This is a genomic window from Pseudonocardia ammonioxydans (genome assembly GCF_900115005.1).
GTDB classification, from domain to species: Bacteria; Actinomycetota; Actinomycetes; order Mycobacteriales; family Pseudonocardiaceae; genus Pseudonocardia; species Pseudonocardia ammonioxydans.
Genome location: NZ_FOUY01000003.1, coordinates 173,015 through 230,685, shown reverse-complemented (window position 1 = coordinate 230,685; position 57,671 = coordinate 173,015). Strand labels below are relative to the sequence as shown.

The 57,671-nt window shown below is 75.0% G+C and carries 52 protein-coding genes and 1 pseudogene (2 of these 53 running past the window's edge); 28 read left to right on the top strand and 25 right to left on the bottom strand.

Features of this window, described 5'->3' with window-relative positions:
• The 4 genes from pyrH to BM093_RS05320 form a co-directional block, all read left to right on the top strand.
• Positions 1–510, top strand: the 3' portion of a protein-coding gene (pyrH, locus tag BM093_RS05335; protein WP_093337994.1) for a UMP kinase. The gene continues 237 nt to the left of window position 1, outside the view; 510 of the gene's 747 nt are visible here — the last part of the coding sequence; its start codon lies off the left edge, out of view; it ends in the stop codon at positions 508–510.
• 72 nt (positions 511–582) lie between these two features.
• Positions 583–3,576: a DEAD/DEAH box helicase gene (locus tag BM093_RS05330; protein ID WP_093338158.1), complete on the top strand. Its 2,994-nt coding sequence runs from the start codon at positions 583–585 to the stop codon at positions 3,574–3,576.
• Positions 3,573–4,682 carry a DUF4333 domain-containing protein gene (locus BM093_RS05325; protein ID WP_093337991.1) on the top strand — a complete coding sequence of 370 codons (1,110 nt, stop codon included), beginning with the start codon at positions 3,573–3,575 and terminating at the stop codon, positions 4,680–4,682. The genes BM093_RS05330 and BM093_RS05325 overlap by 4 nt, the downstream gene beginning before the upstream one ends.
• A 59-nt stretch (positions 4,683–4,741) precedes the next feature.
• A complete protein-coding gene (locus tag BM093_RS05320; protein ID WP_245773312.1) occupies positions 4,742–5,992 on the top strand; it encodes a GNAT family N-acetyltransferase in 1,251 nt (416 codons plus the stop codon).
• Between the two features lie 6 nt (positions 5,993–5,998).
• Here BM093_RS05320 and BM093_RS05315 read toward each other — a convergent pair whose 3' ends face one another.
• Together BM093_RS05315 and BM093_RS05310 are read right to left on the bottom strand one after the other, a co-directional pair.
• Positions 5,999–7,003: a class I SAM-dependent methyltransferase gene (locus BM093_RS05315; RefSeq protein ID WP_218162669.1), complete on the bottom strand. Its 1,005-nt coding sequence runs from the start codon at positions 7,001–7,003 to the stop codon at positions 5,999–6,001.
• Positions 7,000–8,166: an NAD(P)/FAD-dependent oxidoreductase gene (locus tag BM093_RS05310; RefSeq protein WP_093337989.1), complete on the bottom strand. Its 1,167-nt coding sequence runs from the start codon at positions 8,164–8,166 to the stop codon at positions 7,000–7,002. The genes BM093_RS05315 and BM093_RS05310 overlap by 4 nt, the downstream gene beginning before the upstream one ends.
• A 67-nt stretch (positions 8,167–8,233) precedes the next feature.
• Here BM093_RS05310 and BM093_RS05305 point away from each other — a divergent pair, with 67 nt between their 5' ends.
• Positions 8,234–8,818 (top strand): helix-turn-helix domain-containing protein, encoded by a 585-nt coding sequence (locus tag BM093_RS05305; RefSeq protein ID WP_093337986.1) that lies wholly within the window; start codon positions 8,234–8,236, stop codon positions 8,816–8,818.
• A gap of 34 nt (positions 8,819–8,852) precedes the next feature.
• Here BM093_RS05305 and BM093_RS05300 read toward each other — a convergent pair whose 3' ends face one another.
• Together BM093_RS05300 and BM093_RS05295 are read right to left on the bottom strand one after the other, a co-directional pair.
• Entirely contained in the window at positions 8,853–10,256 is a 1,404-nt protein-coding gene (locus BM093_RS05300; RefSeq protein ID WP_093337983.1) for an amidohydrolase, read from the bottom strand.
• A gap of 37 nt (positions 10,257–10,293) precedes the next feature.
• Positions 10,294–11,280, bottom strand: a complete 987-nt coding sequence (locus BM093_RS05295) for a 5'-3' exonuclease (RefSeq protein WP_245773311.1) — start codon at positions 11,278–11,280, stop codon at positions 10,294–10,296.
• 68 nt (positions 11,281–11,348) lie between these two features.
• Between BM093_RS05295 and BM093_RS05290 the strand changes: the two genes are divergently transcribed.
• The 7 genes from BM093_RS05290 to BM093_RS05260 all read left to right on the top strand — a co-directional run bounded on the left by BM093_RS05290 (position 11,349) and on the right by BM093_RS05260 (position 18,816).
• The gene (locus tag BM093_RS05290) at positions 11,349–12,185 is read left to right on the top strand and encodes a GAF and ANTAR domain-containing protein (protein ID WP_245773310.1); all 837 of its coding nucleotides are present in this window, start codon (positions 11,349–11,351) and stop codon (positions 12,183–12,185) included.
• 59 nt (positions 12,186–12,244) lie between these two features.
• Positions 12,245–13,372, top strand: a complete 1,128-nt coding sequence (locus tag BM093_RS05285) for a M24 family metallopeptidase (RefSeq protein ID WP_093338142.1) — start codon at positions 12,245–12,247, stop codon at positions 13,370–13,372.
• Positions 13,373–13,481: 109 nt separating this feature from the next.
• Positions 13,482–13,676 (top strand): PspC domain-containing protein, encoded by a 195-nt coding sequence (locus BM093_RS05280; protein WP_093338139.1) that lies wholly within the window; start codon positions 13,482–13,484, stop codon positions 13,674–13,676.
• 256 nt (positions 13,677–13,932) lie between these two features.
• Positions 13,933–14,820, top strand: coding sequence for a PIG-L deacetylase family protein (locus BM093_RS05275; protein ID WP_177238279.1), 888 nt, complete (start codon positions 13,933–13,935; stop codon positions 14,818–14,820).
• Between the two features lie 430 nt (positions 14,821–15,250).
• Entirely contained in the window at positions 15,251–17,353 is a 2,103-nt protein-coding gene (gene lnt, locus BM093_RS37040; RefSeq protein WP_245773309.1) for an apolipoprotein N-acyltransferase, read from the top strand.
• A complete protein-coding gene (locus tag BM093_RS05265; RefSeq protein ID WP_093337979.1) occupies positions 17,346–18,122 on the top strand; it encodes a polyprenol monophosphomannose synthase in 777 nt (258 codons plus the stop codon). The genes lnt and BM093_RS05265 overlap by 8 nt, the downstream gene beginning before the upstream one ends.
• 223 nt (positions 18,123–18,345) lie before the next feature.
• A complete protein-coding gene (locus BM093_RS05260; RefSeq protein ID WP_093337976.1) occupies positions 18,346–18,816 on the top strand; it encodes a universal stress protein in 471 nt (156 codons plus the stop codon).
• Between the two features lie 32 nt (positions 18,817–18,848).
• Here the strand turns inward: BM093_RS05260 and BM093_RS05255 are convergent, their stop codons facing one another.
• The 5 genes from BM093_RS05255 to ligD form a co-directional block, all read right to left on the bottom strand.
• Entirely contained in the window at positions 18,849–20,573 is a 1,725-nt protein-coding gene (locus BM093_RS05255; RefSeq protein WP_093337973.1) for a DUF885 domain-containing protein, read from the bottom strand.
• A gap of 81 nt (positions 20,574–20,654) precedes the next feature.
• On the bottom strand, positions 20,655–20,996 hold the full coding sequence (locus tag BM093_RS05250) for an RNA polymerase-binding protein RbpA (protein WP_093337970.1): 342 nt from the start codon (positions 20,994–20,996) through the stop codon (positions 20,655–20,657).
• 220 nt (positions 20,997–21,216) lie between these two features.
• A complete protein-coding gene (locus tag BM093_RS05245; protein ID WP_245773308.1) occupies positions 21,217–22,542 on the bottom strand; it encodes an MFS transporter in 1,326 nt (441 codons plus the stop codon).
• A 43-nt stretch (positions 22,543–22,585) separates the two neighbouring features.
• Positions 22,586–23,359 carry a glycerophosphodiester phosphodiesterase family protein gene (locus BM093_RS05240; RefSeq protein WP_093337965.1) on the bottom strand — a complete coding sequence of 258 codons (774 nt, stop codon included), beginning with the start codon at positions 23,357–23,359 and terminating at the stop codon, positions 22,586–22,588.
• Between the two features lie 5 nt (positions 23,360–23,364).
• Complete coding sequence (ligD, locus tag BM093_RS38130) at positions 23,365–25,341, bottom strand: non-homologous end-joining DNA ligase (RefSeq protein WP_218162668.1); 1,977 nt, start codon at positions 25,339–25,341, stop codon at positions 23,365–23,367.
• A gap of 131 nt (positions 25,342–25,472) precedes the next feature.
• Between ligD and BM093_RS05225 the strand changes: the two genes are divergently transcribed.
• The 5 genes from BM093_RS05225 (at position 25,473) to BM093_RS05205 (ending at position 29,964) form a co-directional block, all read left to right on the top strand.
• Positions 25,473–25,670 (top strand): (2Fe-2S)-binding protein, encoded by a 198-nt coding sequence (locus BM093_RS05225; RefSeq protein ID WP_093337963.1) that lies wholly within the window; start codon positions 25,473–25,475, stop codon positions 25,668–25,670.
• A gap of 125 nt (positions 25,671–25,795) precedes the next feature.
• Entirely contained in the window at positions 25,796–26,281 is a 486-nt protein-coding gene (gene bfr / locus BM093_RS05220) for a bacterioferritin (protein WP_093337960.1), read from the top strand.
• A gap of 31 nt (positions 26,282–26,312) precedes the next feature.
• Complete coding sequence (locus tag BM093_RS38315) at positions 26,313–26,702, top strand: DUF3072 domain-containing protein (protein ID WP_093337958.1); 390 nt, start codon at positions 26,313–26,315, stop codon at positions 26,700–26,702.
• Positions 26,703–26,845: 143 nt separating this feature from the next.
• A complete protein-coding gene (locus tag BM093_RS05210; protein ID WP_093337955.1) occupies positions 26,846–29,353 on the top strand; it encodes a PEP/pyruvate-binding domain-containing protein in 2,508 nt (835 codons plus the stop codon).
• Entirely contained in the window at positions 29,350–29,964 is a 615-nt protein-coding gene (locus BM093_RS05205; RefSeq protein WP_093337952.1) for a TetR/AcrR family transcriptional regulator, read from the top strand. Before BM093_RS05210 ends, BM093_RS05205 begins: the two co-directional genes overlap by 4 nt.
• Positions 29,965–30,022: 58 nt before the next feature.
• Here BM093_RS05205 and BM093_RS05200 read toward each other — a convergent pair whose 3' ends face one another.
• The gene (locus BM093_RS05200) at positions 30,023–31,066 is read right to left on the bottom strand and encodes a PucR family transcriptional regulator (RefSeq protein ID WP_093337949.1); all 1,044 of its coding nucleotides are present in this window, start codon (positions 31,064–31,066) and stop codon (positions 30,023–30,025) included.
• Positions 31,067–31,185: 119 nt separating this feature from the next.
• Here BM093_RS05200 and BM093_RS05195 point away from each other — a divergent pair, with 119 nt between their 5' ends.
• From BM093_RS05195 to serA, 3 genes are read left to right on the top strand one after another with little or no spacing between them, the layout of a single operon-like run.
• Entirely contained in the window at positions 31,186–32,082 is an 897-nt protein-coding gene (locus BM093_RS05195; protein WP_177238277.1) for an alpha/beta hydrolase, read from the top strand.
• Between the two features lie 52 nt (positions 32,083–32,134).
• Entirely contained in the window at positions 32,135–32,557 is a 423-nt protein-coding gene (locus BM093_RS05190) for a cupin domain-containing protein (protein ID WP_093337945.1), read from the top strand.
• Between the two features lie 38 nt (positions 32,558–32,595).
• Complete coding sequence (gene serA, locus BM093_RS05185; RefSeq protein WP_093338130.1) at positions 32,596–33,795, top strand: phosphoglycerate dehydrogenase; 1,200 nt, start codon at positions 32,596–32,598, stop codon at positions 33,793–33,795.
• Positions 33,796–33,799: 4 nt separating this feature from the next.
• On the opposite strand, the gene BM093_RS05180 is transcribed toward serA, so the two are convergent.
• Both BM093_RS05180 and BM093_RS05175 read right to left on the bottom strand, forming a co-directional pair.
• Entirely contained in the window at positions 33,800–34,282 is a 483-nt protein-coding gene (locus BM093_RS05180) for a hypothetical protein (protein ID WP_093337942.1), read from the bottom strand.
• Positions 34,283–34,440: 158 nt separating this feature from the next.
• Positions 34,441–34,923, bottom strand: a complete 483-nt coding sequence (locus BM093_RS05175) for a GNAT family N-acetyltransferase (protein WP_093337940.1) — start codon at positions 34,921–34,923, stop codon at positions 34,441–34,443.
• A gap of 416 nt (positions 34,924–35,339) precedes the next feature.
• Between BM093_RS05175 and BM093_RS38125 the strand changes: the two genes are divergently transcribed.
• From BM093_RS38125 to BM093_RS05160, 3 genes are all read left to right on the top strand, one after another.
• On the top strand, positions 35,340–35,948 hold the full coding sequence (locus BM093_RS38125) for a histone-like nucleoid-structuring protein Lsr2 (RefSeq protein ID WP_093337937.1): 609 nt from the start codon (positions 35,340–35,342) through the stop codon (positions 35,946–35,948).
• Positions 35,949–35,955: 7 nt separating this feature from the next.
• Positions 35,956–36,855 carry an alpha/beta fold hydrolase gene (locus tag BM093_RS05165; RefSeq protein WP_218162667.1) on the top strand — a complete coding sequence of 300 codons (900 nt, stop codon included), beginning with the start codon at positions 35,956–35,958 and terminating at the stop codon, positions 36,853–36,855.
• A gap of 109 nt (positions 36,856–36,964) precedes the next feature.
• Positions 36,965–37,375: a hypothetical protein gene (locus BM093_RS05160; RefSeq protein ID WP_093338127.1), complete on the top strand. Its 411-nt coding sequence runs from the start codon at positions 36,965–36,967 to the stop codon at positions 37,373–37,375.
• On the opposite strand, the gene BM093_RS05155 is transcribed toward BM093_RS05160, so the two are convergent.
• Positions 37,376–40,789: an arabinosyltransferase domain-containing protein gene (locus BM093_RS05155; protein ID WP_177238276.1), complete on the bottom strand. Its 3,414-nt coding sequence runs from the start codon at positions 40,787–40,789 to the stop codon at positions 37,376–37,378.
• A 167-nt stretch (positions 40,790–40,956) separates the two neighbouring features.
• Here BM093_RS05155 and BM093_RS05150 point away from each other — a divergent pair, with 167 nt between their 5' ends.
• Positions 40,957–41,931 (top strand): MsnO8 family LLM class oxidoreductase, encoded by a 975-nt coding sequence (locus BM093_RS05150; RefSeq protein WP_218162666.1) that lies wholly within the window; start codon positions 40,957–40,959, stop codon positions 41,929–41,931.
• A gap of 15 nt (positions 41,932–41,946) precedes the next feature.
• Here the strand turns inward: BM093_RS05150 and BM093_RS05145 are convergent, their stop codons facing one another.
• Positions 41,947–43,350, bottom strand: coding sequence for an APC family permease (locus tag BM093_RS05145; protein ID WP_093337924.1), 1,404 nt, complete (start codon positions 43,348–43,350; stop codon positions 41,947–41,949).
• Between the two features lie 146 nt (positions 43,351–43,496).
• Between BM093_RS05145 and BM093_RS05140 the strand changes: the two genes are divergently transcribed.
• Positions 43,497–43,874: a hypothetical protein gene (locus tag BM093_RS05140; protein ID WP_093337923.1), complete on the top strand. Its 378-nt coding sequence runs from the start codon at positions 43,497–43,499 to the stop codon at positions 43,872–43,874.
• 30 nt (positions 43,875–43,904) lie between these two features.
• Here BM093_RS05140 and BM093_RS05135 read toward each other — a convergent pair.
• Both BM093_RS05135 and BM093_RS05130 read right to left on the bottom strand, forming a co-directional pair.
• A pseudogene (locus BM093_RS05135) lies at positions 43,905–44,159 on the bottom strand (Fic family protein); the annotation flags it as partial.
• A 61-nt stretch (positions 44,160–44,220) separates the two neighbouring features.
• On the bottom strand, positions 44,221–44,409 hold the full coding sequence (locus BM093_RS05130) for an antitoxin VbhA family protein (protein ID WP_093337916.1): 189 nt from the start codon (positions 44,407–44,409) through the stop codon (positions 44,221–44,223).
• Between the two features lie 174 nt (positions 44,410–44,583).
• Here BM093_RS05130 and BM093_RS05125 point away from each other — a divergent pair, with 174 nt between their 5' ends.
• The gene (locus tag BM093_RS05125) at positions 44,584–45,561 is read left to right on the top strand and encodes an esterase/lipase family protein (protein ID WP_093337913.1); all 978 of its coding nucleotides are present in this window, start codon (positions 44,584–44,586) and stop codon (positions 45,559–45,561) included.
• Positions 45,562–45,662: 101 nt separating this feature from the next.
• Complete coding sequence (locus BM093_RS05120) at positions 45,663–46,331, top strand: pentapeptide repeat-containing protein (RefSeq protein ID WP_093337910.1); 669 nt, start codon at positions 45,663–45,665, stop codon at positions 46,329–46,331.
• Between the two features lie 23 nt (positions 46,332–46,354).
• Here BM093_RS05120 and BM093_RS05115 read toward each other — a convergent pair whose 3' ends face one another.
• From BM093_RS05115 to BM093_RS05075, 9 genes are all read right to left on the bottom strand, one after another.
• Positions 46,355–46,891, bottom strand: coding sequence for a hypothetical protein (locus tag BM093_RS05115; RefSeq protein WP_093337907.1), 537 nt, complete (start codon positions 46,889–46,891; stop codon positions 46,355–46,357).
• A gap of 275 nt (positions 46,892–47,166) precedes the next feature.
• Positions 47,167–48,018 carry a hypothetical protein gene (locus tag BM093_RS05110; protein WP_143105264.1) on the bottom strand — a complete coding sequence of 284 codons (852 nt, stop codon included), beginning with the start codon at positions 48,016–48,018 and terminating at the stop codon, positions 47,167–47,169.
• 749 nt (positions 48,019–48,767) lie between these two features.
• Positions 48,768–48,905 (bottom strand): hypothetical protein, encoded by a 138-nt coding sequence (locus BM093_RS35760; RefSeq protein ID WP_177238275.1) that lies wholly within the window; start codon positions 48,903–48,905, stop codon positions 48,768–48,770.
• A 939-nt stretch (positions 48,906–49,844) separates the two neighbouring features.
• Complete coding sequence (locus BM093_RS05100) at positions 49,845–50,831, bottom strand: 5-oxoprolinase subunit C family protein (RefSeq protein ID WP_093337897.1); 987 nt, start codon at positions 50,829–50,831, stop codon at positions 49,845–49,847.
• Positions 50,828–51,700 (bottom strand): 5-oxoprolinase subunit B family protein, encoded by an 873-nt coding sequence (locus BM093_RS05095; protein ID WP_093337894.1) that lies wholly within the window; start codon positions 51,698–51,700, stop codon positions 50,828–50,830. Before BM093_RS05095 ends, BM093_RS05100 begins: the two co-directional genes overlap by 4 nt.
• A complete protein-coding gene (locus BM093_RS05090) occupies positions 51,697–53,052 on the bottom strand; it encodes an acetyl-CoA carboxylase biotin carboxylase subunit (protein WP_093337891.1) in 1,356 nt (451 codons plus the stop codon). Before BM093_RS05090 ends, BM093_RS05095 begins: the two co-directional genes overlap by 4 nt.
• Before the next feature lie 10 nt (positions 53,053–53,062).
• Positions 53,063–53,308: an acetyl-CoA carboxylase gene (locus tag BM093_RS05085; RefSeq protein ID WP_093337888.1), complete on the bottom strand. Its 246-nt coding sequence runs from the start codon at positions 53,306–53,308 to the stop codon at positions 53,063–53,065.
• A gap of 27 nt (positions 53,309–53,335) precedes the next feature.
• Positions 53,336–54,061 carry a LamB/YcsF family protein gene (locus BM093_RS05080; protein ID WP_093337885.1) on the bottom strand — a complete coding sequence of 242 codons (726 nt, stop codon included), beginning with the start codon at positions 54,059–54,061 and terminating at the stop codon, positions 53,336–53,338.
• 26 nt (positions 54,062–54,087) lie between these two features.
• Entirely contained in the window at positions 54,088–56,484 is a 2,397-nt protein-coding gene (locus tag BM093_RS05075) for a xanthine dehydrogenase family protein molybdopterin-binding subunit (RefSeq protein WP_245773307.1), read from the bottom strand.
• A 121-nt stretch (positions 56,485–56,605) separates the two neighbouring features.
• On the opposite strand from BM093_RS05075, the gene BM093_RS37835 reads away from it, so the two are divergent.
• Positions 56,606–57,671: the 5' portion of a PucR family transcriptional regulator gene (locus tag BM093_RS37835; RefSeq protein WP_093337879.1), read on the top strand. Its footprint extends 449 nt past the window's final position; only the first 1,066 of its 1,515 coding nucleotides appear in the window; its start codon is at positions 56,606–56,608; its stop codon lies beyond the right edge, outside the window.

Genomic DNA, 57,671 nt, shown 5'->3' with positions numbered 1-57,671 from the left:
ATCAACAGCCTGCTGCTGCGCGGCAAGCTCTCCGCGGGCGGCGAGGAGAACGTCCGGGTGATGACCGCCATCCCGATCAACGCGGTCGCCGAGCCGTTCCTGCGGCTGCGCGCAAAGCGGCACCTGGACAAGGACGCCATCCTGATCTTCTCCGGCGGCAACGGCCAGCCGTTCATCACCACCGACTACCCGAGCGTGCAGCGGGCCCTGGAGATCGGCGCGGACTCGCTGCTGGTCGCCAAGCACGGCGTCGACGGGGTCTACGACACCGACCCCCGCACGAACGTCGACGCGCGCCGTTACGAGCGGCTGCCCTACGACGAGGTGCTCTCGCGGCGGCTGGCCGTGATGGACCAGACGGCGTTCATCCTCGCCCGCGACCACGGCCTGCCGCTGCACGTGTTCGACATCGAGCAGGACGGGCTGATGGCCGCGATCTGCCGTGGCGAGCACCACGGAACCGAGATCAACCCCGACATCGTCGAGGCCGAGTTCGCACAGGCGCCCTGAACCCCCGTGCCCGGGCCGTCCGCCGCGGCGCGGACGGCGCGGGCTGTCGGGGGTGTGTGACAGCCTGTGGACGTGAGTGGTTCCCGATCCGGTGTGAGCGATCCGGCGGCCGCGTACGCGGCGGCGAAGGCGCGCGCCGCGCACCCGCGGCTGGCCGAGTTCACCGGCCTGCTGCCGTTCGAGCTGGACGGTTTCCAGCGGGAGGCCTGCGAGGCACTGGAGGACGGGCACGGCGTCCTGCTGTGCGCGCCCACCGGGGCCGGTAAGACGGTCGCCGGCGAGTTCGCGGTGCACCTGGCCCTGTCCGAGGGCCGCAAGTGCTTCTACACCACGCCGATCAAGGCGCTGTCCAACCAGAAGTACGCCGACCTGGTCGCCCGCTACGGGGCGGACGCGGTCGGCCTGCTCACCGGTGACACCGCGGTCAACGGCGACGCCCAGGTGGTCGTGATGACCACCGAGGTGCTCCGCAACATGATCTACGCCGATACGGATGACAGGGCCAAGACTTCCGCACGACGCCTGGACCTGCTCGGCTACGTGGTGATGGACGAGGTCCACTACCTCGCCGACCGGTTCCGCGGCGCGGTCTGGGAGGAGGTCATCCTCCAGCTGCCCGAGCACGTCGCCGTCGTCGGGCTGTCGGCCACGGTCAGCAACGCCGAGGAGTTCGGTGACTGGCTGATCGAGGTCCGAGGCGACACCACCGTGGTCGTCGACGAGCACCGGCCGGTGCCGCTGTGGCAGCACATGATGGTCGGCAACCGGCTGTTCGACCTGTTCGGCGAGCGCCGGGCGAAGGGCCGGCGCGACCGCTCCGCACCCTCGAGCGGCACCGCAGCCTCGAGCGGCTCCGGCGCCGGTACCGGGTCCGACCGGCCGGAGCTGGTGGTCGACCCGGAACTGGTCCGCTACACCCGCGAGATGCAGCGCCGGGACGTCGGCGGGTCCCGGGCCGGCGGTGACCGGGCGGGGGACCGGGGCCCGCGGCCCCGCGGCCGTGGCGGACCCCGCGGGCGGACGCGGGGCGGCAAGCCCGACCGCACCGCCGTCGTCGGCCGGGGGCCGGGCGGGCCGTCGCGCGGCGGGTTCCGCCCGCCGTCGCGGGTCCAGGTGATCGACCGGCTGGACCGCGAGGGGCTGCTGCCGGCGATCACGTTCGTGTTCTCCCGGGCCGGCTGCGACGCCGCCGTCGGGCAGTGCGTGCGGGCCGGGGTCCGGCTGACCGAGCCCGACGAGGTCGAGGAGATCCGCCGGATCGTCGAGAAGCACACCGGTGACCTCCCGCAGGACGACCTCGGCGTGCTCGGCTACTGGGACTGGCGCGAGGCGCTGGAACGGGGTGTGGCCGCACACCACGCCGGCATGCTGCCCGCGTTCAAGGAGACGGTCGAGGAACTGTTCGTCGCCGGGCTCGTGCGCTGCGTGTTCGCGACCGAGACCCTCGCGCTCGGCATCAACATGCCTGCCCGCACCGTGGTGCTCGAACGCCTGGTCAAGTTCAACGGCGAGGCCCACGTCGACCTGACGCCCGGGGAGTACACCCAGCTCACCGGGCGGGCCGGGCGGCGCGGTATCGACGTCGAGGGGCACGCGGTCGTGCTGTGGACCCCCGGCATGGACCCCGAGCAGGTCGGCGGCCTGGCCTCGACCCGCACGTATCCGCTGCGCAGCTCGTTCCGGCCGGTCTACAACATGTCGGTCAACCTGGTCGGCCGGCTCGGCACCGACGCCGCCCGCGAGCTGCTGGAGCGGTCGTTCGGCCAGTTCCAGGCCGACCGGTCGGTGGTCGGGCTGGCCCGGCGGATCGACCGCAACACCGAGGCCCTCGAGGGCTACCGGGAGTCGATGACCTGCCACCTCGGCGACTTCACCGAGTACGCCGACCTGCGCAGGCGGATCACCGAGCGGGAGAAGTCGCTGCGCCGCCAGAACACCGCGGCGGCCCGCGACGAGATCGCCGAGTCGCTGCGCGAGCTGCGCCCCGGCGACGTGATCGCCATCCCGGCGGGCAAGCGGGCCGGGATCGCCGTCGTGCTCGACCCGGGCGTCGGCGCGTTCGCGGCCAGCGGGCGCGACGCCGAGCCGCGCCCGCTGGTGTGCACCGAGGACCGCTGGGCCGGGCGGCTGTCCGCCTCGGACTTCCCCACGGCGGTCGACGCGCTGGGCCGGATCAAGCTGCCCAAACGGGTCGACCACCGGTCACCGCAGGTCCGCCGGGACCTGGCGTCGTCGCTGCGCAACTCCCGCATCACCCCGCCGCACGGCAACGAGCGCCGCAGGCGCCACGGCGTGCAGGACGACCCGGAGCTGGTCACCCTGCGCCGCGCCCTGCGCGCCCACCCCTGCCACGGGTGCGACGACCGGGAGGCCCACGCCCGCTGGGCGGAGCGCCACACCCGCCTCGAGCGGGAGACCGAGTCGCTGCGCCAGAAGGTGCGCGCCACCACCCACTCGCTCGCGCGGGCGTTCGACCGGATCCGGGCGCTGCTCACCGAGCGCGGCTACCTGATGCCCGCCGGGCAGGTCGCCGAGGGCGGCGAGGAGGTCACCGAGCACGGCCGGGTGCTGGCCCGGTTGTGGGGCGAGTCCGACCTGCTCGCCGCGGAGTGCCTGCGCCACGGTGCCTGGGAGGGCCTGGCCCCGGAGGAGTTCGCCGCCGTGGTCTCCGCGCTGGTGTACGAGTCCCGGCGCGACGACAGCCCGATGCCGCGGCTGCCGCAGGGCCCGGTGGCCGACGCCCTGGAACGGACCGTGGCGATCTGGGAGGAGCTGGAGGCCGACCAGCGCCGGCACAAGGCCGAGCGCACCCGGGCCCCGGATCTGGCCTTCGCCTGGCCGATGCACCGCTGGGCGCGCGGGGAGTCCCTCGCACAGGTTCTGGAGGCCGCCGAGCGCAACGGGCACGAGCTGTCCGCGGGTGACTTCGTACGCTGGGCCCGGCAGGTCCTCGACCTGCTCGATCAGATCGCCGGTGTCGCCGGTCGGTCGAGCAGTGTCGGGAAGGCCGCGCACCGGGCCTCCGGTGCGGTGCGCCGCGGCGTGGTCGCGGCCGGGATCGAATGACGGACGAGACGAACACCCACGACGGCGAGAGGTCGGCGATGAGCAACCCGCAGGGACGGGATCGGCATCCGGAAGATGCCACCGAGCGGACGGGGGAGCTGCCCGCGTGGGGCGACACCCCTCCGGGCGGGTGGGGCGCCGACCCCGCGGCCACGGGTGCCTGGTCCCCCGAGCGGGACGCGCGCGACGGGTGGGCCGGCCAGGGTGCCGCGGACGCGGGCTGGGACCCGCAGGCCGGCGCGCGCGATGCCGGGCGGGACGCCGGTCCGGGCGCGACCGGCGCGTGGGGCCCGGACGACACCGGCGGCTGGGCACCGGGCGCGACCGGCGGTCGGGCCGCCCAGGACACCGGTTCCTGGGCTCCCCAGGACACGGGTGGGTGGGCGGCCCAGGACCCCGACGGGTGGGCGGCCCCGGGTACCGGCGGGTGGGCGGCCCCGGGCCCCGGTGAGCGGCCGGGCCAGGAAGCCACGGCCGGGTGGACCGATCACGACACCGACGGCTGGAACGTCCAGGGCGGTGACCGGCCCGACGCCGGTGACCCCGGCAGGACGGCGCAGGCGGCGCCCGTGTGGGGCGACGAGGCCGCGCAGGAGGGCGACGGCTGGGCGATCCCGACCGGGCGGCGCCGCCACCGCAGCCCCGACGACCCGGACGGTGTCGCGCCGACCGACGCCGTCCCGGCCGGGTCCCCCGCATCGGTGTGGGCCGGGGACCAGGCGACGACCGCCCAGCCGGCCGACGACGCCGGGCACGGCGCGACCTCGTGGGCGCCGCAGGAGTCCGGTCGCGCCCCGCTCGACCGCAGGAAGTGGGGCCTGATCGGGGGCGGTGTGCTGCTGGTCGCGCTCGTGCTGGCCAGCGCGTTCCTGTGGCCGGCCTGGGCGATCCCGCCCCGGCTGGACCAGACCGCGCTGCAGACCGGGGTCAACCAGGTGCTCAGCGAGGACTACGGCCTCGAGGTCGGCGCGGTGCAGTGCCCCGACGACGTCGTCGTCTCGGCCGGCACCACGTTCAGCTGCCAGGCCGTCGTCGACGGCGAGCAGGTCGAGGTGCCCGGCGTGGTGACCTCCGACGAGGGCGACTACCAGGTCAACCGGGTCTGACCGGCCCGTCCCCGGAAAGCGGTGGCGGGGCGCGGCCCGGTCGAGGAGGCTCCTCGGACGTGAGCAGAGCGCACGACGGCGGCACAGGCCTGGGAAGCACGGGCCGGGCACACGCGGTGCAGCCCCTGACCGATCCGGCCGACCGGCGCGCCGCCTGGGACCTGTTCCTGGCCACCGTGCACCAGCCGCCGTCGACCGAGGACGCCTGGCAGGCGCACGGCCAGTCCGCCGACGAGCACTGGCTGGGCGTCCGCACCGCCGACGGCGAGCTCGCCGGGAGCGCCTACTCCTTCCCGACCCGGCTGACCCTGCCCGGCGGGGCCCGGGTCGACGCCGCCGCCGTGAGCGGGGTGGGCGTGCGCGCCGACCACACCCGGGCGGGCCGGCTGAGCGCCCTGATGCGCGCCCAGCTGGCCGCTGCCCGGGAGCGCGGTGACGTCGTCACGGTGCTGCGGGCCAGCGAGGCCGTGATCTACGGCCGGTACGGCTACGGCGTCGCCTCGCGGGGTGACCAGGTCCGCGTCACCGCCCGCGCCCAGTGGCGCCCGGAGGCCCCGGCCGGGGGCACCGTGCGGATGCTCGGCATCCCGGAGGCCCTGAAGGTGCTGCCCGACCTGCAGGCCCGCCTCGCCGCCGGGCGTCCGGGCGGGCTGACCCGCACCGACCGCTGGTGGCGGCGCAGCATCGACCCGGCCGGACCGTCCGCCGGGGAGTACCGGGCCGTCGCGGTGCACACCGGCCCCGGCGGCGACGACGGTTTCGCGGTGTGGGGGACCGCCGCCGGTGAGGGCGGCCGCGACGAGATCCGGGTCCACCAGCTGTGGGCGGGCACCCGCGGGGCGACGGCCGGGCTGTGGCGGTTCCTGACCGGCGTGGACCTGACCGAGGCGGTCGTGTGCGGTGCCCGCCCGCTCGACGAGGACCTCGACCTGATGCTCGCCGACCCCCGCGCGGTCCGCCTCACCGGCCGCTACGACGACCTGTGGCTGCGGATCGTCGACGTCGCCCGCGCGCTCGGCGCCCGGGCCTGGGGGCCGGGCGAGCCGGTGGTGCTGCGCCTGCACGACCCCCTGTTCGAGGACACCGGCACGTGGCGGATCGGCCCGGACGGAGCCGCCCCCGCCGGGGACGCGCTGCCGGATCTGGAGACCGGGCTGGAGTCGCTGGCCCCGGCCTTCCTCGGCGACCGGGCACCGTCGGCGCTGGCCGCGGCCGGGCGCTGGACCGAGCACACCGCCGGTGCGGCGGCCCGCGCGGACGCGCTGTTCGCGGTGCCCGGCCCGGCACCGTGGGGCGGCACGTTCTTCTGACCCGTCCTATCGGCGCCGGCGCGCGACGAGGACGGCGTCGTACACGGTCACCTCGTGGCCGTCGGGATGGGTGCCCGGGTGCGGGCGGGCCTCGGCGACCAGGACATCCCAGCCGCTCTCCCGGTCGTACCCGTCGAGCGCGGCGGCCAGCTCGTCCTCGTCGGCGAACAGGTCCGGATCCTGCGGGCGCGGCATCGGCCCGTCGAGGTCACGCGGGTGGTGCCCGACGAGCAGCAGCGTGCCGCCGGGCGCGACGGCGGCGGCCAGCGCGGCGTAGGCGGGCCGCCGGACCGCCGACGGCAGGTGCAGGTACTGCGCGCTGACCAGGTCGTACGCTCCCGCGGGTGGGATGTCGGCGCGCAGGTCACCGAGGCGGAAGGTGATCCGGTCGGCCGCCCCGGCCCGCTCGGCGGCGGCCCGGGCGCGGTCCAGCGCGACCCCGGAGACGTCGGTGCCGGTGACCCGCCAGCCCCGCTCGGCCAGCCAGAGCGCGTCGGCACCCTCGCCGCAGCCGGCGTCCAGCGCGCGGCCCGGCGCCAGTCCGGCCGCCTCGGCGACCAGCCACCGGTTCGGATTGCCGCTCCACAGCCGGTGCTTCGTGGCGTAGTGGGCGTCCCAGAAGCCGGCCGAGAACTGGTCGGCGGCGGGGTCGGGGCGTCCGTGCCGGTGCTGCGGGGAGCGGGCGTCGGTGGTCTCGTTCACGGTGCTCTCCAGGTGCACAGCGTTGTCCGGGTTCACGGTGTTGTCCGGGTGCACAGGGTTGTCCGGGTGCACAGGGTTGTCCGGGTGCACAGGGTTGTCCGGGTGCGCAGAGTCGTCCGGGTGCGCAGAGTCGTCCGGGTGCGCAGAGTCGTCCGGGTGCACGGTGTTGTCCGAGTGCACGGTGTCCTCCAGGTTCACGGTGTCCTCCACATGCACGGTGTCCTTCGGCTGCACGGTGTCCTCCGTGCTGGTCGGGTGGTGTGGGGCGGTGCCGGTACGGGTGGTGCCGGCGCGGGCGGAGCGGGTCACGGCGTGAGCCCGTGGACGCGTTCGTCGGCAACCCGCTCGGCGCACGCGCGTTCGCCCGCGGCCGAGAACGGCGCCGCGGCCGGGGACACCGCGTCGGTCGGGGGCGGCGCGAGGGCCGCAGCCGGCGCGGGGGCCGAGGCCGGCGCAGCGCCCGACAGCGGCGCGTCGGCCGAGAACCGCACTGCCCGGTCCCGGACCGCCTGATCGAGGTCGGCGGTCAGCAGGTCCCGGGTGATCGCCGCGGCCGCGGTCGCCCCGGCCGCGACGGCCACCGGGACGGTCGCCATCGGGTCGGTGACGTTGCCGGCCGCGTACACCCCGGGGAGCCCGGTGGCGCCGACGGCGTCGACCGGCAGGTGGTCGCCGAGCCCGGACGGGTGCCCGACGGTGACCAGCCCGAGGCCGTCGAGGAACCCGGCGCGGGCCCGGGCCGGCGGGGAGATCGACAGCGCGTCGACCGGGACGGTCGTGCCCGAGGCCAGCCGCACACCGGTGACCCGGTCGCCGTCGCCCAGCAGCCCGGCCACCTCCCCGTCGACGACGGTGATCCCGCCTGCCGCGAACCCGGCCCACTGCTCGTCGTCGGGTTCCGGGCCGGTGTGCAGGAACAGCGTGACCCGGTCGCTCCAGCGGGTCACGAGGTGCGCCTTGAACAGGTCGTGCGGGCCGGTCGCCAGGACGCCGATGCGGGTGTCGCGGTGCTCCCAGGCGTGGCAGAACGGGCAGGCGAACACCGCGCCGCCCCAGTGCCGGGCCAGCCCGTCGATCGGCGGGAGCTCGTCGGTCAGGCCGGTGGTGACCAGCAGCCGCCGCCCGACGACCTCGGTGCCGGTGCCGCCGGCATCGGGACCGCCGGTCACCGTCACGGCGAACCCGCCGCCGGGCAGCGCGCGGGCAGCACCCACCCGGGCGTCGCGCACGGTGCCGCCGTAGCCGCGCACCTCGGCCCGGCCGATCCGGCCCAGCTCGGCCGGCGGCAGCCCGTCGCGGGTCAGCCAGTTGTGCACCCCGGCGGCGGGCGCGTTGCGCGGGGTGCCGTCGTCGAGCACGAGGACCCGCCAGCGGGCCCGGGCCAGGGTCAGGGCGGCCGAGAGCCCGGCGGCACCGCCGCCGAGCACGATCACGTCGTAGGGGGTCACGGGTGGGTTCGCCGAGGTCGTCATGGGATCGAGCGTGGACCCGCGCGCCGCACAATGGCAAACATCGTTGCCGAAGTGGCAAACTGGCGGCATGGACGAGGCGATCGCGGACACCCTGGCCGGCGTCGGTACCCGGCTGGCCGGGCTGCGCGCCGCGCGCGGCATGACCCTGGCCGAGCTGGCCGAGGCGACCGGCATCTCTGTGAGCACCCTGTCGCGGCTGGAGTCCGGTGGCCGGCGCCCGACGCTGGAGCTGCTGCTCCCGCTCGCGGCGGCCCACCAGGTCCCGCTCGACGAGCTGGTCGCCGCGCCCCCGGTCGGCGATCCGCGGGTCCGGCTGCGGCCCCGCCACGAGCACGGCACCACGATCGTGCCGCTGACCGAGCGGCCCGGCGGGTTGCAGGCGTTCAAGATGCTGATCCCGTGGCGCGGCGACGCCCCGGACCCGCGGGTGCACGAGGGCTACGAGTGGCTCTACGTCCTCGACGGGCGGCTGCGCCTGGTGCTCGGCGAGCACGACGTCGTGCTGCGGGCGGGGGAGGCCGCCGAGTTCGACACGCACGTCCCGCACTGGTTCGGCGCCGCCGAGCAGGGCCGGTCGGTGGAGCTGCTGAGCCTGTTCGGCCCGCAGGGGGAGAAGATCCACACCCGGGCGGCGCCGCGCGACCGCCGGTGAGCGGCGTTTGTGCCGGAGCGCGCCGGCTCGGAGCTCAGGCCGTGTCGAAGAACGACGGCACGTCCACCGGGCCGCCCGCCTCGGCGAACTCGGTGGCCACCGCGGCACGCAGGCCTGCGTCGTGCAGCAGGTCGGCGACGACCAGCGCCAGCCCGGCGGCGCCGTCGAGCACCGCCCGGTCGGCCGCCGGCCCGGCGGCTGCCTCGGCGAACGCCGTGGTGTGCAGCGCCGTCCCGGGCTCCGCGATCGCGATCATCGGGTGGATCGAGGGCACCCGCACCGACACGTTGCCCAGGTCGGTCGAGCCGGTCTCGGACTCGGGCACCACACCGCGGGGGTACACCGTCCGGCCCCGGGCGGCCTGGTGCTGTGACCAGCGGGCGGCCAGCGTCCGGTTGTGCCGGATCGGCAGGTACGGCGGGTTCGGGTCCCAGGTCAGGGTGTACCCGCAGCCGGTCATCGCGGCCGCGGCGACCGCGATCGCCCGCACCCGCTCGGTCAGGTCCTGCAGCGTGTCCGGGTGCTGCGAGCGCAGGTAGTAACGGGCCGCCGCCCGCTCGGGCACGACGTTGGGCACCTGGCCGCCGTCGACGACGACGCCGTGCACCCGGTCGCCGTCGGGCAGGTGCTGGCGCAGCATCGCCACACCCTGATAGCCCATGACGACGGCGTCGAGCGCGTTGCGGCCGCGGTGCGGGTGGGCCGAGGCGTGCGCCGCGACGCCGTGGTAGGTGACCTCGAGCTGGCGCCGGCCCAGGAACGGGTGGTCGGCGATGTCGTGGGCGAACGGGTGCAGCATCACCGCGGCGTCGACGCCGTCCAGCGCGCCGTCGCGGGCCATCGTCTCCTTGCCGCCGCCGCCCTCCTCGGCGGGCGTACCGAGCAGCAGCACCGTCCCGGGCACGGGCGAGTCGTGCAGCTGCCGGGCCAGCGCCAGGAACGCCCCCACCGCGGACGCGCAGATCACGTTGTGCCCGCAGGCGTGCCCGATGCCGGGCAGCGCGTCGTACTCGGCGAGCACGGCGATCGTCGGCCCGGCGGCAGCATCGCCCTCGCCGTCCCCGTACCCACCGTCCCCGCTGACACCGCCGCTGCCGCCGCCACCGCTGCCGATGCGGGCCCGCAGCGCCGTGTCGAGGCCGTGCACCCCGACCTCGGCCGGGATGCCGTGCCGGGCCAGCAGCTCGGCGACGGCCGCGACCGAGCGGTGCTCGGTAAACGCGGTCTCGGGGTCGGCGTGCAGCCGGTGCGAGAGCCCGATCAGGTCCGCGGACAGCGCCTCGACCGTGGCCGTGAGCTGCTCCCGGACCGGGCCGGGTGCCCCGTCGTGCGGCGAGGTCAGCGGTTCGGCGGCCGCGGCCCGCGCCGCCGTCTCGCGGGCGACGGCGTCGTCGTGGGCCCGGCTGGGCTGCTCCGGGAGCTGGTCGGGGCGCGTCACGCCCCGATCATCGCACCGACGCCCCGGCCGTGGCGGCTCACGCGGGCTCGGTGGTCTCCAGGGACTTCAGGGCCTTCACCAGCCGCGCCACCGAGGACTCCAGGCCCCAGCGCCGGGCCAGCTCGTCGAGCCGCTCCGGGTCCGCCGGCGCGCTCGGCAGCGCGGTGTCGTCGTGGCTCAGCTCCACCGGCGCGCCGGTGACCACCCGCACCACCGGCTCGACGACGTCGAGGTAGTCCTTCGCCGCCACCAGCTTCGCCCGGACCCCGGCCGCCAGCCGGGCGTCCCCGCCGGTGCCGACCGCGTCCACCAGCTCGGGCCACGAGCCGAACCGCCCGACCAGCGTCGCCGCCGTCTTCGCACCGACGCCGGGAACCCCGGGCAGCCCGTCCGAGGGGTCGCCGCGCAGCATCGCCATCTCCGCGTACGCCGCCCCGGCCCGCTCACGCGGCAGCCCGTACTTCGCCGCGACCTCCTCTGGGCCGAGGTACTCGGCCCGGTTCAGCCCGCGCCCGATGTAGAGCAGCCGGACCGGCGGGCCGGGGTCGTCGCGCACGATCTGCATCAGGTCGCGGTCGCCGGACACGGCGAGCACCGGGTCGGCGCCCTCCCGGTCGGCGAGCGTGCCGATCACGTCGTCGGCCTCGAAGCCGTGGGCACCGCCGGTGCAGATCCCGGCCGCGCCGAGCACCTCCATGATCACCGGGACCTGCGGGGCGAGGGTGTCCGGCACCTCCTCCGGGACCCCGGCGGGGACCTCGTCACCCGCCCGGCCGGCCTCCACCCGGTGTGCCTTGTACGACGGCAGCGCCGCCACCCGGAACGCCGGGCGCCAGTCCAGGTCCAGGCACGCGACCAGCCGCGCCGGACGGTGCTCGGTGACCAGCCGGGCGATCATGTCGGTGAACCCGCGTACCGCGTTCACCGGTGTGCCGTCGGGGGAGGTGATGCTCTCCGGGACCCCGAAGTAGGCGCGGAAGTACATGCTCGCGGAGTCGAGCAGCATCAACGGGCGGTCGCTCATGGCCGCAGAGTCTGGCATCGGTGCCCGCGGGACGGGTCGGCGCTCGGCGGTGCGGGCATGATGAGGTCGTGGAGCGCAGCGGGACGACACGGGCCGGACGCGGTGAGCAGGCCTGGGCCGAGGACCGGGTGCGGTTCGTGCAGACCGGCGACGACGCGGGGCCCGGCCCGGCCGGCCTGGCCGACGCCGGCCCGCTCGCCCGCGAGTTCGCCCGGCTCACGGCCGTGCTGCTGTCCTCGGGGTCGGTCGGCGAGGTGCTGACCCGCGTCGTCGGGGCCGTCCGCCGCGTCGTGCCGGCCGCCGACCTGGTCAGCGTCACCCTGCGCGACGAGACGGGCGGCTTCCACACCCCGGTCGAGTCCGGCCCGGTCGCGTCCGAGATCGACGCGGCCCAGTACCGCAGCGGGCGCGGGCCGTGTGTCGAGTCCGCCCGGGCCGACGGCCCGGCCCTCGCGGTCGCCGACGACCTGCGCACCGACGGGCGCTGGCCGGAGTTCGCCGAGACCGCCACCCGGCTCGGCTACCGCTCCGTGCTGGCCACCTCGCTGGTCCCGGACGTGCACCCGCCCCGGCTGCCCGGCGCGCTCAACGTCTACGCCCGTCCCGCGGGCGCGTTCGTCCCCGCCGACCGCGACCGGATGCTGCTGCTGGCCACGCACGCGTCGCTGGCGCTGGCGACCTGCGCCGCGGTGTCGGCGGCCGAGCTGCAGGAGGTCCAGCTGCGGCAGGCCATCACCTCCCGCGACGTCATCGGGCAGGCCAAGGGGATCCTGATGGCCCGCCGCGGGCTCACCGCGGACGCCGCGTTCGACGTGCTGCGCCGCACCTCCCAGGACCTCAACGTCAAGCTCGTCGAGCTCGCCGCGACCCTCACCGCCGACCCGGGGGCGATCGACGCCGAATGACCACCGTGGTGCGCTGGGCGGCGCTCGCGCACCCCGGGCCCACGCCTACGCTGCGGACCATGACCGACGCCGTCCCCACCGAGCTGCTCGCCGACCGGCTGCGCCGGGCGGGTGAGCACGCCGCCGAGCAGGGCACCGACGTGCTCTTCCTGACCCCGGGTACCGACCTGCGCTACCTGACCGGCTTCGACGGGTCGTCCCACGAGCGCCTGACCTGTCTGGTCGTCCCGGCCGCCGGGCACCGTGCCCCGCCCGCGCTCGTGGTCCCGTCCCTGGAGGCACCCGGGTTCACCGGCGTGCCGCTGGAGGCACTGGGCATCGACCTGGTCACCTGGACCGACGGCGAGGACCCCTACCTGCTGGTCAGCGACCTGGCGGGCGGCCCCACCCGGATGTCGGTGGACGACGACATGGCGGCCCGGCACGTGCTCGGCCTGCGCGGCACGTTCCCGGACGTCCCGCAGGCACTGGCCGGCTCGGTGCTGCGAGAGCTGCGCATGCGCAAGGACCCCACCGAGATCGCCGCGCTGCGCGCCGCCGGCGAGGCCATCGACCGGGTGCACGCCCGGATGGGCGAGTGGCTGCGCCCGGGGCGCACCGAGGCCGAGGTGGCCGCTGACGTCACCGCCGCGATCGTCGCCGAGGGCCACACCGAGGCCGCGTTCGTCATCGTCGGGTCCGGCCCGAACGGCGCCAGCCCACACCACGACGTGTCCGAGCGGGTGATCGAGGCCGGTGACGTCGTCGTCGTCGACATCGGTGGCCCGCTGCCGGGCGGGTACAACTCCGACTGCACCCGCACCTACGCCGTGGGCCGCGAGCCGGACGCCGACGTCGCCCGGACCTACGCGGTGCTGCAGGAGGCGCAGGAGCGCGCGGTCGCCGCGGTGAAGCCGGGCGTGACCGCCGCGGAGATCGACCGGGCCGCCCGCGAGCACATCGCCGCCGCCGGGCACGGGGAGCACTTCATCCACCGGACCGGGCACGGGATCGGGCTCGACGTGCACGAGGAGCCCTACATCGTCGACGGGAACGACCTCGTCCTCACCGAAGGCATGGCGTTCTCCGTGGAGCCGGGGATCTACCAGTCCGGACGGTGGGGCGCGCGGATCGAGGACATCGTCGTCGTCACCGCCGGCGGCGTCGAGCGGCTCAACTCCAACCCGCGCGACCTGGTCGTTCTCTGAGGGAGAACCCGGAGGCGGTTCCGGGGTGTCCCCCGAGCGGAACCGCCTCCACTCCTGCCAGGGTGGGAGCTGTACCCGTCACCCGTTCCGAAGGAGCCCTCCGGTGAACATGCCCCAGTCCCGCAGCCTCGTCCGCCCCCGCAACGGGACGGTGATCGCGGGGGTGTGCGCCGGCCTCGCCGAACGATTCGGCCTGGGGCGCAACACCGTCCGGCTGCTGTTCGTGCTGTCCTGCCTGCTGCCCGGCCCACAGTTCGTGATCTACATCATCCTGTGGATCATCATGCCGAAGGCCGCCTACTGAGCCACCGCCCGGCAGGTGTGGCCGTTGTCGCAGGGACCCCACGTGGTCCCGCGACGGCGGGCCTGCCATGATGTGCCGCGTGATCGCCCCGACGACCGCCACCGCGCGCGCCGAGCTGCGTGCCGCCGTGTGCTGCTGTCGTCCGGGTCCGTGCCCGCGCGGCTGAGGTCCTCCGCTTCCGCGCCGCGGCACCGACCCGTCCCCGGTCCCGTTCGAACCGGCCCCCGCGGCCCCGGCACGCGAAGCGATCACCCAGGTGCACTCTCCCGATCTGTTCGACTCCGGCTCTGTCCGCTCCGACCTGCCCGGATCCGGCCTGCCCAGCGCCGGCCTTCCCGGCTCCGCCCTGTCGGGGCAGACCGTGCTCGCACTGCACGCCCACCCCGACGACGAGTCGATCTTCACCGGCGTGACGCTGCGGCGCCTCGCCGACGCCGGCGCCCGGGTCGTCCTCGTCCTGGCCACCGGCGGTGACCTCGGTGGCTCCCGCGTCCCGCTGGCTCCCGGCGAGGGCATCACCGACCGGCGCCGGCGCGAGCTCGAGGACGCCGCCGCGCGGCTCGGCGTCTCCCGCCTGGTCCTGCTCGGGCACCGCGACTCCGGCCTGCCCGGCGGTCCGGACGCCCGGCACCCGCGGGCGCTCGCCACGGCCGACCCCGTGCTCGTCGGGCGCGCGGTCGCCGAACTGGTCGACGCCGAGGGCGCCGGCACCGTGGTCCACGACGACGACACCGGCATCTACGGCCACCCCGACCACCGCGCCGCGCACGCCGCCGGTGCCGTCGCCGTCGCCCTCACCGGGGCCGTGGGTTACCGGATGACCGTCGACCGCGAGCACCTCGCCCTCACCGCCCGCGACCGGCACCTGGTGCACGGCGCCGCGCACGCCGCCGGGGTCGGGTTCGGACGCGTCACCGCCGAGATCGCCGTCGCCGTCCGCGGGACGGAGGCCGAGCTGGCCGCCAAGCGGGACGCGATGCTCGCCCACGCCAGCCAGATCGGGCCGGACCAGGTGCCCGCCGACACCTTCGCCGACGCCTACGGACACGAGTGGTTCCTGCGCGGGGAACGCGACGGTGTCACCCAGGAGCCCGGGGTCCTCGACGCCCTGGGCAACGCGCACCTGCTCGCCGGGGCCCGCTGACCCACCCGGCCCGCGTCCGGGACCGGGCCGTGCCCGCGCCGCGTACCGGGCCCCGACGCCCCGGCACCCTGACGCCCCGAGGGGCACCCTCGCGGCGCATCGCGCCACGGGGGTGCCCCTCGTGACGGGCCGGGGCGCGGCGCCCACCGACGCGGGGAGCCCTGTACGGCCCGTGCCCCGCATCCTGGCGCTCCCAGGGGCACCCTCGCGGCGCACAGCGCTACGAGGGTGCCCCGGGGCCGGGGGCGGCGCTCCGAGGCCCCGTTGTGCGTCCGCGTCGTCCCCGTACCCGATGCCCCCAGGGCCCCCTCGGGGCGCAGGGCGCTACGAGGGGTCCCCTCGGGGCGCCCGGGGTGGGAGACGGCTGGCGCCGGGCGCCGGGGTCGAGCCGATCACCGGGGGCTCACGACGGCCGCCGTAGGCTCGGGGCGTGGCGTCCCTGCGCGTTTCCCCGGCCGCCGAGGCGGTACCCCCCGGCCCCGCGCCGACCCGGTCGCGGCGGTGGCTCGACTCCGGCGTCGCCGCGGGTGTCGCCCTGCTCGGCGGGGTCCTGCTCTACCTCTCGTTCCCGCCGCGGGACGGCCTGTGGTGGCTGGTGCTACCGGCATTCGCCCTGTTCGGCCTGGTGCTGCGCGACGCCCGACCGGGCCGCGGGTTCCTGGCCGGGTTCACGTTCGGGCTCGGGTTCCTGCTGCCGCTGCTGGTGTGGACCGGCTTCTTCGTCGGCTCGTTCCCGTGGATCGTGCTCGCGGCGTTCGAGTCCCTGTTCCTCGGCCTGACCGGCGCGCTCATGGCACTGGTGTCGCGGGTGCCGGGCCGGCTCGGCGCGCTCTGGCCGGTGTGGGCGGCGGCGCTGTGGGTCGGCGGGGAGCTCCTACGCGGCAGCGTCCCGTTCGGCGGGTTCCCGTGGGGCCGCGTCGGGTTCGGCCAGCCCGAGTCGCCGCTGCTGCCGGTCGCCGCGATCGGCGGGGTACCGCTGCTGAGCTTCGCCACCGTGCTCGCCGGGCTCGCGCTCGCCGAGCTCGTGCGCCGCCTGCTCCCGTCCGGCGTCTCCGGGGCGTACCGGCCCGGCCGTCCGGCAACGGGGGGTACCCGCGTGACACGGGGCGTCACGAACGGCACCCCCGGGACACCGGACCCCGCAGGCGCCACGGACGCCGCGGACGCTTCGGCAGGCACCACCCGGGCTGCCGCGAGGGGACCCCTGGGGGCACATGCCGCTACGAGGGTGCCCCTCGGGGCCGGTGGGGCCGGGGACGGGCCCGGCACGGACGGGGCCGGGACCGACGCCGAAGCCGGGTACGTCGCCGAGGCCGGGAACCCTGACGGGCCCGGGAAGGACACCGGGTCCCGCAACAACGACCCCGGGTCTCGCAACGACCCCGGTTCCCGGAACGACGCTGCGGCCGGGAGCGATGCCGGCACCGGCCCCGGCGGGCCCCACGGGAACGACAGCGGGGCCGGGCACGACCGGGCCAGGCGGGGGCCGGCCACGAGCCGGATGCGCGCGATCGCGGTCCCGGTGGTGCTCCTGATCCTGGTGGGCGTGGCCGGGCCGCTGGCCGCGCTCGTCCCCCCGGCCCCCGGTGAACCGACGCGCGCGGTCACGGTCGCGGCGATCCAGGGCAACGTGCCGCGCCTCGGGCTCGACTTCAACGCCCAGCGCCGGGCGGTGCTCGACAACCACGCCCGCGAGACCGAGCGCCTCGCCGCCGAGGTCGCGGCGGGCCGGCAGCCGCAGCCGGACGTGGTGATCTGGCCGGAGAACTCCTCCGACATCGACCCGCTGCGCAACCCCGACGCCGCCGCCCGGATCGACGCCGCGGCCCGCGCGATCCGGGCTCCGATCATGGTCGGCGCGGTCCTGATCAACCCGGAGGGGACCACCAGCAACGCCGCGCTGGTCTGGCAGGCCGGGACCGGCGTCGTCGACCGGCAGGACAAGCGCCGCATCCAGCCGTTCGGCGAGTACATGCCGTGGCGCTCGTTCTTCCGGCTGTTCTCGTCCTACGTGGACCGGGCCGGGTTCTTCGTGCCCGGTGGCGGGGACGGTCTGGTCACGCTCGCCGGGGTGCCCACGGCCGTCGCGATCTGCTGGGAGATCGCGTTCGACGACGCCTTCGGGGACGCCGTCGCCGCGGGGGCCCAGCTGCTCGCCGTCCCGAGCAACAACGCCACGTTCGGGCTCACCGAGATGACCTACCAGCAGATGGCGATGTCGCGGGTCCGCGCGGTGGAGTTCGACCGGCCGGTCGTCGTCGTGACGACCAGCGGGGTCTCCGGGATGATCACCCCGGACGGCACCGTCACCCGTCGGACGGGGCAGTTCGTCCCGGATGTGCTGGTCGATCGCGTCGAGCTGCGCACGACGACTACGCTGTCCGCACGATTGCGCTCCGGGCCGGAGTGGGCGCTGGCCGTGGTCGGCCTCGCCGCCGCCGGACTCGCCCTCGTGGTGACCCGACGGGAACGCGGCGACGCAGTAGGGTCTTCCGGTCGGCGTGCACGGGCGGGGAAGGACGAGAATGGCTGAGCCACCGGGACCGGTCCTGGTCGTCGTACCGACCTACGACGAGCGGGAGAACCTCGGTTCCGCGGTGGCGCGGCTGCAGTCGTCGGTCCCGGACGCCGACGTCCTCGTCGTCGACGACGCGAGCCCGGACGGCACCGGTGAGCTCGCCGACCAGCTGGCCGCCGCCGACGACCGGGTGCGGGTGCTGCACCGGTCCGGCAAGGCGGGGCTCGGCGCCGCCTATCTCGACGGGTTCCGGCACGCCCTGACCGGCGAGCACCAGGTCGTGGTCGAGATGGACGCCGACGGCTCGCACGCCCCCGAGGACCTGCCCGCGCTGCTGACCGCGCTGGAGGACGCCGACGTCGTCCTCGGCTCCCGCTACGTGCCCGGCGGGCGGGTCGTGGACTGGCCGTGGCACCGCGAGGTGCTCTCCCGTGGCGGCAACCTGTACTCCCGGCTGGCCCTCGGCGTCCCGATCCGCGACATCACCGGCGGGTACCGGGTCTACCGCCGCGCCGTGCTGGAGGAACTCGACCTCGGCGGCGTCGCCTCGCAGGGTTACTGCTTCCAGGTCGACATGGCCTGGCGCGCGGTGCGGGCGGGCTTCCGGGTCCGCGAGGTGCCGATCACCTTCACCGAACGCGAGCGCGGCTCGTCGAAGATGAGCAGCACGATCGTCGCCGAGGCGCTGTGGCGGGTGACCTGCTGGGGGCTGTCGCACCGGCTCGGCCGCGACGTCCCGCAGTACCCCTCCGGCCCGGTCACCGAGGGCGCCCACCCGTCCTGACCGGCTCCTCGCCGGCCGGCCCCGCGGCGGGCGGCAGCACGACGCCGATCCGGCTCCCGTGCCCGCCCGCGGCCTCCGGCACGGCCCCGCCGACAGCGGGACCCCGCCGACAGCGGGACCCGCTGCGGCGCAGGGGACGGAAGTCCCTGGCCGGATCATCTCCGGCTCGGGACCCTCCCCGGCACGGCGGCGATCGCCGCAGGACCGGGGGAGAGGGCCGAACATGACCGACGAGCGACGGACCGACGACGCGCGCAGCGAGCACATCCTGGTGGGGATCGACGGCTCCGACGGGTCCCGCGCCGCACTCGCCTTCGCGATGGACGAGGCCGTGCTCCGGGACCTGCCGGTCCGTGCCGTCCTGGCCTACGACGTGCCCTCGTCGTGGGTGCTGACCCTCGGTGCGACCGTCGACCTCGACGAGCTGCGGCGCGCGGCGTGGGACAAGGCAGTCGAGCAGGTCGGCTCCGCGACGAGTGCACGGGCCGCGAAGGGCGGCACCGTCCCGCCGGTGGAGCCCGAGGTGCACCGCGGGCCGACGGGCGCGGTGCTCGAGCGCCTCTCCCGCGCCGCGAACATGCTGGTCGTCGGCCACCGCGGACGCGGGGAGGCGGCCAGCATGATGATCGGCTCGGTCGGGTTGAACAGCGTCATCCACGCGCACTGCACGGTCGTGGTGGTCAGGGGCTTGTGAGTGGTTTTCGCGGTCCTGACCGCGAAAACCACTCACAGGCGTTCGAGCTCCGGGACGAGGTCGTCGAGGCCGAGCGTGCCCTGGGCGAGCGCCGCGGCGTGCCAGGCGGCCAGGTCGAAGCTCTCCCCGCGCGCGGTGTGCGCGGCCCGTGCCCGTTCCCGGCCGGTCAGCCAGGCCCGCTCGCCGAGCTTGTACCCGATCGCCTGCCCCGGCCCGCCGAGGTAGCGCAGCAGCTCGGAGTCGGCCATCGCATCGCCGGCGCCGACGTGGCGGCCGAAGAACTCCCGGCCCAGCTCCGGGGTCCAGACCTGCCCGGCACCGACCGGGGAGTCGTCGGGCACCCGTAGCGACAGGTGCATGCCCAGGTCGATCACCACGCGGACGGCGCGCAGCATCTGGCCGTTGAGGTAGCCCAGCCGCGAGCCCGGGTCGGCGTGGTGCCCGAGCTCGTCCATGAGCAGCTCGGCGTAGAGCGCCCATCCCTCGACGTCCGCGCTCACCGCGCCCACCAGCGACGTCTGGAACGTCGAGAGCTCCGAGGAGCGCAGCGCCCAGGACGCCAGCTGCAGGTGGTGGCCGGGGACGCCCTCGTGGTACCAGGTGCTGATCAGGTCCCACATCGGGTAGCGGTCGTCCGGGGTGGCCGGCAGCCAGGTGCGCCCCGGACGGGAGAAGTCCAGGGTCGGCGGCGTGTAGTAGGGCGCCGCGGCGCTGCCGGCGGGCGCGAGCCGGGACTCGACCTCACGGATCCGCCCGGACAGGTCGAAGTGCGTCCCGTCGAGCTCCGCGATCGTGTCGTCCATGATCTTCTGCAGGTGCGTGCGGGCCGCCTCGCCGCCCTCGACGACGCCGGTCGTGCCGCCGTCGGTGTCGAGCAGCGTCATGGCGTCGCGGACCGAGCCGCCCGGCACGATCCGCCCGGCCTCGACGGCCATCTCCTCGCGCAGCCGGCGGAACTCCGACCAGCCCCAGGCGTAGACCTCGTCGGGGTCGATGTCGGCGCCGTTCCAGAGCCGGGAGGCGATCCGGTAGCGGTCGGCGCCCACCGCGTCCGGGGTGCCCTCGGCGGCCGGGAGGTACTCGGTCCGCAGCCAGCTCCCGAGCTCGGCCAGCGCCGCGGACGCCGCCGCGGCACCGCGGTCGAGATCGGCCCGCACCGGTGCGCCGACCTCGGCGGGCGCGGCGAAGGCGGCGAACCAGCCGCGGCCGCCGGCGTCGGCGTTCCACGCGTCGATCTGCTCGGCGACCCGCACGACCTGGCGCGGTGCGGCGAGCAGCCCGCGCCGGCGGCCCTCGCTCAGTGACGCGCGGTACTGCTCGAGCGCCGCCGGCACCCGGGCCATGCGGGCGGCGACGGTCGCCCAGTCGCCGTCGTCCTCGACCGGCATGAGCGTGAACGCGGTCCGGACGGTCGCCAGCGGGCCGAACAGCTCCTGCACCGCCCGCAGCGGCTCACCCGACTCGACGTGGTCGATCTGGGCGCCGAGGCGCTCGGTGAGCAGCCGCGCGCAGCGCCGCTCGTCCGGGTCGGTGGGCTCGGCGAGCGCGGCGAGCCGGTCCAGGGTGTCCCGGGCGGCGGCGACGAGGGCGGCGGTCCCGTCGGGGGAGAGGTCGGGCAGCTCGTCCTGCCGGTCGTCGAACCCGAGGTCACCGGCGACGATCGGGTCGAGCTCGGCGAGCCGGCGGACGTGGTCGTCGGCGAGATCGCGCACGGCCCGGTCGGCGCCGACGGGGCTGGGGTGGGTGTGATCACTCATCGACGGCCATCATGCCCCTCGACGCGACGGAGCCCGGACCCCTGTCGCGGGATCCGGGCTCCGTGCGTGTGTGTTCCGAGCTCAGGCGATCTCGGCGCGCCGCTCGCGCAGCAGCTCCAGCCGCTCGTTGAGCAGCTCCTCGAGCTCGGCGATCGACCGGCGCTCGAGCAGCATGTCCCAGTGCGTGCGCGGGGGCTTCTGCTTCTTCTGCTCCGTCTCGGTCCCGTCGACCCGCCGGCCGAGGCCGCCCTGCGGCGACTCCCAGGTCGCCGGGGCCTCGGCGTCGTTCGCGAACGGCACCTCGAACTCGTGACCGGACTCGGACACATAACGGACCATCTGCCGCGGCGCCAGGTCGTGGTTGCGATCGGTCTCGTAGCTGACAGCCCCGAGCCGGCTGCCACGCAGAACGCGGTCGGCCATGCGTCGTCACCCTCCTTGCTGCTCTGTCGAGGCGGCGGCACCTCGACGGTCATGTCGCCGCCACCGGGTGTAACGTTCGTGGCGTCACGGAATTCCGGCGGCGGGGCAGTGAGTTTCCCCGGTTCTTACCCGGCGGTAACCCGCTCTGCGCCCGATGCGCCAGTGTTCCCTACTCCGGCCCGTTACACACGCTGATGTGACGTGTCAGCCATGTGTGACGCTAATCACCCTCAGGTCGCCGAGTGTTCACACCCCGGTCCGGGGAGCGCACCGGCAGCAGCGCGACCAGGCCCAACACCAGGACGACGACGATGCCGACGGTGCCCGCGCGGTCCGATCCGAACAGGTAGGTGAACAGCCCGATCAGCGCCGGGGCGAGGAACGAGACGGCCCGCCCGGTGGTGGCGTAGAGCCCGAACAGCTGGCCCTCCTGCCCGTCCGGGCACACCCGCAGCAGGTACGACCGCGATGACGCCTGCGCCGGGCCGACGAACACGCCGAGGACCAGGCCGAAGACCCAGAACATCGTCGGCCCGGACACCAGCAGCAGCACGATCCCGACGACCACGAGCCCCACCAGCGACCCGAGGACGACCGCCTTGGGCCCGAACCGGTCGTCGAGGCGACCCCCGGCGAGGGCGCCGAGCGCGGCGACGACGTTGATGGCGGCACCGAAGACGAGCACCTGGCCGGGGTCGAGGCCGTAGACGGTCACGGCGAGCACCCCGCCGAACGCGAAGATCGCATTGAGCCCGTCCCGGTAGAGCGCGCTCGCGCCGAGGAAGAACACCGTGTGCGGGCTCGCGCGGTACAGCGCGCGCAGGTCGGTGAGCAGCTTCCGGTACGAGCCGGCGACCCCCAGGCGCGGCGCCCCGGGCGCGGGCGGGGCGGTCTCGGGGAGCACGAGGAACATCGGCGTGGCGAACACCGCGAACCAGATCGCCGCGACCAGCACCGCGATCCGCACGTCGAAGCCGTCCGCGGTGGACACCCCGGCCAGGCCGCCGTCGCCGGACAGGAAGGCCACGTAGACCCCGAGCAGCAGGATGATCCCGCCGATGTAGCCCAGCGCCCAGCCGAACCCGGACACCCGCCCCACCGTCGACGGCGTCGCGACCTGGGCCATCAGGGCGTAGTAGGACACGGCGGCCAGCTCGATGAAGATCGATGCGAGGCCCAGCAGGAGCAGGCCCGCCCAGAGGTAGGTCCAGTCGTCGCGGACCCAGAACATCCCGATCATGCACAGCACGACCAGTGCGGTCCAGACGCCGGTGGCCCGCAGCCGTCGCCCCTTGCGGTCCGCGCTCTGCCCGAGCACCGGCGCCATCACCGCGATCAGCAGCCCGGCGGCCGCGGTGGACCAGGCCAGCCAGCTGTTCGCCGATACCTCGCCGGGCAGGTCCGCGCCTACCGCGTCGGTCAGGTACACCGAGAACACGAACGTCAGGGCGACGTGCTGGAAGCCCGACGACCCCCAGTCCCACAGGCCCCACGCCCACACGCGGGATCGGCGCGGCCCGGCCTCGGGGAGCACTGCTGCGGTCACCGGGCGAGCGTATCGGCGGGCCCCGGTCGCGGCCTCGGTGTGATCACGCAGATCCGGCCCGCTCGCCGATCACCTGCAGCAGGCGGTCGGGCCGGTCCGAGAGCAGCCCGTCGGCACCGTGGTCGAGCAGCCGGTGCATCTGCACCGGCTCGTCGACGGTCCAGACGTGCACCTCCCGGCCCGAGGCGTGCGCGGCGCGCACGAACCGCCGGTCCGAGGCCACCGGGATCCGCCCGAACGCGGGCGGGACCTGCGCGAGCTCGCCGCTGAGCCGGGGCAGCAGCCGCTGCGGGGCGCCCCACGCGCGGGCCCGCAACGCGGTCACCGCGTGCTGCCCCATCGAGGTGCAGAGCTTGGGCCCGGCCGCCAGCCGGGCCGTGACGAGCCGGCGGTCGTGGAACGCGCCCAGGCACACCCGGTCCCAGGCGCCGGCGGCGTCGACCGCGGCGAGCGTGGGGGCGACCACGGCGTCGGACTTCAGCTCGATCGTGATCCGCACACCGGGGACGGCGGCCAGCACGTCGGTCAGCCGCGGCAGCGGCTCCCGGCCGCGCACCCGCACCGCGTCCAGCTCGGCCGCAGGCAACGCGTCGATGCGCCCGGTCCGGTCGGTCGTGCGCTCCAGGGTCGGGTCGTGGTGCACGAACGGGACGCCGTCGGCGCTGGCGTGCACGTCCAGCTCGACGTAGCGCAGGCCGTGGTCGGCGGCGGCGACGAACGCGGCGAGCGTGTTCTCGCAGCCGTCGAGCTCGCCGACGTGCCAGCCGCGGTGGGCGTAGGCGCGCGGGTACGGGCCGTCGAGGTAGGGGTGCGGCACACCGGTCAGCCTGGCACCTCGAAGATCGCGCCACCACGCGGCAACCGGAAACCCTCGGTGTCGAGCAGGGGGCGCAGCAGATCGCCGTGCTCCTCGAGCCGCGCGGGCAGATCGTCGCAGGTGAACACCAGATCCTCGGGCTCGCGGCAGGCGTGCACCTCGTCCCAGGTGAGCGGCGTGGCGACGGTCGGGCGCTCCCGCCCGCGCAGCGAGTACGACGCGATCGTCGTCTTCGCGGTGTTGTTCTGGCTCCAGTCGACGAACACCTTCCCGCGCCGCCGGGCCCGGGTCATCACCGCGATCGTCTCCCGCGGGTGCTCGGCCGCGAGCCGCTCGGCGACCTCACGGGCGAACTCGGCGGTGCGCTCCGGCTCGGTGACCCGCACCGGCAGGTAGAGCTGCATGCCCTTCCCGCCGGAGGTCGACGGGTACACCGCCAGCCCGTGCTCGTCGAGCAGGGCGCGCAGCCGCTCCGCGACCCGGCAGCAGTCGACGACGGTCGTGCCCTCCCCGGGGTCGAGGTCGAACACGACCCGGTCCGGCGGGTGCCGGCCGTCCCGCGGACCCAGGCGCCACTGCGGTACGTGCAGCTCCAGCGCCGCCAGGTTCGCCGCCCAGGCCAGCCCCTCGGCGTCGGTGATCACCGCGAAGTCGGCGGACTCGGACCGGCCACCGGGCGTCCCGACCCGGGCGGTGCGCAGCCACGGCGGCGCGTGCCCGGACACGTTCTTCTCGAAGAACGAGGACTTCTCCACCCCGTCCGGCCAGCGCTTGAGCGTGGCGGGGCGGCCGTCGACGTGCGGCAGCATCACCTCGGCGACGGCCAGGTAGTGGGCGAGCACGTCGGCCTTCGTCGTCCCGGTCGCCGGGTAGAGCACCTTGTCCGGGTTGGACAGCGACGCGCGGCCGTGACCGGTCCGCGGTGCCGCCCCGCCCGGGCGCTCCGGTCTCCGGGCGCTCCGCCGGGGCGCCGGCGTCGTGTCGTCCACCCGTACCTCCACCCAGTCGTCCGACGGGCCACCCGGTTCCGGGTAGGCCGACCCCTCCCGCACCGCCACGACCCCCGGCAGCCCCTGCCCGCGCACGGCGTCGAGCAGCGGGCCCCCGGAGTTCGGGTAGAGCGGGACGACGCGGCGGTGCGGCCCGTCGAGGGGGAGTGCCTCCAGGACCGCGCGCCGGTCGGCGAGCGCGAGCGGCCGGACGTCGCGACCGCCGGTGTGCAGCACGTCGGCGACCCACAGCTCCCCGGCGTCGGTCAGCTCGGCGTCGAGCAGGTGCCCGCCGGCGCCGAGCGCGGGGCCGAGGTCGCGCAGGGGAGCGGGGGCCGGGACCGCCGCACCGGGGACGCCGCCGTCGGCCGGGTGCAGGGTGAGCCGGCCGCCGTCGCTGCGCACGAGCACCCGCTGCCCGCCGAAGACCGGGCGTACCTGCCAGCCGTGCCCGGACGGGAGCCGGTCCGCCGGCGTGGGGACGGCGAGGGAGACGGCACGGGGGAGCGGTGCCCCGCCCGGCGCCGCGGAGCCAGGCTGTTCGCGGGTGCGGCGCAGCAGCCAGCGGTCCTGCCGCTCGCCCGGGCGGTGCAGGAGGACGAACCGCCCGCGGGCGCGGGTGCCGTGCAGCACGAACGCGACCTCGCGGTCGTTCCACTTCTCGGTCTCGTAGTGCCCCGAGTCCCAGACCGTCATCCGGCCGCCGCCGTACTCGCCCCGCGGGATCTCGCCGTGGAAGTCCAGATACTCCAGCGGATGGTCCTCGGTGCGCACGGCCATCCGCACGGTCTCGGCGTCCTCGGGCAGCCCCTTCGGCACGGCCCACGAGGCCAGCACTCCGCCGCGCTCCAGGCGCAGGTCCCAGTGCAGCGCCGTGGCGTGGTGCTCCTGCACGACGAACCGGTCGTCGCCGGCGGTCTGCGGGACGTCCTCGGGCACCGGCTCCGGCGTGCGCCGGGGGTCGCGCTTGCGGCGGTACTCCTCCAGCGGCACGGGGCCAGCGTAACGAGCCGGGTCTTGTGGGGCCCGCCGTCGCAATGTCAGGATAGGGTTGCCTATCCCGAAGCAAGGGGCTCCTGAGATGAGGGGTTTTGAAGCAAGGGACACTGACACAAGGGGACACCGTGTTCGCGTGCATCTGTGCTGCGGTCACCGAGACCGAGGTTCGTGACAGCATCCGTGGCGGCGCGCGCTGCGTGGACACGATCGGTGACGCCTGCGGTGCCGGTACCGGCTGCGGGAGCTGCCACCATCGGCTCGAGACGATCCTGATGACGCACTCCGCCGGTGAGCGGATCGGCGAGCTGCCCGCCGCCGGATGAGCGCGCGACCTCGCCTCTGTGCAGGTGAGCCTGTACGACGGTGAGTCGGTCCTGATCGTCGGCGCCGCTGTGTGCTGGCTTACATTCGTCGTCCGACAGCACCGGACCGACGGATCGGATCAGCCATGCGCGGCGACGACGAGATCATCAGCCTGCTGAACGAGCAGCTGACCAGCGAGCTCACGGCCATCAACCAGTACTTCCTGCACGCCAAGCTGCAGCAGAACTGGGGGCTCACGAAGCTCGCGGCCTACACCCGCAGCGAGTCGATCGACGAGATGCGGCACGCCGAGGAACTCACCGACCGGATCCTGTTCCTGGAAGGCCTGCCGAACTACCAGCGGCTGTTCACGATCAACGTGGGGCAGACCGTGCGTGAGCAGCTCCAGGCCGACCTGGCGATCGAGCAGGGCGTGGTGGAGCGTCTGCGGCCCGGGATCGCGATGTGCCGCGAGAAGGGCGACATCACCTCGGCGAACCTGTTCGAGAAGATCCTCGCCGACGAGGAGCACCACATCGACTACATCGAGACCAACCTCGAGCTGATGGACACCCTCGGCGAGCAGCTGTACCTGGCCCAGCTCGTCGACCAGCCGCCGACGGCGGGCTGAACCCGCCCGGACGCCTCCGGTGCGCGGAATTATGACAGTTTCCGCGTTCCGAGGGGCGGGTGCGGGGGTGCGGCGGTGGAGGGTCGACGGCGCCGTCGACCCCGTACCTGACGCTGCTGGTCCCGGCGTGCCCGGGACGACCCGCGAGCACCGGAGGGCCGGCGGCGAGCCGATCACCGGGCCGCAGCGTTCGTACCTGGAGACGTTGCTGCAGCGGGCCGGTGCGGCCGCGCCGGCCCGCCCGGAGTCCGCGCCCGGTGGGTCCCGCGCACGGCGAGTTCGCGCCCTGCACCGAGCCCGACGCTGTCCCGAGGGGCACCCTCGTGGCGCCATGTGCCTCCAGGGTGCCCCTCGGGGCGTTTTTCGCGGCTCTGCGACGTTGCATCGTGCGCGGAGGCTCCTGTCTCCGGTAAGCCGATAATGCACGTTATGACAATATGAGCGGCGGAGCGTGCCGCCGACCCCCCTCCCTGTCGGGCGCGAGTGAACGTTGCGTTCCGTATCGACGGGTCGTACCGTCACCAGTGAACGGTTCGTTCACTACGAGCGAAGACGAAGGGCAGCATGACGCACGCCCCCACCCGGCCACCTGCCGCCACCGGACACGTCCTCCCGCTCACCGCGCTCGGCCGCGACGACCTCGCGGTCGCCGGCGGCAAGGGAGCCAACCTCGGTGAGCTGGTCCGCGCCGGTCTGCCCGTACCCGAGGGCGTGGTCGTCACGACCGACGCCTACGCCGCGGTCGTCGAGGCCGCCGGTCTCGGCCCGGACCTCGCCGGAGCGGACCAGGACGCCGGTGCCGCGCTGCGGGCCGCGTTCGCCGCCGTGGAGATCCCCGGCGAGCTGCGCACGGCGATCCTCGACGCCTACACCGGCCTCGGCGCCGGTCCCGTGGCCGTGCGCTCCAGCGCCACCGCCGAGGACCTGCCCGGTGCCGCCTTCGCCGGTCAGCAGGACACCTTCCTCAACGTGCTCGGTCCCGAGTCGCTGCTCGACGCCGTCCGCCGCTGCTGGGGCTCGCTGTGGACCGAGCGGGCGATCGCCTACCGGGCGGCGCGCGACGTCGACCCGGCCGGGGTCGGCATCGCGGTGGTGGTGCAGCGGATGGTGCCGGCCGCGTTCGCGGGCGTGCTGTTCACCGCCGACCCGGTCAGCGGCGACCGGGACAGCGTGGTGATCGACGCCGGTCGCGGGCTCGGCGAGGCCGTGGTGTCCGGGCTGGTCACACCGGACCACTACGTGCTCGACGGCACCGGGCGCGTGCGCGAGCGGCGGCGCGGACGGCAGGAGGTCGTGGTGCGCGGTGTCGCCGGTGGCGGCGTCGAGCACCGGCCCGGCACGGCGCCCGGGAACACCGGCCCGGCCTCCGAGGAGCTCCCCGACGCGACACTCGCCGAGCTGGCCCGGCTCGGCCGGGCGGCCGCCGCACACTTCGGCCGCCCGCAGGACGTCGAGTGGGCCTGGGCCGACGGGCGCCCCTGGCTCGTGCAGGCCCGCCCGATGACCGCACTCCCCCCGCCGCCGCAGCCGTTGTCGCGGTTCCAGCGCTTCGCCGGGCCACAGTTCCTCGAGATGCTGCCGAGCCGGCCGTACCCGATGGACGTCAGCGGCTGGATCCGTCCGGGGATCGGCCGGATGGTGCAGCGGATGCTGGCCGAGATCCCCGGGCTGCGGATCGACTTCGCCGAGATCCTGCCCGAGGTGGACGGGGTGGTCGACCGGCTCGTCCCACCACGGCCGCGGCCCACCCGCCGGCTCCTCACCGCGCCGGCCCGCAACCTGCCCCGGATCCGGCGGTTCCGGCCGCGGGAATGGACCCGCGACCCGCGGTTCGAACGCTTCGAACGGGAGATCCGTGAACTCGGAGCGGTGGACCCGCGCGCGCTCGGCTGGGCCGAGCTGCGTGAGATCCCCCGGCGCGCGCTCGCGACCGCGGACCTCGTCACCGACCTGCGGGTGGACTACCTGCCCCGCTCCGGTGTCGACCTGGCGGCGCTGAGCGTCCTGCGCACGCTGCTGGGCCGGCGGGACGGGACCGGGACCGTCGGTACCCGCACCCGCACCGAGGACGCCAACCGGGCGCTCGCCGACCTGGCCGGGCTGGTGCGTGCCGATCCGGCGCTGCGCGCGGCCGTCGAGACGGAGCCGTCCGCGCTCGGCGAGCGGATCGAGTGCGACCCGGCGTTCGCGGCGTTCCGCACCGCCCTCGCGGCGTTCCTCGACGAGTACGGGCACCGCGAGACCGCGAGTGCCCTGCTGCTGTCCGCGCCCACCTGGGGTGAGGCCCCGCAGGTCGTGCTGGGGATGGTCCGGATGCTCCTCGACGAGCCCCCGCCGGCACGGTCACCCGGGACCCGGGCCGAGGAGCGGCTGCTCGGTCATCCCCTGGTGCGGCTGACCCGGTCCGGACCGTGGGTCGGCGACCTGCTGACCGCGGCCCGGGCCGGCGTCGCGTTCCGCGAGGACACCCACTTCCACGGCACCCGCGTGCTACCGGTGCTCCGGCGGGCCGTACTGGAGACGGCCCGCCGGCTGACCGGCTCCGGTGCGCTCGGGGCCGTCGAGGACGTCTGGCACCTGCGCCTGGAGGAGCTCGAGGCCCTCGACGATCCGGCCGCGCTCTCCCCCGCCGCGGCCGAGCGGGTGCGCGCCACGGTCCGGGACCGCGCGGCACGGCGCGCGGAGCTGGCCGGGGTCCCGCTCATCGCCCCGTCGGCGTTCGGATCCGGGCACCCCGGCGACGGTGACGCCCTGCTCGGCGGGACCCCCGCCGGTGGCGGCCGGGCCACCGGGCCGGTCCGGGTGATCCGCGACGCCACCGATGCCGGCCGGCTGCGCAGTGGCGACGTGCTGGTCTGCCCCTACACCAACCCGGCCTGGACGCCGCTGTTCCAGCGCGCGTGCGCGGTCGTGGTCGACACCGGCGGCATCGGCTCGCACGCCGCGATCGTCGCCCGCGAGTACGGCATCCCGGCCGTGATGGGCACGGTGACCGGCACGAGCGTGCTGACCGACGACCAGGTGGTCACCGTCGACGGGGACACCGGCCGGGTCACCGGGGCGGACCGGTGAGCCCGTCGTCGACGACCGCGGACGGCACCGACCACCGCAGGCGGCCGCGCCGGCGCGGCGCGGCGCTGGAGGCGGCGATCCTCGACGCCGTGCTGGCCGAGCTCACCGAGGTGGGCTACGGGCAGCTGTCGATGGAGCGGGTGGCCGAACGGGCCGGCGCCGGCAAGGCCTCGCTGTACCGGCGCTGGCCGAGCCGGGTCGAGCTGGCCATGGACGCGGTGTACCACGCGTTCCCCGACCCGGCCGCCCCGCCGGACACCGGCAGCCTGCGCGGGGACCTGCTCGCCGTCGTACGCGGGGTGGCCGAGCAGCTGGCCGGACCCGCCGGCCGGGCACTGGCCGGTGTGCTGAGCGACGCCCTCGGCGACCCGGAGCGGGCGCGGCAGGTGCGGTCCCACTCGCGCGGCTCGAGCCAGGCCGGCATGCGTGAGATCGCCCGGCGCGCGATCGCCCGCGGCGAGGTGGATCCGGCCGTGGTCACCGAACGTCGGCTCGAGACCGGGCACGCCCTGGTGCGGCACCACTTTCTCAGCCACGGCGCCCCGATCGCGGACGACGTGCTCGTCGAGATCACCGACGAGGTGGTGATCCCGCTGCTGCAGCTCCGATGATCGGTGAGTCGTGTCGGGTCGGTGCCGGATCCGGCACCGACCCGACACGAGCCCGCGATCACGTCGTCGGGTCGAGCACGCGCCGCGCCGCGAGCGCCAGCGAGGCCCGGAGCAGCCCCGCCGGTTCGGTCAGCTCGATGCCCGAGGTCCGCGCGATCCGACCGAGCCGGCGGGCGACGCTGCTGTGGTGCAGGTGGAGGACCTCGGCGGCCCGGCGGACCGAGCCGGTGGCGCAATACGCCTCCAGGGTCCGCAGCTCGTCCGGGTCGCCGGCGATCCGGTCGATCGCCACCACGTCCGGGTTCTCGCGGGCGAGGTCCTCGGGCACGTGCGCGAGCAGCGCGAGGGCCCCGAGCTCGTCGTGGTGCACCACCGGACGGTGCGCGGTCGCGAACCGCAGGGCGGTGCGGGCCTGTTGCCAGGACCGGCTCGGGTCCCCGGCGTCGCCGACGCCCGCGCGGAGATCGGCCGGGAGCCGCGCGGCCCGGTCGACGGTGGTCGCGAGCAGGACCCCCACGTCGGCGAGCTGCGCCGCCTTGACCGGACGGTCCGGGCAGACCAGCCGCCCGACCCGGTCGAGCGGAACCCGCGTGCGAACGGCCACGACCCGGACCGGCCGGTCCGGGTCGAACCCCAGCAGCCGCAACGCCCTGGCCCGGGCCATCGGGTCGCTGTCCGCGCTGGTCACCAGCTCGACGAGGGCGGGATCGGCCATCGTGGTGCGGGCGGGGCCGTACCGCTCGACGACCGCGGCGGCGGCGATCGCCAGCCGCTCGAGCAGCACCTCGTCCAGCGGCGCCGCGGGCCCGGGCCGTTCCAGCCACACCGTGCCGATCTCCTCGCCGTCGAGGACGATCGGTACGCCACCGTCCGCGGCCGACGACGTACCGGGGACGTCCCGCCCGTCGGGTGCGACGCGGAGGACCTGCCCGGTGCCGTGCAGCCGGATCCCCGCACCGCACTCGGCCAGCGCCGCCGAGGCCCGGGCCAGCGCCGCCAGATCCACCCGGCGGCGCATCAGGGTGTCGTAGGAGGCGACGACCCGGATCGCGCCCTCGGCGTGCGGGTCGAGGGCCGAGAGCCGCACCGCCAGTGCCTCCATGACGCCGAAGGATAGGACGCCGGAGGACGGGCCGGACCCGCCGATCGGTGCGTGAACCGAGCAGGACCCGCGACGATCGGCGGGTGATCCCGGGGTGCCGCGCCGGAAGGATCGACGGCATGGATCCCGAACTCGAGGCATTCCTCCCGTTCTTCCCCCGCGAGGAGCTCGACGACCCGGTCGAGAACCGCCGCAACTTCGCCCGGCGGGCCGCCGCGATCCCGGAGCCCGACACCGGCGGGCTGGAGATCGAGGACCGCACGGTGCCCGCGGACCCGGACGTCGCGATCCGGATCTACCGCCCCGCCGGCGCCCGCGGTGCCCTGATCTGGCTGCGTGGCGGCGGCTGGGTCATGGGCGACCTCGACACCGAACGGCACTGGACCACCCGGCTGGCGGCCGGCTCGGGCGCGGTGGTGATCTCGGTGGACTACCGCCCGTCCCCGGAGCACCGGTTCCCGGCCGCGCTGGACGACGTCTGCGCCGTGCTGTCCTGGACGGCCGCGCACGCCGGGGAGCTCGGCATCGACCCGGACCGGATCGCCGTCGGCGGGCACAGCGCCGGAGCGGGGCTCGCGGCCGCGGCGAGCCTGCGCTGCCGCGACAGGCAGGGTCCGCCGCTCTGCTTCCAGCTGCTCAACCAGCCGGTGCTCGACGACCGCCAGGACACCTGGTCGCAGCGGAACTTCACCGACACACCCCTGCAGAACCGCGACACGCTCACCGCGGCGTGGCGGCACTACCTCGGCGGCGGGACCGCCACCGCGTACGCCGCCCCGGCCCGGGCCACCGACCTGTCCGGACTGCCCCCGGCCTACATCGCCACCGCCGAGTTCGACCCGCTGCGCGACGAGGACATCCACTACGCGCTGCGCCTGATGGAGGCCGGGGTGCCGGTGGAGCTGCACCAGTGGCCCGGCACCTTCCACGGGTCGCAGGCGCTCCTCTCCGCCGAGGTCTCCCAGCGCCAGGTCGCCGAGATCAACGCGGTGCTGCGCCGCGTGCTGACCGCCTGACCCGCGTCCCCGATCACGACACGACACGACACGACACGAGAGGACATCCGACATGACCCTCACCCCGGCCCCGCTGCTCGGCTCGCTGGTCCACCTGCACCCGGACGGCGCCATCCGCACCGAGCGGCCCGAGGCGGACACCGATCTGGACCGGGACGGCTGGCTGCTGATGGTGGCGCGCGCGGAGAGCGACGACGACGTCCACGGCGACCACTGGGAGTGCCACACCGGCGGCGACGAGCTCGTCGCCTGCCTCACCGGCGGGCTGCGCCTCGTGCTGCGCGCGGACCGGCCGGGCGAGGCGGACGAGGAGATCGTGCTGGCCGCCGGGACCGCAGCCGTCGTGCCCCGCGGGCGCTGGCACCGCCTCGCCCTCGACGCCCCGAGCGACATGGTGGCGGTGACGCTGCCGCGCGGCACCCGCACCGAGGAGCGGACAAAGCCCCGCGTGTCGGGGAGACCGATCTCGCCCTGAGGTCCCACGAGGGCCCCGACGGGCTTAGGTTGGTCGCCGTGAAGGTTCTGTTGCTCGAAAACATCCACCCCGGCGCCGCCGAGGCGTTCGAACGCGCGGGCTTCGAGGTCGAGACCCGGCCCGGCTCGCTGTCCGGCGACGAACTCCTCGACGCGGTATCCGGCGTGCAGTTGCTCGGCATCCGCTCCAACACCACCATCACGGCGGAGGTGCTCGACGCGGCGAAGGACCTGCTGGCGGTCGGCTGCTTCTGCATCGGCACCAACCAGGTCGACCTCACCGCGGCCGCCGAGCGGGGCATCGCGGTGTTCAACGCCCCCTACTCCAACACCCGCAGCGTCGTCGAGCTGGTGCTGGGCGAGATCGTCGTGCTGGCCCGCCGGCTGACCGAGAAGACCCAGCGGATGCACGAGGGTGTCTGGGACAAGTCGGCGCGGGGCAGCCACGAGTTCCGCGGGCGCACGCTGGGCATCGTCGGCTACGGCAACATCGGTACCCAGCTGTCGAACATGGCCGAGGCCGTCGGCCTGCGGGTGATCTTCTACGACACCGCCGACCGGCTCGCGCACGGCAACGCCCGCCGCGTCCCGACCGTGGACGCGCTGCTGGAGGAGGCGGACATCGTCTCGATCCACGTCGACGGCCGCCCGGGCAACGCCGGGCTGTTCGGCGCGGAGCAGTTCGCGAAGATGAAGCCGCGCTCGATGTTCATCAACGCCTCGCGCGGCATGGTGATCGACGAGCAGGCTCTGCGGGAGAACATCCTGTCCGGGCACATCGCGGGTGCCGCCGTGGACGTGTTCCCGATCGAGCCCAAGGCCCAGGGCGACGCGTTCGACTCGCCGCTGCGCGGCCTGGACAACGTCATCCTCACCCCGCACATCGGCGGGTCGACGCAGGAGGCCCAGGAGGAGATCGGCTACTTCGTCTCCACCAAGCTGCGCGACTTCGTCACCGGCGGCGCCACGCCGCTGTCGGTCAACCTGCCGAACGTGGCGGCGCCGCGGCCGGCGGGCGTGTTCCGGACCTGCTACCTGCACACCAGCGCCCCGGGTGTGCTGGCCGACATCAACCGGCTGCTCGCCGACTCGGGGGTGAACGTGACCGGGCAGGCACTGTCCACCGCCGGGGAGCTCGGGTACGTCCTCACCGACACCGACCGGGTGCTGCCCGACGACGTGCTGTCCGCGCTGCGCAAGGCGCCGGAGACCGTCTGGCTGCGCTCCTACGAGCTCTGAGCGGTCAGACGCAGGTGCCGTACTCGGCGACGTCCGAGGGGTGCATCGGGCCGTGCTCGCCGTGGTGCACGACGAAGTCCACGCTGGACGGGCGGCGGAACAGTCCGCCGCCCGTCCGCCGGCGGTAGACCAGGGGCGCGCACCGGTAGCCGAACAGCGCCCGCGCCCAGCCCTCGGCCTCGCCCCGGGGCAGCGCGTCGCCGTCGGGGACCGTGATCGTCAGCTCCCAGATCCCGACGCCGGCGGCCGGGGCGGCACCGTCGGGTGCCGTGGCGGCGACCAGGGTGAGCCGGGAGCCGCCGCCCAGCGCGGCGACCGCCACCTCGCTGCGGTGCCAGTCCGGCAACGCGTGCGGGTACGGATAGTCCAGCAGTCCCCGGCGCAGGGCGGTCACGGCGTCGCCGTGCCGCTCCTGGATCAGCTGGGCGAGATCCACCGAACGCTTGCGGCGCAGGTCGGCATTGACCAGGCCGGATTCGACGGTCATCCCCGTGGCCCCATTTCCGCCCCGCCGCCGGGGGCCGATGCGCCCTCTCGGCGCGGCCGGCGTCCTGGTGGGGGACCTCGCGCGGTCTGGCGTCGGCACCGTGTTCTACGGCACGTAGAGCATTCTAGATCACACCTCGCGTGTGGGCGAGAGCGGGATCACATGATCGTCCGGTCACACCCGGTCGGCAGGTCCAGCCGCATGTGGACGCTGTTCGGATCATCCGGGTAGTCGGCGAACGGCGGGCACCGGACGAACCCGTGCCGCGCGTAGAGCCGGCGTGCGGGCGCGAAGAACGCCGTCGTCCCGGTCTCCAGGTACAACGACCGGTACCCGCGGTCGCGGGCGACACCGATCAGGTGCCCGAGCAGGGCCGAGGCCACCCCTCGTCGCTGCGCCTGCGGCGCGGTCCGCATCGACTTGATCTCTGCGCCGTCCGGGTCGAGCTCCTTCAGGGCGCCGCAGCCGACGAGCGTGCCGGCGTCGTGGACGGCCCAGACCGAGACGCCGGGACGGCGCAGCGCATCCAGGTCGAGCGCATGGCTGCTCTCCGGCGGCGACTGCGCGCGCACCTCCGCGAGATGCCCGGCCAGCAGCTCCGCGATCCCGGTTCCCGACAGGTCGTCGATCGCGATGCGCATGCCGGTTATCGTGCCGCACGGGCGGCGGGAACGGGTGTCGCGGCGATTTCGTGATTTCGCGGGACCGTATTCTCGCGAGCCACTCCCGATTCCGTCCCGTACCGGGGCGCCGGGCGCCGCCCGATTCCCGGCGACCGTGCGTGCCCGTCCCGGCCCGGCGGATCCCGGCCCGCCCGCGTCGCCGCGCCCGGATGATACCGGCGGCCCCGCGAGCCCGCCGAGATGCAGCTCAGCGTCGTGCAGAGATCGACAATTCACCCGGAGCCGCATCTCGGGGAGGATGGTCCGGGTACGAACGGTCGTCCGGGGGGCGCGTACTCCCGGCTCGCTCCGGGTGTCGGGACGGAACGGCGTCGTGGATATGCTCGGGCGGACGCCGGACACACTTCCGGACGGGCGACACGAGAGGAACTGCAGTGGCGAAGGTCGAGACGATCCGGCTCGTCGATGACATCAGTGGCGACGAGGCCGACGAGACCGTCGATTTCGGTCTCGACGGTCGCCTTTTCGAGATCGACCTCACTTCCGCCCATGCCGATCGGCTCCGTGCGGGACTCGCCCCGTTCGTGTCGGCCGCCCGGCCCTCCGACACCCCCGGGGCCCGCCGGTCCCGCGGCCGCGCCGCGGCGCAGCCGACCACCCCCGCTGCGTCCCCGGGCACCGGCTCGGACGCCGCGACCCGCGAGCACAACCGCGCCGTGCGGGCCTGGGCCCGGGAGAACGGCTTCACCGTCTCCGAGCGCGGCCGGATCCCCTCCGAGGTCGTCGAGGCCTACCGCCGGGGTACGCCCGCCCCGGCCTCCGCCGGTACGCCGACCCCGGCCGGGACCGCACGCCCGGAGCCGCAGCAGGCCACGGAGCAGAAGCCGGCCACGCAGCAGCCCGCGGCCGGGGAGAAGGCCGAGGGGAAGGCGGCGGAGAAGCCCGACGAGAAGGCGGATGCGAAGGCCGAAGAGAAGGCCGACGAGAAGGCGGATGCGAAGTCGGACGCGAAGCAGGCGCCGACGGTCCAGTTCAGCGGCTGAGGACGCGGTGTCGCACAGCCAGGGTGCGCCCGGCACCGTCGGCACCCGGGACGGCCGCACGCTGTACCTGCAGCGCACCCCCGGCCCGGCCGGGGTGCCGACGGTCGTGCTCGAGGCCGGGATGGGCGCCACCCGCTCGTCCTGGGCGGCGGTGCAGCGCGCCATCGCCGGACGGGCGCCCGTGGTCGTCTACGACCGGTCCGGGCTGGGCCGCAGCGCACCCGACCCGCGACCCCGCACCCTGCACCGGCTCGCGGCCGACCTGAACGACCTCCTCGACTGCCTCGACGACGGCCTCGACGGGCTCGCGGAACCGGCCGGGCCCGGCCCGCTCCCCGGCGGCCGGTACGTGCTCGCCGGACACAGCTGGGGCGGACCGATCGTGCGGAGCGCGGCCGCCGACCGCCCGGACCGGGTCCGCGGCCTCGTCCTGGTCGACCCGACCGACGAGGGCTGCGACCTGCTCCTCTCCCCCGCCTTCGCCACCCGCCAGCGCCGCACCGCCGCCGTGCTGCCCCTGTTCACCCGGCTCGGGGCGGCCCGGCTCGCCGCCGGATACCTCGCCCGCGCGCTGCCCGCCGACGCGGCCGCGGACCTGCGGGCCGAGTGGCTCACCCCGTCCGGGATCGCGGCCTACCTCGCCGAGTCCGCAGCGGTCTCCGAGGACCTGCAGCGGCTGCGGGACGAACCCCCGCCGAGCGGGCGGACACCGGTCACGGTCGTCTCCGGGGCGGCCCCGGCCCGGACGGGCCGGCGGGAGCGGGCGGCGCTCAACGCCGCGCACGCCGCCCGCGCCGCCGCGGGCCCCGAGCAGCGGCACGTCCTCGCGCTGCGTTCCGGGCACCTGGTCCCGGTCACCGAGCCCGAGCTCGTGGCCGGGGAGATCCTGCGCCTGACCCGGGCCTGACGCCTCCGGCGCGCCACCGTCCCGGCCGGGCAGGCTGGTGGTCCGGCACCGACAGCCGGTTCGACACGTGCCCGTGGTCCGACCCGGGCAGCACGAGAAGGAGACGACGATGGCGGTGGTCGCGGCGGCGACGTGGATGTGGCTGGGCATGGTGCTGGCGATCTCGTTCCTGGAGGCGCCGCTGAAGTTCCGCGCCCCGGGCATCACCACCGTGCTCGGCCTGGGCATCGGCCGGCTGGTGTTCCGCGCGCTGAACACCGCCGAGCTGGTGCTGCTGGTGGTCGTCGCGATCGCGCTGGTGGTCGCCCCCGGCACCGCGGTGACGGTCGGGCTCACGGCCGGCGCCGCCGTCGTGCTGGCGGCCCAGCTGCTCGCGGTGCGCCCGGCCCTGAGCCGGCGCACCGACGCCGTGCTGCACGGGTCCGACGCCCCGCGCAGCCACACCCACCTGGTCTACGTGGCCCTCGAGCTGGTCAAGGTCGTCCTGCTCGTCTGCCTCGGAGTGACCGCGCTCGCCTGATCAGCGGCTCGGCGAGGGGATGCCCGGCGGCGGGGCCGGCAACGGGCCCGGGGTGTACAGCCCGGAGCGCAGCACGTCGGTCTCCTGCAGCGTCGGGCCCACCGCGTTCGGCCGGTAGGGCTGGATCGCCTGCACCTTGCCCCAGTCCCGCCCCGGGTCGCCCTCGAGGTAGGTCGGCAGCTCGGTCTGCTTGCCGAGCACGGTGATCCAGCCCAGCGGGCCGCCGGCCTGCGGGGCCGACCAGCCCTCGCCGTCGGCGCGCATCCGGCTGCCGTCGGCCTGCAGCCGGTACGCCGGGATCTCGGCGATGCCGCCCGAGGTCTCGAACGGCCGCAGACACGGGCTGGCCAGCGACACCGGGTACTCCAGGAACATCGGCTGCTCCCCGACGATCCGCGACAGCGGCGCCAGCTGCGGCGCCCGGATCGGGGCGACGGCCAGCCAGCCGTCGGCGCCGAGGGAGTTGTCCTGGGCGACCAGCCGCACCTCGGTCGCGGCGCGGGCCGGTTCGGGCAGGTCGAACCGCAGCTCCCGCCACGGCATCTCCTCGCCGCGGCCGTCGTCCAGGGTGGTCTGCTCGACCACCTTCACCCGGCCGTCGGACAGCCGCGTCGCGTACTGCACGGTCAGCTTGTTCCCGCCGCCGAGGCGTCCGGCGGCGGTCACCACCAGCGGCGTCGTGCCGTCGCGCTGCTCGTCGGTCAGCGACGCCCACGGCGTGCGCAGCACACCGGTGTTCTCCCCGGACGGGTCGAAGCTGCCGAACGCGGGCGCCGCATCGGTGCCCAGGCCACCGGAGAGCACGTACTCGAACCCGGACACGCCCGAGCCGCCACCGGTCGGCGGGACGCCGTCGCGGTGGAAGCCGGAGCCGCCGCTGGCCGGATTCCGCAGCTCGGCCTCGGGACTGTTCGCCGGGACCGTGCCGGGCGGCAGCGGGGCCGGCGTCGTCGTGGACTCGCCCCCGGGCGGGGGTGGCGGGGCGACCTTCGGCAGCAGGTCCGGGTCGGCGGGCGGCGCCATCCCGGACGGCTCGGGGGCCGGGGGCAGCACGCCGTCCACCGGCCGCCGCTCGGCGTAGACCTGGCTGGCCAGGCCGCAGGAGCCGCCGAAGGGGTTGGACAGCGCGTCCGCGCCCATCGACCACGACCCGGCCTGGTTCTGCATGGCCGCGGTCACCGACCAGAGGTTGAACGTCACCAGCAGCCCGCACAGCACGGCCAGCGGAGCCGAGGTGAGCCGCAGCCGGCGCGTCGCCGCCAGGGCCGTGGACGCGTCCCGGCGCCAGTCCCGGGCCCGCCACCAGCGCCCGACCAGCGGGAGCCTGCCGATCGCGCGCTCGACCCCGGCGAGCTGGTCGGGATGGCGTTCCTCGCGGATCCCGCGCAGGTGCTCGACGCCGGCGCCCGCGGCCAGCAGCAGCGCGGCGACCAGCAGCAGCGTCGATGCCTCGTAGCCCCCGATGGTCACCTGCTCGCCGGCCCAGGGCACGCCCCAGTTGTTGGTGTACCACCACATGTTCGGCCCGGCCGCGGACAGCGCGGCCACCAGGAACGCCGCGGAGAGGAACGCCAGCCGGTTGCGCAGCGAGCGCAGCGCGTCGGACCCGGTGGCGATCGCGGCCAGGGCGACGATGCCCGAGCCCAGCCCGACCAGGTCGCCGAAGTGGTGGGTCCACTTGGTCGGCGTCATCGCCAGGATCAGCAGCGAGATGACCGTGCTGCCGATCAGCCGCTGCGCCGGCCCGAGCGCAGCGCCCGGGATGCGGGAGCGGCGGATCAGCACCACCACGCACGCGAGGATGCACAGGATGACCAGCAGCACCGGGAAGCGGCGGGCGATCGAGCCGTCCGCACCCTCACCGAACAGCGGCGCGTAGCGCTGCGCGATCTCGGTGTACCACTCCCAGTCCGGCCCGATGTCCGAGCGCAGCCGGGTCGAGTCGACGACCGCCGCCCAGCTCTGGTCGGCCCAGGCGATCATCAGGATCGCGGTGCCCGCGCCCAGCAGCGGCGCCAGCACCGGGATCACCCCGAACGCCCGGACCCGGGTGGCGAGCAGGTGCCACAGCGGCCGGATGCCGGCCAGGAACGGTGCGACCGCGATCAGCCCGGCCGGGTTCGCCCCGACCGCCATCGACGCGGCGAACAGCCCCAGCGCCACCGGCAGCACCCGCTGCAACGCGATCGCCCGCTCGACGCACACCAGCGCCAGCAGCGAGCAGACCACCACCACCGGCTCCGGTCGCAGGCCCGAGTTGTAGGCCATCCAGAACGCGAGGAACACCGCGGCCGCGGCCCAGGTGGCGGCGCGGGAGCGGCGGCCCTGCCTGCCGAGGCGGGGCAGCAGGCCGCGGGAGACCAGCCACCACGCGGTGACCGCCATGAGCACCGAGGGCAGCCGCAGCCACAGCAGCGAGTCCGAGACCTGCACCCACAGCGCGTAGAGGTCGTAGAACCAGCCGAACGGCGCCTCGGCGGCGTTGTACCAGCGGTAGTAGTTGCCGACGTAGCCCGAGCTCGGGACGTTGCGGACGATGCCGAGGGTGAACCCGTCGTCGGTGGTCTGGGTGCCGATCGCGGCCCACAGCCCCAGCACCGCGGTGACGGTGAGGTCGACCGGGCGCGGCCGGGCCCGGGTCCACCAGCGGCGCAGCCGCGGCGGCCAGCGTTCGGCGAGCCCGCCCGCCTCGCGCCCGGCGCGGTGCGGGCGGCGGCCGAGGTGCCGGTCCACCCCGGCCAGGGCCAGCAGCGAGGCGACCAGGGCCACGGAGGCGACGACGGTCGCGAGGGACTTCCAGACCGACGGGCTGGTGTCGAAGCGGGTGTCCGGGCTGATCCGAACGGCGGCCCCGTCGAGCGGGTCCGCGCTCTCGTCGAGGTCGGAGTAGACCCCGACCGACTGCGGCCGCAGGTCGCCCTCGAAGGTCTGCGCCCCCAGCCCGAGGTCGACCGTGCTCGACGCCGCGTCCGAGGTGATCCGCACGTCGAAGGGCCCCTCGCGCACCGGGGCAGCGGAGAGCTGCTGACCACGGTTGATCAGCAGCAGCTGGCCGTCGGCGACGGACAGCGCCATCCCCGAGCGGGCACCCTCCGGGGACTCCGGGGGCACGGTGGAGAGCACCGTGGCGGGCGCCGAGCTGCGGTCGTCGAGGCTGCGGATCGCGTCCGCGGGGATCGTCACCGACATCGACTCGGGGCGCAGCGCGACCAGCGGGGCGTTGACGTCCTGGGCCCCGGTCTCCGGGGACGGCCAGACGATCGTGTTCTCGTGCTGCACCACCGGGAGGAACGGGACCGCGACGGCGAGCACGAACGCGAGCAGGCCGAGCCCGCCCGCCCACTGCAGACGACGCCGGTCACGTGACGTGTCCGCAGTGTCCCGCTGCGTGATCGTAGGTTCCTCGGTGAGCACCGAACGACGGTAGCGACCCCGCTCCGGGGGGTACCGGCAGCCCCCGTGGGTCACCCTCACGACGGACGGTCACGACCGGTACCGGCTCCGTAGTCTCTCCACCGTGTGCCGCGTCCCGTCCCTCCTGCCGCCGGTCGCCGGGCGCGGTGGCCCGCGAGGGCAGGCCCGTGCCTGACGGCGCCCGTCGCGCCGCGACCGTCGCGGTGTCGGTACTGGACCTGTCCCCCGTGCCCGCGGCGGGCACGCCGGCCGAGGCCCTGCGCGCCACCGTGGACCTCGCCGTGCTCGCCGACCGGCTGGGCTATCACCGTTACTGGACGGCCGAGAACCACGGCAAGCACGGGGTCGCCGCGGGCGCTCCCGCCGTGATCGCGGCGGCGCTGGCCGGGCGGACCGGGCGACTGCGGGTCGGGGCGGGCGGGGTCCTGCTCCCGCATCACGCGCCGCTCGTCGTCGCCGAGCAGTTCGGGACGCTGGAGGCGCTGTACCCGGGCCGGATCGACCTCGGTCTGGGCCGTGCCGCCGGTGCCTCGCCACGGATCGCGGCGCACCTGCGCAGCGACCACGACCGGCCGTTCGCCGAGCAGGTGCAGGAGGTGCTCGGCTGGTTCGGCGACACCTCCCCGGCCGTCCCGGCGGCGGGGAACCGCCCGGAGATCTGGCTGCTGGGTTCGTCGGCGACGAGCGCGGGCATCGCGGCCGAGCTCGGGCTGCCCTACGCGACCCGGGTCGCGAACGACCTGGACGCCGCGGGCACGGCGCTCGCCGCGGCCCCCGGGGTGCCGACGCTGCTGGAGGTCCCGGTCCTCGCCGCGCCCACCGACGCCGAGGCCGACCGGGTCGCCGCCCCGGTCCGCGCCCGGACGCTGTGGCGTTCGCGGGGCGAGCGCCGGACCCGGCTGCCCGACCGGGAGACCGCGCTCGCCGCGCTGGCCGACCCGGCCGAGCGCGCGCAGGCGCAGCGGCTCACCGCGCGACACGTCGTCGGCGGACCGGAGACCGTGCGGACCCGCTTGCAGGAGCTGATCGACCGCACCGGGGTGGGCGAGCTGATGGTCAGCGGGTTGTTCGGCGACCGCGGCGACCGCTGCCGGTCCCACGAGATCGTCGCCGACGTGGCCCGCGAGCTGCGCGCCCGGTGAGCGCGCGGTCCGGGTTCAGCGCCCGGTCGCGCGGATCAGCCGCTCCTCGGCGTCGGCGCCGTACCCGACCTCCGGGAACCGGGTGAGGAAGTACAGCCCGGCCAGCCACCACCCGCCGACGATGATCCACTCCGGGGCGCCGAGCGCGGCCGGCATGCCGGGCAGGTAGAGCGAGAGCAGCACCAGGCTCGCGACCGCCGCCACGGTCCCGACGACCGGTCCCGCGCTGACCCGGAACGGCCGCTCCAGGCCCGGCTCGCGGCGGCGCAGCACGAGGAACGTGATCGCGACGATCGCGTACGCCATCGTGATCGTGATGCCGCCGGCGTTCACCAGCCAGGTGAGCATGTTGTCGCCGAACAGCGGCGCCAGCACCGACAGCCCGCCGATGAACAGGACCGCGTGCGACGGCGTCCGGTAGCGCGGGTGCACCGCCGCGAACCAGCGCGGCAGCATCCCGGACGCCGCCATCGCGTACACCAGCCGGCTCGCGCCGATCAGGAACGCGTTCCAGCTGGTCAGGATGCCGGCGATACCGCCGAGCACGAGCAGCGTGCCGAATGCCGGGTGGCCCCACAGCGTCGCCATGCCGTCGGCGGCCGCGAGCTGGGTGCCGGCGAGCGCGTCGTCGTCGAGCGCGAAACCGGTCCCGACGACGATCACCACGTAGAACGCGATCGCCATCAGGACCGACACCACCAGCAGCCGCCCGATGTGCCGCTGCGGAAGCTTGATCTCCTCCGAGGACTGCGGGATGACGTCGAACCCGACGAACAGGAACGGCACCGCGACGAGCACGCCGACCATCCCGGCCATGCCGCCGGTGAACCACGGCTCGGCGGTCTCGGCGCTGCCGCCCACGACGGTCCCGGTGAGCATCACCAGCGCCACGCCGACCAGGAAGGCCACCGCGATCGTCTGGGCCACGGCGGCCGGGCGGATCCCGACGTAGTTCAGCCAGGTCACCACCACGGCGCCGACGACCCCTACCAGCACCCAGGTCGCGTACACGTCGTACCCGGCGACGGTCCACAGCAGACCGGCCTGCAGGTCGGGGAACAGGTAGAGCGCGGTCTCCGGCAGCGCGACGGCCTCGAACGCCACCACCGACAGGTAGCCGAGCACCATCGCCCAGGAGGTGACGAAGGCCCAGCGCGCCCCCAGTCCCCGCAGCACGTAGTGGTGCTCGCCGCCGGCCTTCGGCATCGCCGAGACGAGCTCGGCGTAGACGAGGCCGACGACGGCCATCACGGCGCCGCCGATCACGAACGCGAGCGCGGCGCCCGCGGTGCCGGCTCCGGTCACCCACTCCCCGGCGAGCACCACCCAGCCGAAGCCGATCATTGCGCCGAACCCGACGGCGAGCACGTCCGCCCGGCCGAGCACCCGCACGAACGTCTGGTCGTCCTGTCGCGTCACACGCCCTCCCCCACGCCGATGATCCGCGCATTCCACCGGACCGGCGGGTCGGGCGTCGAGCCCGATTTCCGGCTCGCTCGTCCGAGCGGGTTTTTCGTTGTCGTTGTTTGGTTGACGATCTGTTGGCGTCAATGGATCATTGACATATGAACTTCGACGAGGCCCAGCGGTGGCTCGAGCGGGCCGATCCCGCCATCGCCAAGAAGCGCCGGTCAATCACCGAGCAGCTCGAGGACATGAAGACCCAGGCCGCCGACGGGGTGCTGACCCGTGATGCGGCCGCGGCCTGGTACGCCCTGGTCCAGGAGCTGCACCGGCTGGCCGACGCCTACGAGCGCGACCTCATCCGCACGCTGCGCTCGGACGGCCTGACCTGGCAGCAGGTGGCCGACGCGGTGCAGGCGCAGATGTCGAGCCGGCAGGCCGCGCAGGCCAAGTGGAAGCGGCTCATCGATCCCACCCGGCGCACCACCAACGGCAACATGCGCCGCGGCGGGCGACCGCCGCAGGCCCCGTCGGCGTGACGCTCGGTGTGACGCGGGGTTCTGCCGCGGCTACCGCGATCGGCACACGATCCCGTCGAGCAGTGCCCGCAGGGGGCCCCGCTCCCCTGCCGCCGCGGCGCGGGACGCCTCGGCGTTGACGGCGGGGTCCACCCGGTCCCAGGCGAGCGACCACCCGGCCTCGCGGGCGAGCTGGCGCAGCAGCGTGCGCTGTGTGCGGCCGTTCCCCTCCCGGAACGGGTGCAGGTCGTTCAGCTCGGCGAGGACCGTGGTCAACCCGTCCACGAAGGACGCCCGGTCGCGGCATCGGTGATACCGAGACGATTGCGGAGTACGCCGTGCTCGAGACCGAGATACGGGTCGAGCGTCACCGGTAGGCGGCGAGGAGCTTCTCGACCGCTTCGTCGGGCGTCAGTTCCTCGCGCGCGACCGCGTCGAGCAGGGCCCGCCCCTCGGCGTCGACGTGGAGGCCGTCGACCGCCAGGATGGCGACCGCATCCTGGACCGCCTCGGCCCAGCTCGGGGCCGCTGCGGCGGTCGCGGCCGACGGCGTCATGCCGCTCACGGTACCGCAGCCCCCAGAACGCGCCCCGTCCCGAGCGACCCCACAGCGCCGCACCCGCACCGCCGCCCCTGCTCACCCGGACAGCCCTAGGTCGTCACGGGGCGCAACCTTTCACTGCTCCGCTCGTTGTACCCCGCGGTAACCGGCATGCGAGGAGGCGGCGGGATGGACGGGCGACGTTGGGGTGCGATCGCGTCGATCGCGGTGGCGACCATCGTGGTGGGGATGGCGCTCGTGGCCCCGGCCCAGGCTGCGCCCGCACCGGCCGGCCCTGTCCCCGGTGAGCCCGCACCGGCCGCTCCTGCACCGGCACAGCCCGGGCAGGACCTGCTCGACCCGCCCCCGCCCGGCTCCAACGACTGGGACTGCGAGCCCGGCGCCGAGCACCCGAACCCGGTCGTGCTCGTCCACGGGCTCTCGGCCAACCAGTCGAACAACTGGGGCTACCTCTCCCCGCAGCTCGCCCAGCGCGGGTACTGCGTGTTCTCCCTGACCTACGGGCGCAACCCGCTCGCGCCGCCGCCGCTCACCCAGGTCGGCGGGCTCGCGCCCATGGAGTCCAGCGCGCGCGAGCTGTCCGACTTCGTCGACGAGGTCCTCGACGCCACCGGCGCGGAGCAGGTCGACATCGTGGGCCACTCCGAGGGCTCGCTGATGCCGAACCACTACGTGAAGTTCCTCGACGGCGCCGAGCACGTCGACCGCTACGTCGGGCTGACGCCGCTCTGGGACGGCACGAACACCGCCGGGCTCGCGTTCCTCAACCGCACTGGCGAGCAACTGGGGCTCGGCCCGGCGATCGGGACCGTCCTCGACCCGCTGTGCGCGTCGTGCCGGCAGTTCCTGCGCGGCTCGGACTTCCTCGAGGACATGAACTCCGACGGCGGCCCGCGGGTCGACGGGGTGGACTACACGATGATCCTCACCCGGTACGACGAGCTGGTCGTCCCCTACACGTCCGGGCTGATGGACGGTGCGGACAACATCGTCCTGCAGGAGGGGTGCCCGGCGGACCTGGCCGAGCACGTCGCCGTCGCGTTCGACCCGGTGACGCTGCAGCACGTCACCAACGCACTCGACCCGGAGCATGCGCAGCCGGTCCGCTGCCTCCCGATGGGCCCGGACGCCCCGACGGCGTCCTGACAGCGGCCTGACAGAGCCGTACACACCTGGCACCGAGGGACCACGGCCGCGGCGCACACGCTGCCGTCGAGGGTGTCGGTGGGTCGTGCGAGGCTGCGCCGGTGACCGCCGACGTGACCACTCCCGAGGAGCTGCTCGCCGCCGTCCGGTCCGGTGCGGCGGTCCGGGACCCCCTGCTGGACGAGGACGACCTGCGCGACACCGACCTCGCCGGGCTCGACCTGCGCGGCGGGTCGCTGGCCGGTGCCGACCTGCGCGGTGCCCGGCTGGATCGGGCACACATCTCGGCGACGACGCTGACCGGCGTCGACCTGCGCGAGGCGGACCTGACCGACGTCGTGCTGACCGGTGTCGACCTGTCCGGGGCGCGGTTCGCCGGCGCCGTCCTGGGTGACACCCGCTTCGAGGGCTGCCGGATGATCGGCACCTCGCTGCGCGGGATGCGCGGGCTCACCGCGTCGTTCGTGCTGAGCGACTGCAACCTCCAGCTCGCCGACCTCGGGGACCTGAGCCTGCGCGGCCTGCGGATCTCCGGGTGCGACCTGTCCGAGGCGGACCTGTCCGGCTCCGACCTGCGCGAGGTGGCGTTCGAGCGCTGCCGGTTGCGGGGCACGGTGCTGCGTGCGGCGCGCATGGAGCAGGCGGACCTGCGGGGCTGCGACCTCGGCGAGATCACCGCGGACACCCCGCACACGCTGCGCGGCGCGATCGTGTCCCCCGCCCAGGCCGGTGCGATCTGCGAGGCCCTGGGGCTGAGCGTGCTCGAGTAGCTCCGCGCTCGGGCGAGGCCCCGTCAGTCGTCGTAGTCCTCGACCTGGCCGGCGTCGCTGTCCTCGACCTGGCCGGCGACCCACGGGTCGACCTCGCACTCCGGGTCGTCCGGGCCCGCGACGCTCAACGGCCCGAGCCGGAGCATGTCGGTCGAGGTGCACTCCACGCCGGGGTCGGCGACCGAGTCCTCGTCCGGGGCCGGGACCACCGGCCGGGACGACGCCGCCGCCCGCTCCTGGCGCTGCGCCTCCTCCTGCAGGTACGCGGCGAGCTCTGCGTCGCCGTCGGCCCGGGCCTGCTCGGCCCGCTCGGTGGCCTGGGCGCGGAGCTCCTCCGCGACGGTGGTGACCCGCTGGGCGGCGCGGGCGTCGGCGGTCTGCTCGGCCTGGATCGCGTCCTGGGCACCGGAGACGACGTCGATGACCGCCTCGCCGCGGCCCGGCAGCGAGTCGACCCCACCGGCGCCGGGTCCCGCCGCGGTGGGCGGTGGTGGTTCCGGTGTCGCCATGGCGACCGGGGCGGCCGGCTCGGGGGCCGCGCCGGCCAGCAGGCCGGTCACGAGGCCGGCTCCGCCGACCAGGGGAACCGTGCTCCGCAGGGCACGCCGGGCGGGTGTGCAGCCTGCTGGTCTGTGCCGTCCGCTCATCGTGATCGCCTCCCGTCCCGATCTCCGTATCCGGTACGGGCCGGGGCGAAACACCACCCCGGTCAGCCGCGCCGTGCCCGGCAGCCGCTCCCCCGTGCCGTCCGGCCCCGGGGCGCATCTCGGCGCGGGACGACGCACTCGTCGGGACGGGCACGACGGCCGAGGAAGGGCACGGTGGTCGGCGGGCGCTACCTGGTGGGGAGGCCGGCGCCCGGCCCTGTCCTCCCCGGTGCCGCGGGTCGGGCCGGCGGCGTGACCGATGCTGGCGGCGTGCTCGAGACGGTCGGTGGCGCCGGCAGCGTCGTCGGCGCAGCGGGCGATGCGGTCGATCCCGTGTCCGGGGTGATCGGCCCGGTGGCCGGTACCTCGGATGCCGTGTCCGCGGTCGTCGGCGCCCCGCTCGGCCGTGGCTCGCCGGACGGAGAAGGTGCAGGAGGTAGCGGAGTCGTCCGCCGGGCGAGCTGGTCGGCCCGTTCCCGCTCCCGCTGCTGCTCCTCGGCCCGCTGCCGTGCCGCCCGTTCCTGTGCAGCGCGTTCCTGTGCAGCGCGTTCCGCGGAACGCCGCACCTGCGCCGCGCGTTCCGCGGAGCGCCGGGCCTGCACCGCCCGCGCGGCCGCGGCCCGCTCGTCGGCGACCCGGATCGCTGCGGCCCGGGAGGCATCGCCTGCCACGTCGGCCGCCGCCCCTTCCCGGGCCGCGACCACGGCCGGAGCCCCTGCGCGCGCGGGCGGCCCGGTGGTGGAGGTCGGCGCGAGCTCGGAGGCGGGCACGCTGCCGGACGAACCCGCGTCGGTGGTCCCGGACCGGTCCCCGTCCGGGTCCGGCGCCGGCCCCTCGAAGGTCGGGATCGCGACGGCCTGCCCGGTCCGCTGCTCGGCCGGTGCGACGCCGCCCAACAGCCCGGCACCGAGCAGGGCGGTGGCCAGCGAGAGAACGAGGAGTACCGGCACCGCACCGGTCAGCACGGTGCGCAGCAGGCGGCCCCGCGCCGCCGGGGCGGGCCGGACCGGCGGTACGGAGCTCCGATGCCGTCCCTCCATCAGCCACACCCCGTTGGGCCGTTCGGCGCAGTCATGCCCATGATCGTCACCCGGCCCGTCGGGAACGACCATGGGCCGAACGGGTGGGCGGACCGGGGCCGGGCGTCCTCACCGGGTGACGTCGGTGAGCGGCCGCACCGGCAACCGGGCCGCCCACGACCTGCCCGAGCGGTGCGGTACTGCGTCGCACCGATCCCAGCCGATACCCACGGGCGCTGACCGCCGTCCACGCCTCGGTGTCCTCCCGCTGGGTGGAGGTAGCCGGCTGAGCGCGGAGTCCACCCTCGCCGTCCGGTCGGCCGGGCCGCACGCCCGTGCCGGCCACGCCCGGCACGGGCGACAGCGTGCATGTCGGCCGGTCATCCACGCTGAGCCGCGCGTTCTCGCCCTGCGAGGGGCGACAGCGTGCGTGTCGAACCAGCCGCGGGTGTCGAGTGGCACCTTCTCGCCCTCGGACGGGCGGAAGCGCGCATGTCGTGCGGGCCGGGCGGACCCGTGGCACCGGACCGCATCCCGCGCCCTCCCCCGGACGCCGATGGCCACGCGCACCGGGCCGGTCCCGAGCACCGAGCCCCGACCCTCCCACCGGAAGCGGCGCGCGCTGCGGCATCGAGGCCGGGTTGGTTGTCGCTGTTTGGTTGACGATCTGCTGGCGTCAATGAACCATTGACATCAAGGACAACAGCGCGGGCAGGTGGCCACGGCCCACGGGCCGAGCCATTCAGGGGTGGCGTTCCGCGGAACGCGGGTCAGTCGTCCAGCAGCGACAGGGCCGGTCCGGGGACGCGGACGTCGACCTCCTGGTCCTCCAGCAGCTTCAACCGCAGCCGCAACAACGCATCACCGGAGCCGGAGCCGGTGTCCCGGTCGGACCGGGTGTCCCGCACCTCGTCACCGGAGCCGGGCCCGGAACGGTCGGACGGCGCAGAACGGTCGGACGGCTCGGCGGGGATCGACGGTGCCGGACGTTGCCGCGAGACCGACGGCTCCTGCGGCACGGACGGCTGGGGCGGGACGGACGGCTTCGGTCGGATCCGCGGGGCGGAACGCTGCACCGGCTCGCGCGGCTCGGCCGCTCCCGGCGCGGTCGTGTCCCGGGGTCCGGTCCCCCCGGCACCCGGCGACCCTGCCGAACGGGAGTCCGGGGATCCCGGGTCCCCGGTGACCGATCCCGCGTCCGAGGGGCGCGCGCCCGGCCGCGGAGGAACCGCCGCCTGAGCGGACGACCCGGCCCCGCGGGAGGACGCCCCGGCCGGGGACCCGCCGCGCAGGGCCAGGGCTGCCGCGCCGGTCGCATCGACCGCGGCACGGCACGCGTCCCCGGAGTGCCGGCCCGCCGCATCGGCGGCCCGGACCGCGTCACCGGCATCCCGGCCGGCATCACCGGATTCCGGAACAACGCCACCCGGAGCACGGGCATCCGGAGCAAGGCCGTCCGGAGCACCGTCGCCCGGAACAGCTCCGTCCGGAACGGAGTCGCCCGGGGCAGACCCGGCCGTCCCCGGCGAGGACGCCGGCCCACCCGGGCCCGGCCCGGCCGGGTCCGGATCGACCGGCCCGGCCGCCCGGTCCGACCCCGGCCAGTTCCCGAGCCCACTGCCGATCGCGACCGCGGCCGCCAGCGCGACCACCCCGATCGACGGCACGGCGACCGCGAGAACCTTCCGCACCAGGCCCGCCCGGGCCGTCCTCCGGTGCCTGCCCGTCATCGCCCGCACCGCCTCCCCCGCCGGAACGTCCGTGTCACCGGGCGTCGAGTGTGGACCAGATGGACGAGTTCGGCTACCCCGGACGGGTGGGCGTCCTGCAGCGGGACGGCGCCGGCCTCAGTCCGAGAGCGCGGCGTACATCCGGGCGATCCGGTCCTTCCGCTCGGCCCGCAGCTGCAACGCCGTCTCCAGGTCCACCTCGACGAACCGCGTCCTCGTGCGCGGCGCGGACTGGGCGACGATGTCGAGGTCCCCGGACAGCACGGTCGCGACCATCATGTAGCCGCCGCCGGACACCGCGTCGCGGTGCAGCACGATCGGCTCGACGCCGCCCGGCACCTGGATCGACCCGATCGGGTACGGCGAGTCCACGATGTTCGACGGGTCCTGCCCGGCCCCGAACGGCGGCTCCCGGTCGACGGTCTCCAGCTCTCCCCCGGCGTAGCGGAAGCCCATCCGGTCGGCGACCGGGGTGAGCGTCCAGGTCGTGTCCAGGAACGTGGCCCGGCCGCGGTCGGTGAGCCGGTGGTCGTAGAGCCCCATCACGACCCGCACCTCGACGTCCTTGGACATCGCCGGGCGCAGGCCGTCCGGCACGACCAGCCCGGCGCGTCCGGCGGCGCCGGTGCCGACCGGCAGCACGTCGCCCTCGGCGATCGGCCTGCCGTCCACCCCGCCCAGCGAGCCGATCACGTAGGTGGAGCGGCTGCCCAGGTCGACGCGGGTGTCGAAGCCGCCGGAGACCGCCAGGTAGGCCCGCGAGCCCGCCTTGAGGTAGTCGAAGTCGAGCACGTCCCCCTCGGCGACGGCGAACGACTCCCACAGCGGCCGGCTCTCCCCGTTCACCCGCGGTGCGATCTCCGCACCGGTCACCGCGACCACGGCCGGGCCGGTGAACCGCAGCTCCGGTCCCATGTAGACGATCTCGAGCACGGCGTCGTCGGCGCCGTTTCCGACCAGCGCGTTCGCCGCGGCCAGCGAGTACTGGTCCAGCGCCCCCGAGGGCGGGATGCCCAGGTGGTAGTAGCCCGAGCGCCCGCCGTCCTGGATCGTCGTGGACAGGCCCGGCTTGCGGACCTCGATGGTTGTCGCCGGTGCGGTCATGCCAACTCCCCCAGCAGGCGCTTGTTGTAGCCGTCCGGGTCGTCCAGGAACGGCTGCAGGTCGAACGAGACGTCCCGGGCGGTGATCCGGTACTCGCCCGCCTCCGCCTTCGCCTGCGACTCGTCGTACTCGTCGCGGTCGATCGGCCGGAACTTGACCATGTCGCCGGGCCGCATGAACACCTTGTGCTCGGTGAAGTCCGGTTTGGTCTGGCGCGGGTCGTAGATCGGGGCCGGGGTGATGCCGAACATCTGGTAGCCGCCGGCGCCCCGGACCGAGTAGATGCAGGAGAAGCAGCCGCCGTAGCCGACGGTCTGCTTGGGGGTGTCGGTGCGCGGGCGCAGGTACTTCGGCACCACGATCTGCCGCTCCCGGGGCACCATCTGGTACTTGAACGGCAGCCCGGCGACGAACCCGACCATCGAGGTGAACCAGGGCGAGCCGGAGTGCGCGGCGATGAACTCCTCGACCGAGGAGTAGCCGTTGATCCGGGCAGCGTACTCGATGTCGGTGGCCTCGGGATCCTGGTGACGGTCCCGGAAGCGCATCAGGGTCTCGGTGGTCCACGGGTCCTGGTAGAGCACCGGGATCTCGACGACCCGGCAGTCCAGCGTGACGCCCAGCGCGTCGCCGACCCGGTCCTCGAGCGATTTGAGGTGCTCGAGGAACGCGTGCGGCTCGAGCACGTCGGGGTCGTAGCGGACCTGGTAGGACGCGTTCGCCGAGCAGATCTCGAGGATGCCGTCCGGCCGCTCCTCGCGGAGCAGGTTGGTGATGGCGACGGCCTTGAAGTTGGCCTGCAGGCTCATCTCCTCGGCCAGTTCGACGAAGATGAACTCGTCGCCGCCCCAGCTGTAGCGGGCGCTCATGAGGTCTCCTTCCGGGAGGTGAGCCACTGTTCCAGCGTGGAGGTGTGGAAGTCCGCCGACGCGACCCACGGCTCGTCGGTGAGCTCGCGCAGCAGCCCGGCCGTGGTCGCGATGCCGGACACCGAGAACTCGTCGAGCGCGCGGCGGGACCGCGCGAGGGCCTCCTCGCGGTCGGCACCCCAGACGACCACCTTGGCCATCAGCGAGTCGTAGTACGGCGGCACGGTGCCGTCGGGCTCCAGCCAGGTGTCGCAGCGGACCCACGGCCCGGACGGCAGCGTGACCCGCCCGACCGGGCCGGGCTGCGGCAGGAAGTCGCGCGCCGGGTCCTCGGCGCAGACCCGGTACTCGATGGCGTGGCCGCGGCGCTCGATCTGCTCCTGGGTGAACCGCAGCCGTGAGCCCGCCGCGATCCGCAGCTGCTCGGCGACCAGGTCGATGCCGGTGACCAGCTCGGTCGTCGGGTGCTCGACCTGGATCCGGGTGTTCATCTCGATGAAGAAGAACGCGCCGGAATCGTCGTCCACGAGGAACTCGACGGTGCCGGCGGAGGTGTAGCCGACCTCGCGGCACAGCTGCACCGCGGCCGTCGTCATCGCGTCGCGGACCTGCTGCGAGATGCCCGGCGAGACCGCCTCCTCGACGACCTTCTGCCGGCGGCGCTGCAGCGAGCACTCCCGCTCGAACAGGTGGACCGCGTCCGTGCCGTCGCCGAGGACCTGCACCTCGACGTGCCGGGCCCGCTCGACGAACCGCTCCAGGTACATCGTCCCGTCGCCGAACGCCTTCTGCGCCTCGGTGGAGGCCTGCCCGAACGCCGAGCGCAGCCCGTCCTCGTCGTGCACCACCCGGATGCCGCGCCCGCCGCCGCCGGCCGCGGCCTTGAGCATCACCGGGTAGCCGGTCTCGCGGGCGGCCTCGACCGCGGCGTCGACGCCGGACACGCCGCCGGGTGTGCCGGGCACCGTCGGGACCCCGGCCGCGCGCGCGACCTCGCGGGCGGCGACCTTGTCCCCCATCCGTTCGATCACCGACCCGGCGGGCCCGACGAAGGTCAGCCCGGCCCCGGCGACGGCGTCGGCGAACGCCGCCCGCTCGGAGAGGAACCCGTATCCGGGGTGGATCGCGTCCGCGCCGGTCTCCTTCGCCGCGGCGAGGAGCGCGTCCGCCACCAGGTAGGACTTCGACGCCGGCGACGGCCCGATCTCCACGCTCGTGTCGGCGAGGCGGGTGTGCAGCGCGTCGGCGTCGGCCTTCGACGCCACGGCGACCGTCGAGATCCCCAGGTCGCGGGCGGCCCGGATGATCCGGACGGCGATCTCCCCGCGGTTGGCGACGAGCAGCCGTCTCACGGTGCTCCCCTCATGCCGTCTCCACCACGGCCACCGGCTGCCCGGCGTCGACCTCGTCCTCGTCGCCCACGAGGAACTCGACCACCGTGCCGGACGCGCCGGCCGGGATCTGGTGGAACGACTTCATGACCTCCACCAGGCCGACCGGCGAGTCGTCGGTGACCGAGGCACCGTCCTCGGCGAACGGGGGGCTGTCGGGGTCGGGCCGGCGGTAGAACACGCCGGGGATCGGGGAGACGACCTCGTGTCGGGGCACCTGGACTCCTTCGTGCTGTGCTGGGTCTTACCTGTCGAGGTGGGGCTGCAGGGCCTGGTTGACCGCGCGGGCCAGCTCGACGGCGTTCGGGGTGTCGGAGTGCACGCAGACCGAGTCCGCGCGCACCGGGATCTCCTTGCCGCTCTCCGAGGTCGCCTTGCCCTCGGTGACCGCGCGCAGCGCCCGCTCGGCCGAGCGGGCCGGGTCGAACGCCTGGTGCTCGCGGGTGATGATCAGCGATCCGTCGTCGCGGTAGTCGAGATCGGCGTAGTACTCGGCGATGAAGCCCGCCTCCCGGCCGCCCCACACCTGCTCGTGGACGCTGCCGGTCAGCCCCATCAGCGGCGCGCCGAACACGTCGGCCGCGTCCGCGATCGCCTCGGCGACCTCCGGGTCGCGCGCGGACATGCCGTAGAGCGAGCCGTGCACCTTGACGTGGTGCAGCTCCATGCCCTCCGAGCGCAGGAACCCCGACAGTGCGCCGATCTGGTACACCACCGCCGCGGTCAGCTCCTCGCGGTCCATCTTCATCTCGCGCCGGCCGAACCCCTCGCGGTCCGGCAGCGACGGGTGCGCCCCGACCTTCACCCCGTGCCGCTTGGCGAGCTTCACGGTGCGGGTCATCACCCGCGGGTCGGACGCGTGGAAGCCGCACGCCACGTTGGCGACGGTCACGAACGGCATCAGCCCCTCGTCGTCCCCGCAGTGGTAGATCGAGAACGACTCGCCCATGTCGCAGTTGATGGCCACCATGGGAATGTCTCCTCTCCTCGGGCGTGTCAGGCAGTCTGCTCCGCGGCGGGCCGGTTGTCTCCCCGCCTCGCGGCGCTGATGGCCCGCCAGACGGCCTGCGGGGTCGCGGGCATGTCCACATGGGTCACACCCAGGTGCGCCACGGCGTCGATCACCGCGTTGACCACGGCCGGCGACGAGCCGATCGAGCCGGACTCGCCGATGCCCTTCACCCCGAGCGGGTTGGTCGGCGAGGGCGTCACCAGCTGGTCCAGCTCGAAGCTGGGCAGGTCGGACGCCGCGGGCACGGTGTAGGCGGCGAGGTTGCCCGCGGTGGGGTTGCCGTCGGCGTCGAACGTGGCGTGCTCGTAGAGCGCCTGCCCGATGCCCTGGGCGATGCCGCCGTGCAGCTGGCCCTCCACGATCGTCGGGTTCACGACCACGCCGCAGTCGTCCACGGCGACGTAGCGGCGGATCCGGGTGAAGCCGGTCTCGGTGTCCACCTCGGTCACGCAGACGTGGGTGCCGAACGGCCAGGTGAAGTTCGGCGGGTCGAACGCCGAGTCGGCGGTCAGGTTCGGCTCCATGCCCTCGGGCAGGTCCGCGGCCAGCGAGGCCGCCCCGGCGACCTCCTGGATGGTGACCGACGGCGACGCGGTCCCCGCCACCCGGAACGTGCCGGAGTCGAACTCGAGGTCGGTCTCGTCGGCCTCGAGCAGGTGCGCGGCGATCCGGCGCGCCTTGTCCAGCACCTTGCCCGCCGCCAGGTGCACGGCCGAGCCGCCGACGGCCAGGCTGCGCGAGCCGTAGGTGTCGCGGCCGAACGGCGCGATCAGCGTGTCGCTGTGCAGCACCTCGACGTCGTCGGGGTGCACGCCGAGCCGGTCGGCGACGATCTGCGACCACGCCGTCTCGTGGCCCTGCCCGTGCGGCGAGGTGCCGGTCACGACCTCGACCTTGCCCGAGGTCGTCATCCGGACGGTCGCCTGCTCCCAGCCACCGGACTGCAGCCGCACCCCGGCCGCGACCTTCGACGGCGACAGGCCGCCGGACTCGGTGAAGTTGCCGAAGCCGATGCCGAGCTGGACCGCGTCACCGGCCTCGCGCCGCCGGCGCTGCTCGGCCCGCAGCGCGTCGTAGTCGGCCAGCTCCATCGCCCGGCGCATGCAGGTCTCGTAGTCGCCGGAGTCGTACTGCACGCCGGAGGGCACCGTGCGCGGCTCGTCGAACTTCGGGTGCAGGTTGCGCAGCCGCACCTCGGCCGGGTCCATACCCAGCTCACGAGCCAGGTCGTCCATGATCCGCTCGTGGCCGTAGGCGGCCTCGGAGCGGCCCGCGCCGCGGTAGGCGTCGGTCGGGGTGAGGTTGGTGAACACCCCGCGGCAGGTGAACGAGTAGCTGCCGAAGTCGTAGAGCCCGCAGAAGGTGAAGGCCCCGAACACGGCGATGCCCGGGGTGAGCAGCTGCAGGTAGGCGCCCATGTCGGCGAGCAGCTCGATCTTCATCCCGAGGATCTTGCCGTCGGCGGTGGCCGCGACCGAGATGTCCTGGATCTGGCCCCGGCCGTGCGTGGTGGCCTGGTGGTGCTCCGAGCGGGTCTCGGTCCACTTGACCGGCTTGTTCAGCTTCCGCGCCAGGACCAGTGCGAGGTACTCCTCGGCGTAGACGTTGAGCTTGGCGCCGAAGCCGCCGCCCACGTCCGGGGCGACGACACGGATCTTGGTGTCGGAGATCCCGGTGACCGCGGCCAGCAGGTCGCGCACGAAGTGCGGCACCTGGGTGGCGGTGTAGACGGTGAACCCGCCGCCGACCTGGTCCGGCACGCAGACCACGGCGCGCGGCTCCATCGGGGACGGGATCACCCGCTGCTGCAGGTACTGCCCGGACACGACGACGTCGGCCTCGGCGAACGCGGCGTCGACGTCACCGGTGGCCAGCGGCCAGGTGTAGCAGTGGTTGGTGCCCAGCTCGGCGTGGACCAGCGGGGCGTCCTCGGCGAGCGAGTCGGCCATGTCGACCACGGCCGGCAGCTCGGAGTACTCCACGTCGACCAGGTCGGCCGCGTCCCGCGCGGCGGCGGCGTCGGTGGCCAGCACGACCGCGACACCGTCGCCGACGTGGTTGACCTCGCCCCGCGCCAGCGGCCGGTGGTCCGGGATCTTGATGTCCTCGGTGACCGGCCAGCCGCACGGGATGCCGACCAGGAACTCGTCGTCGACGTCCTCGGCGGTGAACACGGCGGTCACGCCCGGGTGCTCCCGGGCGGCCGTGGTGTCGACCGAGACGATCCGGGCGTGCGGCAGCGGGCTCCGGACGAACGCCATGTGCAGGGTCCCCGGCGGGACGATGCCGTCGGTCCAGGTCCCCCGGCCGGTCAGCAGGGCCGGGTCCTCCTTGCGCAGCATGCTCGTACCGACATAGCGCGGCGGCGTGGTGGTGGTCACGCTGATCCTTCCCGACGATGGCAGATCCGTGCCGGACAGCGTGATCGACGACACCGGGAGGCGGTAGTGTCCGGATCGTCGAGTTCGATGTTGCCGACACTCCGGTCTGTCAGGGGGCTCCGTGCCGTTCACGCTGCGCGATCTGTGCGCCGACCGCAGACTCGGACTGCGGGCCGTGTGTTCCTCCGCGGATCTGGATCGACGTATCTCCTGGGTGCATTCCAGCGAGCTGCGCGACCCCACCCCGTACCTGGACGGCGGCGAGCTGCTGCTGACCACCGGGCTCGGTCCGGCGGGCGACCCGCAGCGCTACGTCGCCCGGCTGGCGCGGCACGGTCTGGCCGGGCTCGGCTTCGGCACCGGCCTCGGGCACGACGAGCACCTGCCGGCCGTCACCGACGCCTGCACCCGGGCGGGCCTGCCGCTGCTCGAGGTCCCGGAGCGGACGCCGTTCCTGGCACTGACCCGCGCGGTCACGGAGGCCCGCGCCGCCGAGCGCTTCGCCGAGGTCGTGCGCACCGATGAGGCCCAGCGGGCGCTCACCGCCGCCGCTCTCGGCGAGGACCGCGACGGCAGCACCGGGCGGGTACTGGACCGGCTCGCCGACCGGCTCGGGGCCTGGGTGCTGATCTCCGACGCCGACGACCGGGTCCGGCACGCCGCCCCGCCGCAGGCCTCCCCCCGGGCCGCGGCCCTCGCCGGCGAGATCGCCCGAGTGCGCGAGCACGCCGGGCCGTCCAGCGTCACGGTCTCCGCCGGCGGCGGGCAGGTGGTCCTGCAGCCGGTCCGCCTCGTCGGGCCCGCCGTGCTCGCGGTCGGCCGGGACCGGCGGTTCAGCCCGGTCGACCGTCAGGTCATCGGGTCCGCGGTCTCGGTGCTGACCCTGGCCCACGCCCGCAGCGCCGCCGCCGGGCGCGCCGAGCAGCGGCTGCGCACCGCGGTGCTGCGGGCCCTGGCCACGCTGCCCGGCTGCGGCGCCGAGGAGGTGCTGGCCGATACCTGGGGCCCGCTGCCCGACGGCGACCTGGTCGTCGTCGCGCTCGGCGGACGGCCCGCCCCGGGGCGCTCCGAGATCCTGCTCGACGCGCTCGAGCGCGCCTCGGCCGGCTTCCACGCCGAGCTGGACGGCCACGTCGCGGCCGTGGTCGGGGCGGACGCGGTGGAGCCGGTGCTCGCGCTGGCCGCCC

Excerpts from the sequence above, each read along its gene's own strand:
- BM093_RS05325 (WP_093337991.1), top strand. The coding sequence starts at position 3,573 with ATGACGGACGAGACGAACACCCACGACGGCGAGAGGTCGGCGATGAGC.
- BM093_RS05310 (WP_093337989.1), bottom strand. The coding sequence starts at position 8,166 with ATGACGACCTCGGCGAACCCACCCGTGACCCCCTACGACGTGATCGTG.
- BM093_RS05305 (WP_093337986.1), top strand. The coding sequence starts at position 8,234 with ATGGACGAGGCGATCGCGGACACCCTGGCCGGCGTCGGTACCCGGCTG.
- BM093_RS05295 (WP_245773311.1), bottom strand. The coding sequence starts at position 11,280 with ATGAGCGACCGCCCGTTGATGCTGCTCGACTCCGCGAGCATGTACTTC.
- BM093_RS05285 (WP_093338142.1), top strand. The coding sequence starts at position 12,245 with ATGACCGACGCCGTCCCCACCGAGCTGCTCGCCGACCGGCTGCGCCGG.
- BM093_RS05280 (WP_093338139.1), top strand. The coding sequence starts at position 13,482 with ATGCCCCAGTCCCGCAGCCTCGTCCGCCCCCGCAACGGGACGGTGATC.
- BM093_RS05265 (WP_093337979.1), top strand. The coding sequence starts at position 17,346 with ATGGCTGAGCCACCGGGACCGGTCCTGGTCGTCGTACCGACCTACGAC.
- BM093_RS05260 (WP_093337976.1), top strand. The coding sequence starts at position 18,346 with ATGACCGACGAGCGACGGACCGACGACGCGCGCAGCGAGCACATCCTG.
- BM093_RS05255 (WP_093337973.1), bottom strand. The coding sequence starts at position 20,573 with ATGAGTGATCACACCCACCCCAGCCCCGTCGGCGCCGACCGGGCCGTG.
- BM093_RS05250 (WP_093337970.1), bottom strand. The coding sequence starts at position 20,996 with ATGGCCGACCGCGTTCTGCGTGGCAGCCGGCTCGGGGCTGTCAGCTAC.
- bfr (WP_093337960.1), top strand. The coding sequence starts at position 25,796 with ATGCGCGGCGACGACGAGATCATCAGCCTGCTGAACGAGCAGCTGACC.
- BM093_RS38315 (WP_093337958.1), top strand. The coding sequence starts at position 26,313 with ATGACAGTTTCCGCGTTCCGAGGGGCGGGTGCGGGGGTGCGGCGGTGG.
- BM093_RS05210 (WP_093337955.1), top strand. The coding sequence starts at position 26,846 with ATGACGCACGCCCCCACCCGGCCACCTGCCGCCACCGGACACGTCCTC.
- BM093_RS05200 (WP_093337949.1), bottom strand. The coding sequence starts at position 31,066 with ATGGAGGCACTGGCGGTGCGGCTCTCGGCCCTCGACCCGCACGCCGAG.
- BM093_RS05195 (WP_177238277.1), top strand. The coding sequence starts at position 31,186 with ATGGATCCCGAACTCGAGGCATTCCTCCCGTTCTTCCCCCGCGAGGAG.
- BM093_RS05190 (WP_093337945.1), top strand. The coding sequence starts at position 32,135 with ATGACCCTCACCCCGGCCCCGCTGCTCGGCTCGCTGGTCCACCTGCAC.
- BM093_RS05180 (WP_093337942.1), bottom strand. The coding sequence starts at position 34,282 with ATGACCGTCGAATCCGGCCTGGTCAATGCCGACCTGCGCCGCAAGCGT.
- BM093_RS05175 (WP_093337940.1), bottom strand. The coding sequence starts at position 34,923 with ATGCGCATCGCGATCGACGACCTGTCGGGAACCGGGATCGCGGAGCTG.
- BM093_RS05160 (WP_093338127.1), top strand. The coding sequence starts at position 36,965 with ATGGCGGTGGTCGCGGCGGCGACGTGGATGTGGCTGGGCATGGTGCTG.
- BM093_RS05140 (WP_093337923.1), top strand. The coding sequence starts at position 43,497 with ATGAACTTCGACGAGGCCCAGCGGTGGCTCGAGCGGGCCGATCCCGCC.
- BM093_RS05130 (WP_093337916.1), bottom strand. The coding sequence starts at position 44,409 with ATGACGCCGTCGGCCGCGACCGCCGCAGCGGCCCCGAGCTGGGCCGAG.
- BM093_RS05125 (WP_093337913.1), top strand. The coding sequence starts at position 44,584 with ATGGACGGGCGACGTTGGGGTGCGATCGCGTCGATCGCGGTGGCGACC.
- BM093_RS05110 (WP_143105264.1), bottom strand. The coding sequence starts at position 48,018 with ATGGAGGGACGGCATCGGAGCTCCGTACCGCCGGTCCGGCCCGCCCCG.
- BM093_RS05100 (WP_093337897.1), bottom strand. The coding sequence starts at position 50,831 with ATGACCGCACCGGCGACAACCATCGAGGTCCGCAAGCCGGGCCTGTCC.
- BM093_RS05095 (WP_093337894.1), bottom strand. The coding sequence starts at position 51,700 with ATGAGCGCCCGCTACAGCTGGGGCGGCGACGAGTTCATCTTCGTCGAA.
- BM093_RS05080 (WP_093337885.1), bottom strand. The coding sequence starts at position 54,061 with ATGGTGGCCATCAACTGCGACATGGGCGAGTCGTTCTCGATCTACCAC.